43 protein-coding genes and 1 other RNA gene (1 of these 44 running past the window's edge) are annotated in these 57,671 nt (G+C 64.1%); 18 read left to right on the plus strand and 26 right to left on the minus strand.

What is annotated here, in order from left to right:
- The first annotated feature begins 288 nt into the window (after positions 1 to 288).
- A complete protein-coding gene (aroA, locus tag GNK13_RS00055) occupies positions 289 to 1,635 on the plus strand; it encodes a 3-phosphoshikimate 1-carboxyvinyltransferase (protein WP_164100385.1) in 1,347 nt (448 codons plus the stop codon).
- Positions 1,636 to 1,837: 202 nt separating this feature from the next.
- Here the strand turns inward: aroA and GNK13_RS00060 are convergent, their stop codons facing one another.
- The 11 genes from GNK13_RS00060 to GNK13_RS00110 form a co-directional block, all read right to left on the minus strand.
- On the minus strand, positions 1,838 to 2,041 hold the full coding sequence (locus GNK13_RS00060; RefSeq protein ID WP_164100386.1) for a hypothetical protein: 204 nt from the start codon (positions 2,039 to 2,041) through the stop codon (positions 1,838 to 1,840).
- A gap of 456 nt (positions 2,042 to 2,497) precedes the next feature.
- Positions 2,498 to 3,868 (minus strand): nucleotide sugar dehydrogenase, encoded by a 1,371-nt coding sequence (locus tag GNK13_RS00065; RefSeq protein WP_164100387.1) that lies wholly within the window; start codon positions 3,866 to 3,868, stop codon positions 2,498 to 2,500.
- Between the two features lie 161 nt (positions 3,869 to 4,029).
- Positions 4,030 to 5,943, minus strand: coding sequence for an asparagine synthase (glutamine-hydrolyzing) (gene asnB / locus GNK13_RS00070; RefSeq protein ID WP_164100388.1), 1,914 nt, complete (start codon positions 5,941 to 5,943; stop codon positions 4,030 to 4,032).
- Positions 5,944 to 5,972: 29 nt separating this feature from the next.
- The gene (locus tag GNK13_RS00075) at positions 5,973 to 6,743 is read right to left on the minus strand and encodes a glycosyltransferase (RefSeq protein ID WP_164100389.1); all 771 of its coding nucleotides are present in this window, start codon (positions 6,741 to 6,743) and stop codon (positions 5,973 to 5,975) included.
- Positions 6,744 to 7,028: 285 nt separating this feature from the next.
- Positions 7,029 to 7,643 carry a sugar transferase gene (locus GNK13_RS00080; RefSeq protein WP_164100390.1) on the minus strand — a complete coding sequence of 205 codons (615 nt, stop codon included), beginning with the start codon at positions 7,641 to 7,643 and terminating at the stop codon, positions 7,029 to 7,031.
- A gap of 113 nt (positions 7,644 to 7,756) precedes the next feature.
- Positions 7,757 to 8,953 (minus strand): DegT/DnrJ/EryC1/StrS family aminotransferase, encoded by a 1,197-nt coding sequence (locus GNK13_RS00085; RefSeq protein ID WP_164100391.1) that lies wholly within the window; start codon positions 8,951 to 8,953, stop codon positions 7,757 to 7,759.
- 27 nt (positions 8,954 to 8,980) lie between these two features.
- Positions 8,981 to 9,619: a GNAT family N-acetyltransferase gene (locus tag GNK13_RS00090; RefSeq protein WP_164100392.1), complete on the minus strand. Its 639-nt coding sequence runs from the start codon at positions 9,617 to 9,619 to the stop codon at positions 8,981 to 8,983.
- A gap of 44 nt (positions 9,620 to 9,663) precedes the next feature.
- Complete coding sequence (locus tag GNK13_RS00095) at positions 9,664 to 10,932, minus strand: glycosyltransferase family 4 protein (RefSeq protein ID WP_261345374.1); 1,269 nt, start codon at positions 10,930 to 10,932, stop codon at positions 9,664 to 9,666.
- Between the two features lie 70 nt (positions 10,933 to 11,002).
- Complete coding sequence (locus GNK13_RS00100) at positions 11,003 to 12,178, minus strand: glycosyltransferase family 4 protein (protein WP_164100394.1); 1,176 nt, start codon at positions 12,176 to 12,178, stop codon at positions 11,003 to 11,005.
- Positions 12,175 to 13,674: a hypothetical protein gene (locus GNK13_RS00105; protein ID WP_164100395.1), complete on the minus strand. Its 1,500-nt coding sequence runs from the start codon at positions 13,672 to 13,674 to the stop codon at positions 12,175 to 12,177. The genes GNK13_RS00100 and GNK13_RS00105 overlap by 4 nt, the downstream gene beginning before the upstream one ends.
- 48 nt (positions 13,675 to 13,722) lie before the next feature.
- A complete protein-coding gene (locus GNK13_RS00110) occupies positions 13,723 to 14,535 on the minus strand; it encodes a class I SAM-dependent methyltransferase (protein ID WP_164100396.1) in 813 nt (270 codons plus the stop codon).
- A gap of 361 nt (positions 14,536 to 14,896) precedes the next feature.
- Between GNK13_RS00110 and GNK13_RS00115 the strand changes: the two genes are divergently transcribed.
- The gene (locus GNK13_RS00115) at positions 14,897 to 16,195 is read left to right on the plus strand and encodes a lipopolysaccharide biosynthesis protein (protein WP_203328854.1); all 1,299 of its coding nucleotides are present in this window, start codon (positions 14,897 to 14,899) and stop codon (positions 16,193 to 16,195) included.
- A 103-nt stretch (positions 16,196 to 16,298) separates the two neighbouring features.
- Here the strand turns inward: GNK13_RS00115 and GNK13_RS00120 are convergent, their stop codons facing one another.
- Positions 16,299 to 17,357 carry a class I SAM-dependent methyltransferase gene (locus GNK13_RS00120; protein WP_164100398.1) on the minus strand — a complete coding sequence of 353 codons (1,059 nt, stop codon included), beginning with the start codon at positions 17,355 to 17,357 and terminating at the stop codon, positions 16,299 to 16,301.
- A 397-nt stretch (positions 17,358 to 17,754) separates the two neighbouring features.
- Here GNK13_RS00120 and GNK13_RS00125 point away from each other — a divergent pair, with 397 nt between their 5' ends.
- From GNK13_RS00125 to GNK13_RS00135, 3 genes are all read left to right on the plus strand, one after another.
- Positions 17,755 to 18,735, plus strand: coding sequence for a polysaccharide biosynthesis/export family protein (locus GNK13_RS00125; RefSeq protein ID WP_164100399.1), 981 nt, complete (start codon positions 17,755 to 17,757; stop codon positions 18,733 to 18,735).
- Positions 18,736 to 18,786: 51 nt separating this feature from the next.
- Positions 18,787 to 21,276 carry a GumC family protein gene (locus GNK13_RS00130; protein ID WP_164100400.1) on the plus strand — a complete coding sequence of 830 codons (2,490 nt, stop codon included), beginning with the start codon at positions 18,787 to 18,789 and terminating at the stop codon, positions 21,274 to 21,276.
- Positions 21,277 to 21,411: 135 nt separating this feature from the next.
- A complete protein-coding gene (locus GNK13_RS00135) occupies positions 21,412 to 23,907 on the plus strand; it encodes an O-antigen ligase family protein (protein ID WP_164100401.1) in 2,496 nt (831 codons plus the stop codon).
- Between the two features lie 47 nt (positions 23,908 to 23,954).
- Here GNK13_RS00135 and GNK13_RS00140 read toward each other — a convergent pair whose 3' ends face one another.
- From GNK13_RS00140 to GNK13_RS00160, 5 genes are all read right to left on the minus strand, one after another.
- Positions 23,955 to 24,536 carry a hypothetical protein gene (locus GNK13_RS00140; RefSeq protein WP_164100402.1) on the minus strand — a complete coding sequence of 194 codons (582 nt, stop codon included), beginning with the start codon at positions 24,534 to 24,536 and terminating at the stop codon, positions 23,955 to 23,957.
- A 527-nt stretch (positions 24,537 to 25,063) separates the two neighbouring features.
- Positions 25,064 to 25,810, minus strand: coding sequence for an FkbM family methyltransferase (locus tag GNK13_RS00145; RefSeq protein WP_164100403.1), 747 nt, complete (start codon positions 25,808 to 25,810; stop codon positions 25,064 to 25,066).
- Positions 25,811 to 26,009: 199 nt separating this feature from the next.
- On the minus strand, positions 26,010 to 27,287 hold the full coding sequence (locus tag GNK13_RS00150; protein WP_164100404.1) for a glycosyltransferase family protein: 1,278 nt from the start codon (positions 27,285 to 27,287) through the stop codon (positions 26,010 to 26,012).
- 215 nt (positions 27,288 to 27,502) lie between these two features.
- Positions 27,503 to 29,170: a hypothetical protein gene (locus GNK13_RS00155; protein WP_164100405.1), complete on the minus strand. Its 1,668-nt coding sequence runs from the start codon at positions 29,168 to 29,170 to the stop codon at positions 27,503 to 27,505.
- A 54-nt stretch (positions 29,171 to 29,224) separates the two neighbouring features.
- Positions 29,225 to 31,108 carry a polysaccharide biosynthesis protein gene (locus tag GNK13_RS00160; RefSeq protein WP_164100406.1) on the minus strand — a complete coding sequence of 628 codons (1,884 nt, stop codon included), beginning with the start codon at positions 31,106 to 31,108 and terminating at the stop codon, positions 29,225 to 29,227.
- Between the two features lie 645 nt (positions 31,109 to 31,753).
- On the opposite strand from GNK13_RS00160, the gene GNK13_RS00165 reads away from it, so the two are divergent.
- From GNK13_RS00165 to rpoN, 6 genes are all read left to right on the plus strand, one after another.
- A complete protein-coding gene (locus tag GNK13_RS00165; protein WP_164100407.1) occupies positions 31,754 to 33,694 on the plus strand; it encodes a hypothetical protein in 1,941 nt (646 codons plus the stop codon).
- 115 nt (positions 33,695 to 33,809) lie between these two features.
- Positions 33,810 to 33,904, plus strand: an RNA gene (gene ffs / locus GNK13_RS00170) — signal recognition particle sRNA small type.
- Between the two features lie 52 nt (positions 33,905 to 33,956).
- Positions 33,957 to 35,915 (plus strand): DNA polymerase III subunit gamma/tau, encoded by a 1,959-nt coding sequence (gene dnaX / locus GNK13_RS00175; RefSeq protein ID WP_164100408.1) that lies wholly within the window; start codon positions 33,957 to 33,959, stop codon positions 35,913 to 35,915.
- A gap of 188 nt (positions 35,916 to 36,103) precedes the next feature.
- Positions 36,104 to 36,439: a YbaB/EbfC family nucleoid-associated protein gene (locus tag GNK13_RS00180; protein ID WP_164100409.1), complete on the plus strand. Its 336-nt coding sequence runs from the start codon at positions 36,104 to 36,106 to the stop codon at positions 36,437 to 36,439.
- A 7-nt stretch (positions 36,440 to 36,446) separates the two neighbouring features.
- Positions 36,447 to 37,046 (plus strand): recombination mediator RecR, encoded by a 600-nt coding sequence (gene recR / locus GNK13_RS00185; RefSeq protein ID WP_164100410.1) that lies wholly within the window; start codon positions 36,447 to 36,449, stop codon positions 37,044 to 37,046.
- Positions 37,047 to 37,079: 33 nt separating this feature from the next.
- Positions 37,080 to 38,570 (plus strand): RNA polymerase factor sigma-54, encoded by a 1,491-nt coding sequence (rpoN, locus tag GNK13_RS00190; RefSeq protein WP_164100411.1) that lies wholly within the window; start codon positions 37,080 to 37,082, stop codon positions 38,568 to 38,570.
- Positions 38,571 to 38,835: 265 nt separating this feature from the next.
- Here rpoN and GNK13_RS00195 read toward each other — a convergent pair whose 3' ends face one another.
- The gene (locus tag GNK13_RS00195) at positions 38,836 to 39,822 is read right to left on the minus strand and encodes an SMP-30/gluconolactonase/LRE family protein (protein ID WP_164100412.1); all 987 of its coding nucleotides are present in this window, start codon (positions 39,820 to 39,822) and stop codon (positions 38,836 to 38,838) included.
- A gap of 68 nt (positions 39,823 to 39,890) precedes the next feature.
- Positions 39,891 to 41,429 (minus strand): glycoside hydrolase family 10, encoded by a 1,539-nt coding sequence (locus GNK13_RS00200; RefSeq protein ID WP_164100413.1) that lies wholly within the window; start codon positions 41,427 to 41,429, stop codon positions 39,891 to 39,893.
- A gap of 321 nt (positions 41,430 to 41,750) precedes the next feature.
- Here GNK13_RS00200 and GNK13_RS00205 point away from each other — a divergent pair, with 321 nt between their 5' ends.
- Positions 41,751 to 42,659, plus strand: a complete 909-nt coding sequence (locus GNK13_RS00205; protein WP_235934684.1) for a phosphoribosylaminoimidazolesuccinocarboxamide synthase — start codon at positions 41,751 to 41,753, stop codon at positions 42,657 to 42,659.
- Positions 42,660 to 42,827: 168 nt separating this feature from the next.
- Here GNK13_RS00205 and GNK13_RS00210 read toward each other — a convergent pair whose 3' ends face one another.
- The 4 genes from GNK13_RS00210 to GNK13_RS00225 form a co-directional block, all read right to left on the minus strand.
- Positions 42,828 to 43,196, minus strand: a complete 369-nt coding sequence (locus GNK13_RS00210; RefSeq protein ID WP_164100414.1) for a GxxExxY protein — start codon at positions 43,194 to 43,196, stop codon at positions 42,828 to 42,830.
- Between the two features lie 341 nt (positions 43,197 to 43,537).
- Positions 43,538 to 45,286: a tetratricopeptide repeat protein gene (locus tag GNK13_RS00215; protein ID WP_164100415.1), complete on the minus strand. Its 1,749-nt coding sequence runs from the start codon at positions 45,284 to 45,286 to the stop codon at positions 43,538 to 43,540.
- 196 nt (positions 45,287 to 45,482) lie between these two features.
- Positions 45,483 to 46,331 (minus strand): 3-deoxy-8-phosphooctulonate synthase, encoded by an 849-nt coding sequence (gene kdsA, locus GNK13_RS00220; RefSeq protein WP_164100454.1) that lies wholly within the window; start codon positions 46,329 to 46,331, stop codon positions 45,483 to 45,485.
- Between the two features lie 131 nt (positions 46,332 to 46,462).
- Positions 46,463 to 47,542, minus strand: coding sequence for a diacylglycerol/lipid kinase family protein (locus GNK13_RS00225; protein WP_164100416.1), 1,080 nt, complete (start codon positions 47,540 to 47,542; stop codon positions 46,463 to 46,465).
- Between the two features lie 134 nt (positions 47,543 to 47,676).
- Here GNK13_RS00225 and GNK13_RS00230 point away from each other — a divergent pair, with 134 nt between their 5' ends.
- Complete coding sequence (locus tag GNK13_RS00230; RefSeq protein WP_235934685.1) at positions 47,677 to 48,150, plus strand: hypothetical protein; 474 nt, start codon at positions 47,677 to 47,679, stop codon at positions 48,148 to 48,150.
- 230 nt (positions 48,151 to 48,380) lie between these two features.
- Here the strand turns inward: GNK13_RS00230 and GNK13_RS00235 are convergent, their stop codons facing one another.
- Together GNK13_RS00235 and GNK13_RS00240 are read right to left on the minus strand one after the other, a co-directional pair.
- Positions 48,381 to 48,887 (minus strand): DUF6702 family protein, encoded by a 507-nt coding sequence (locus GNK13_RS00235; RefSeq protein ID WP_164100417.1) that lies wholly within the window; start codon positions 48,885 to 48,887, stop codon positions 48,381 to 48,383.
- 2 nt (positions 48,888 to 48,889) lie between these two features.
- On the minus strand, positions 48,890 to 51,448 hold the full coding sequence (locus GNK13_RS00240; RefSeq protein WP_164100418.1) for a M1 family aminopeptidase: 2,559 nt from the start codon (positions 51,446 to 51,448) through the stop codon (positions 48,890 to 48,892).
- 225 nt (positions 51,449 to 51,673) lie between these two features.
- Between GNK13_RS00240 and eboE the strand changes: the two genes are divergently transcribed.
- The 5 genes from eboE (at position 51,674) to GNK13_RS00265 (ending at position 57,206) form a co-directional block, all read left to right on the plus strand.
- On the plus strand, positions 51,674 to 52,906 hold the full coding sequence (gene eboE / locus GNK13_RS00245; protein WP_164100419.1) for a metabolite traffic protein EboE: 1,233 nt from the start codon (positions 51,674 to 51,676) through the stop codon (positions 52,904 to 52,906).
- Between the two features lie 142 nt (positions 52,907 to 53,048).
- A complete protein-coding gene (locus GNK13_RS00250; RefSeq protein WP_203328855.1) occupies positions 53,049 to 53,777 on the plus strand; it encodes a pyridoxine 5'-phosphate synthase in 729 nt (242 codons plus the stop codon).
- Positions 53,778 to 53,954: 177 nt separating this feature from the next.
- The gene (locus GNK13_RS00255; protein WP_164100420.1) at positions 53,955 to 55,511 is read left to right on the plus strand and encodes an alkaline phosphatase D family protein; all 1,557 of its coding nucleotides are present in this window, start codon (positions 53,955 to 53,957) and stop codon (positions 55,509 to 55,511) included.
- A gap of 310 nt (positions 55,512 to 55,821) precedes the next feature.
- Entirely contained in the window at positions 55,822 to 56,730 is a 909-nt protein-coding gene (dapA, locus tag GNK13_RS00260; RefSeq protein ID WP_164100421.1) for a 4-hydroxy-tetrahydrodipicolinate synthase, read from the plus strand.
- Between the two features lie 143 nt (positions 56,731 to 56,873).
- Positions 56,874 to 57,206, plus strand: coding sequence for a hypothetical protein (locus tag GNK13_RS00265; RefSeq protein ID WP_164100422.1), 333 nt, complete (start codon positions 56,874 to 56,876; stop codon positions 57,204 to 57,206).
- Here the strand turns inward: GNK13_RS00265 and GNK13_RS00270 are convergent, their stop codons facing one another.
- Positions 57,207 to 57,671: the final stretch of a glucose 1-dehydrogenase gene (locus tag GNK13_RS00270; protein WP_164100457.1), read on the minus strand. 636 nt of this gene lie beyond the right edge of the window; the window shows 465 of its 1,101 coding nt (coding positions 637–1,101); the start codon falls outside the window, past its right edge; the stop codon is at positions 57,207 to 57,209. It abuts the gene before it with no gap.

Raw genomic sequence — 57,671 nt, forward strand, 5'->3', positions numbered from 1 at the left:
AGCCGGGAGCCGGGAGCCGGGAGCCGGGAGCAGGTAGCAGGTAGCAGGCAAGCGAGCGGCGACTTCGTACTCGTACTCAGCGCAGCGGTACTCGTACTCGTACTCAATTTGATTCACTCACCGTCCGTACCCAAGATTCGAGTACGTGTACCGCTTCGCGGAGTCCGAGTACCGCTTCGCTGAGTCCGATTGCCGCTGCGGCACGTACGAGCGAAGATGCACCGGCTCCCGGCTTCCTGCTCCCGGCTCCCGGCTTCCTGCTCCCTGAAACCTGAAACCTCCCTCCCTATGCCCGCTTCGCTCCCTTCGGCCCGTTGCGTTCAACTCGTTCCCGCCGGGCCGGTCGAGGGCCGGATCCGCCCGCCGGGCTCCAAAAGTCTCACCAACCGGGCGCTGATCTGTGCGGCGCTGGCCGAGGGCCGCTCGGTCCTCCGTGGGGCGCTCGAGAGTGAAGACACCGAAGTCATGGTCGGCGGGCTGCGGCAGGTGGGCGTCGAAGTGCGGGTCCGCGACAGCGGTCAGACGCTGGAGGTCGTCGGCATGGGCGGACGCCCCTCCCGGCCCGCTCTAGCGGAGCACGAGCCGCCGACCGAGATTTTTATTGCCAACAGCGGCACGACGATCCGCTTCCTCACCGCCGCCCTCTCGGCACTTGGGGGACGCTACCGATTGCACGGGGTCCCGCGGATGCACCAGCGTCCCATTGGCGACTTGGTCCGGGCTCTGAATCAGCTCGGCGGCGGAGTGACCGCGGAGTCCGAGGGCGGCTGCCCGCCGGTCTCGATCGACAGCCGCGGCTGGAGTGGGGAGCGGGTCGAGGTGGCCGGAGCGGTCAGCAGTCAGTACTTGAGCGGACTGTTGATGGCGGCCCCGGCTGCCGGGCGATCGATTCAGGTGCTCGTCGACGGCGAACTCGTCTCGCGGCCCTACGTGGAGATGACGGTGGCTCTGATGCACGCCTTTGGCGGGCGGGTCGAAACGCGCGACGAGCGAACATTCATCGTCGATGGCACCGCCCCCTATCGCGGCACCGACTACGAAATCGAACCAGACGCGTCAGCGGCCAGCTACCACTGGGCCGCTGCTGCGATCACTGGCGGAAGCGTGACGGTCGAGGGGCTCTCGCGAGACGCGCTGCAAGGGGACGTGGCCTTCGTCGACGTGCTCCAGCGGATGGGCTGTCGAGTCAGCGAAAGCGGCAACGGAATCACAGTCTCAGGGCGGGCTGCGCGAGGCGTCGATGTCGACATGAATGCGATCAGCGACACGGTGCAGACACTCGCCGTGGTGGCCTTATTCGCTGAAGGGCCGACGACGGTCCGTGGCGTCGGGCACAACCGCTTTAAGGAGACCGACCGCATTGGCGACCTGGCTCGCGAACTGCGGAAGTTGGGAGCGACGGTCGAGGAGCAACCCGACGGGATGCGGATCGAGCCCCTCGCGAGGCAGCGGGCCCCTCTGCAGCAGGTCGCTCTCGAGACCTATCACGACCACCGCATGGCAATGAGCCTCGCCTTGGCGGGGTTGGTGATTCCGGGGGTGCGGATTCTCGATCCCGCCTGCACCGCCAAAACCTACCCGCACTATTTTGCCGATTTGGAGCGGCTCCGCGGACAAGCCCACCGCTGGGAATGATGGCCAGGCTCAATAGGGCTTCGGCTCTCTTGGAAAACTGCGTTTCACCGCCATCCTCCCCCCGGGAGGGTCGGGCTCTTAGGCCCGGGGAGGGCCTGCAGAATCCGTTCGCGTTGAGACCTCTCCGCTGCCCAGTGCCCTCCCCGCTCGTTCCTCGCGACCCTCCCGGGGGGAGGGTGTCGGTTGGGTTTTCTAGCAGAGCTTAGGGCTGCTCGTGGTAGCCGAGGACTTCCGGAATCCACTCCGGCTCGCTCGTTGACTGCCGCAGGATTTCATCGACACGGTCCAGCAGGACCTGTTCACGCGGTGGCGCAAGATGGCTGGCCGGCTCTTGCCCTGCCACGAATTCGGCATGGCAGTGCTGGCAGGCGACTTCCCGGCCGAGCAGCTCGACTGAGATCCGCATGTGGCGCCCGCAAGTCGGGCACGGCTGAGTAAAGCGAGAAGGCATGGGCATCTCCGTCTGCCTCGACAAATCCGAATGTAATGGTCGTAAACTAGCCGTTCCGAGCCCGCAGTGCAACACGGGACGCCATTACGCCGACGCCGAGTGAATGGAAGACAAGAAACCGCAGCAGTTGCCAGGGTGCCGATGAGACTGATTCCGCAGGGGGCAGGTTCGCGCCGCGCGATGGCTCTGCTCTCTAACTTTGCCCCCGCGGCCCAGCCTAGTGGCCCAGCCCAGCGGCTTTGCCCCAGTGGCCCAGCCCAGCGGCTGTTTCTGGCTCGGCCCCGCTGGGCCTGTGTGGCAACGGTAGGCTCGTCGCTGCGGGTTTCAATCGCAAAGGCGACCCAACTCGTTCACCCGGCGCTCCTTGGAGCATGCCGGGCGAGGCCAGTAGACACTTGGGAAACGACTCGATTACGCCTTGCGAATCTTTTCGCGACCCGCGGTAACTCCCGCTGTGGCGTTTCGCGTGTCGACAATCAGGGGAGCGTGAGCCACGATCTGCTCGTAGTCGAAGGCGGAGTGGTCGGTGGCGATCAGCACGCAGTCCTGCGAGGCGAGAAACTCGTCGGTCAATTCGCGGCTCTCCATCGCCGGCAGATCGTGGTGCCGCATTGAAGGAAGTCGCGGCACGTGCGGGTCACTGTAGGTCAGGTCCGCGCCCCGCTGGAGAAGGAGTTCCATCAGCACGAACGAGGGGCTTTCGCGAGGGTCGTCGACATCTTTTTTGTAAGCCACCCCGAGCAGGCAAATTTTGCTGCCTTTGATCGGCTTGCCCGCTTCGTTCAAAAATTCTGCGAGGCGTCCGATGACGTACCGCGGCATCCCGGTGTTGACCTCGCCGGCGAGCTCGATGAAGCGGGTCGTCTGATCATGCTTGCGGGCCAGCCAGGACAGGTAGAACGGATCGATCGGGATGCAGTGACCGCCGAGGCCGGGACCGGGGTAAAATGCCTGAAAGCCGAAGGGCTTGGTTTTAGCGGCATTGATCACTTCCCAGACATCGATCCCGATCGCGTCGAACAGGATCTTCAGCTCGTTGACCAGGGCGATGTTGACTGAGCGGTAAATATTCTCGAGCACCTTGGCAGCCTCGGCCACTTCGCAGCTACTCACGGCGATCGTGCCGGCGACCGCCGAGCCGTAGAGCTGGCAGGCCAGATCGCGGCTGACTTCGTCCAGCCCCCCGACGACCTTGGGAATTTGCGCGGCGGAGAAATTTGGATTGCCCGGATCTTCCCGTTCGGGGCTGTAGGCGACGAAGAAGTCCTTGCCTGCGGTCAGCCCGTTCGACTCGAGGATCGGGACCATCACATCGCGGGTGGTCGTCGGGTAGGTCGTACTTTCCAGCACCACCAATTGTCCGGGGCGAAGCGCTTTGGCAATCGCTTGGCACGTCCCGACCACATACTTGAGGTCGGGATCGCGGGCGTCGGTCAGCGGGGTGGGAACGCAGATCAGCAGCACATCGGGTTCGGCCAACCGCCGCATGTCGGCGGTGGCGGTGAACATCTTGTCGCTCAGCCAGCCCGCGACGCGTGCCGAATCGATGTGCTTGATGTAGCTGCGGCCCGCGTTGAGGGCATCCACCTTGGAAGCATCGACGTCGAACCCTTGGCAGCTGAACCCGGCGCGGACGAAGGCATCGATCAAGGGCAAGCCGACATAGCCGAGCCCGATGATCCCGACCGTCGCGGTCCGCTGCTCGATCCGCGCTGCGAGCGCATCCCTTGCCGTCGTCTCTGTCACGGGGCCGCCAACTGCTGTGGGAACAGAATTCGTCATGGAAGAAGGGATCCTTTGCCGGCATGAGCTCTGAACGGGGATGCGGAGGAGTGGTCCCGAACGCCCGATCCTCGGCCCCACCCCACCCGCGGCCGGGTTACTGTATCAGCTCGCAAAGACACTTCAATCTTTTGCGGGCTCGCGTTCAGTTGGGCTCGCGTTTAGGCGGCCGCGAGTCGCGCCGGAGCGGTCTGGTGGGCACCGGGCAAGCCGATCCCATATTCTTTCCGCCACAGTTCAAAGACGGTCAAGCAGAACAGCCGCTGCACATTGCTTCGCCCACGCTGTTGGCCGGCGATCAGGTTCTCGATCGCCTGCGGGCGGAACAGCCGAGGGTCGGCTTCTCGCAGCACGCTCTGCATCATCTCGCCCCACGGGCCGTTGAACCACTGGGCCAGCGGCAACGAAAAACCTTGTTTGCGGCGGGTGTCGAGCGTCGGGGGGAGCAACCGTTCGCAGAGCCGCCGGGGCAGGATCTTGCGTTCGGCCGAGGTGGCGCGGAGCGCGTCGGGGGTCTGGCGAAAGGCGAACTCGATCAGCCGGTGATCGAGCCAGGGGGCCCGCACTTCCAGCGACGCAAGCATGCTGGCCCGGTCGACCTTGGTCAGGATGTCGTCGCAGAGATAGCTGCCAAAATCGGTCCGAGTCGCCTTCTGCACCGCGGTGCGGCCGCCGCGAGCGAGCGTCGTTTTGGCCGCCAACGTCCGCAGTGGATCAATTCCCGCGGCAGCCTCTTCGCTGAGCAGGGCTCGTCGGCCGCTCGTGTCAAAGAGGCTGTTGAATCGCGCACAGGCCTGGTCGGCATCGGCGAGCAGCGCGAGCGCCCAATTGCGGCCGCGAACTCCTTGGGGGCAGCCTCGCTCGAGGGCGGCCCGACCGAGGTGCCGCAGCGCCGCTGGGATCATCCGGCGGGGGCGGTCGAGTTGAGCCAACCAGCGGTGATGCAAGTATCCGCCGAACAATTCGTCGCAACCGTCGCCTCCGAGAGCCACCGTCGCGTGCTGGCGGATCTGTTCGCAGACCATGTAGGTGCAGATCATCGACGAATCGCCGATCGGGTCGTCGTACTGGGCTGCGAGGCGGGGCAGCAGATCGCACGACGTCGCCGGCGCTTCGAGCTCGATGTGCTCGGTGTCGAAGTAGCGAGAGACTTCGCGGGCGTGGACCGATTCGTCGTAGCCGCCATGGCCGGGAAAGGTGATCGTAAAGGTTTTGATGCGGCGGGCCGAAGCGCGTGCGGCCAGCGCCGTCACCAGACTCGAATCGACCCCGCCGCTGAGCATCACGCCGACCGGCACGTCGGCAACCAGTTGCTGGCGAACGCTCTCGCTCAGCAGCGCCTCGAGCCGATCGGTCATCTCCTCGGCGTCCACCCTCTCCCCCGAATCGAGTTCCGGGAGCGACCAGTACCGCCGCTGTTCGAGTCGGTCGCTCGCCGGGTGATAGCTCATGCAGCAGCCGGCTGGCAGACGCTGGACGCCCTCGATCATCGTGCGCTCGCCGATCGCGTAGCCGTAGGCGAGGAACTGGTCGAACGACTCGAGGTCGAGGGTCGCTGGCACGAGCTCCGAGGCGAGGAGCGCTTTGATCTCCGACGCGAAGATCAACCGGCCCGCCTGGTGGTAGTAGAACAGCGGTTTTTCGCCCGCCCGATCGCGAGCCAGGAACAGCCGCCCGGTGCGGCGATCGTAAATCGCCAGCGCGAACATCCCCACCAGGCGGTCGAGAAACGCTTCGCCCCACTGCCGGTAGGCGGCCAGCAAGACTTCGGTGTCCGTGGCGGTCCGGAACGCATGTCCCAGCCCGCGGAGTTCGCTCCGCAACTCGCGGTAGTTGTAGATCTCCCCATTGAACACGATCACGATCTGCTGGTGGGCGTCCTCCATCGGCTGCCGCCCGTCGGCAGAGAGATCGATGATGGCCAGCCGGCGATGCCCCAGCCCCACCCCTTCGCTCCCCTGGTACCAAAGCCCGGCGGCATCGGGACCGCGATGGGCGAATGTGTCCCGCATCTTCGCCAGCGTGCTTTGGGCGAGCATGCCCGAGCTGGTCGCGATTCCAACAATTCCGCACATGAGTCCGTTCCTTCGGGTGCGCTGGCGAGCTATCGCAGTCGAGTTTGGCGAAGCCCGAGACGGGTCAGGCTTGTCGCGGCCAGAAAGCGAGCGGGGTAGACGTAGTTATGCAGCGGCGCCCGGTCACGCCACACGCCGCGGCTGAGGACCCAAGTCCCATACAGCATCGCGGTCAGCTTCATCTTGGTGCGGACGCAGTAGCGGAGGAGCGGTTCTTGCAGATTGTGGTATCGAAACTCCCCCCTGCCCCGCATCCAGAGATCGTAATCCTGCGAGCGACGGAGCGACGCGTCGTAGCCTCCGGTCCGCTCGAGGAAGCTGCGGCGCATCATCACCGAGGGATGGATGAAGGGTGTTTCACGGTAGATCTTCCCGCACAACTCCGCATGGCTCTCCGGACGTCGGGCAATTCCCAGCTCCGTCCCCTGGCTATCGAACAGCTCGGCGGCCGTGCCGAGCACATCGACGTCGGCGTGCGAACGCAGGAACTGCTGTTGCCGCTCGAGCCGCTCCGGGAACATCCAGTCGTCCCCGTCCATGCGGGCGATCAAATCGTGCCGGGCCGCTTGCCAGCCAATGTTTAAGGAAGCGGCGAGCCCCAGGTTTTGGCGGTTGCGAAGGATGCGGATCCGGCTGTCCGCCGCTGCAAACTCCCGCAAGATCTCCGCCGTTCGGTCGGTCGATGCGTCGTCGATCGCGACCAACTCCCAATCCGGATCGCTCTGCTCGACAATGCTGGCGAGCGCGCGGGCGAGGGTCGCCTGTTCGTTATGCACCGCCATGACAACCGAGACACCCACTGCAATCCACTCCAAAGGTTGAGCCGGTCGCGATCGTAGAATAAGCCGCAGAATCGACCAACGGCAGTTTTACAGGCGCTCCGTTAGACGCTGTCGGAAACCCCCTCTTCCCCATTACTCTCCCCCCGGGAGGGTCGGGCTCTCAGGCCCGGGGAGGGCCAGCTGGATCCGTTCGCATTGAGGCCTCGGCGTCGCGGATCGCCCTCCCTGCTCGTTCCTCACGACCCTCCCGGAGAGGGTGCCGGATCGGTTTTCTCGCAGAGCGTAGCGGCCCCCACTGCGTCTTCAGGCGGCTCGCCTCGGCGCGACCACCCGGGCCGCGGTGCGAGCGATGACCAGGGCATCCGAGCGGAGGGTCCGCCGCTCGAGATAATCGAGGTCGAGTTGCAATTTGGCGGGCAGAATTCGATCGCAATACTGCTGTTCCCAGTCCTCCCCTTGGAGCTGCGATTCTTCGTCGCTGAACGCCAACGAAGCAACTCCCGTCAACCCGGGCGGATGATCGAGCAACCGCCGTTGTTCCTCGGAATACATCGCCACGTAGCGGGGGTCTTCTGGACGCGGCCCCACGAGCGACATCTCGCCTCGCAGGACGTTGATCAGCTGAGGCAACTCGTCGAGCTTGGTCCGCCGCAGAAATTTCCCGAGCGGCGTGACCCGCGAGTCTCCGAGTGTGGTGATCGCGGGGCCTCGACGATCCGCATCGACGCACATCGAGCGGAATTTCAGCAAATGAAACGGCTTTCCCTGACGCCCGAGCCGGGTCGCCCGATAGAACGCGGGGCCGCCATCCTGCAGCCGGCATGCGATCGCGATCGTCATCAAGAGCGGAGACAGCACCACCAAAGCCGCGGTGGAAGCCAGGATATCGACACAGCGACGAATTGTTGAAGCATTCATCTCAGTTCATCTTCCCACGCCCGCAGGCGGAACAGGTTCAGCCCCTGTTAGAAACACCCTTTCACCATTACCCTCCCGGGAGGAGGGTGTCGTGCTGGGTTCTCTCGCAGCGCCTAGGCTGCGGCAGCGACCGTGAGGTTCCGCTGCTGGTGGAACTGACGGCCAATATCCAATACGACGTTCGTCACTCGCGAGACTTCTTGCGGCGTCATCGACGAGTAGATTGGTAAAGAAATTTCTCGCGCGTATTGTTGGTAAGCCTGCGGGTAGGACTCGGGCTTATACCCATACCGCTGCGCGTAGTAAGGATGGATGTGCAAGGGGATAAAATGCACGCTCACGCCGATCCCGCGGTCTCGCAGACGCGAGATGAACTCGTCGCGATCGATCGAGAGTCGATCGGGGTTGAGCCGCAGCATGTAGAGATGCCAGGCGTGCATCCGATCAGGCAACGCGGTCGGGAGGCTGCACCAGTCTTCGTTGGCAAAAGCCGCTTGATAGCAGGCCGCAATTTCCGCCCGGCGCTCCCGCATCGCCGACGCTCGACTCAATTGGACACGTCCCATCGCCGAGGCCATGTCCGTCAGGTTGTACTTATAGCCCGGCTCGGTAATTTCATACTTCCACGAACCGGCGGCCGTGTATCGTTTCCATGCGTCCTTGCTGATCCCGTGCAGGGCCATGATCCGGCAGCGATCGGCGATCTTCGCATCATTGGTGCAAATCATCCCCCCTTCGCCGGTCGTCATCGTTTTGGTTGCATAGAAGCTGAAGCAGGTAGTCGTGCTGAGCGAGCCAATTTTCTGGCCGCCGTAGGTTGCCGGAAATGCGTGGGCGGCATCTTCGATTACGGGTAAGCCATGTCGATCCGCGATCTCGTGGATCGGTTTCAATTCGCAGGCTTGGCCAGCAATGTGAACCGGAATAATCGCTTTGGTTCGCGGGGTGATCGCCTCGGCGATGCGTCCGGGGTCGATGTTGCAAGAGATCGGGTCGACGTCGACCAGGATTGGATCCGCATCAAAGTAACGGATCACTTCGGCCGTGGCAGCGAAGGTATAAGGCGTGGTGATAACCTGGTCTCCTCGCTGAATCCCGAGGGCTTCGAGCGATAGGTGCAGGGCGGCGGTACAGCTGTTGACCGCGATCGCATGTTGGCAACCAACCTCGGCGGCGAACTCGCTCTCGAAGCGGTGGGTCAATGCACCCGTCGTCAGCCATCCGCTACGAAGGGCCTCGACGACGGCCTCGACTTCGGCTTCTCCAATGTCGGGGCGGGCGAACGGTAAGAAATCGGTGTCGCAGCTCATTTCGTCCATCCGCTGGGTGTCTAAAGCTCAGGCCGCATCGCGTCGGCCTCGGGAGCCAAGCTCAATCACGTATTCGTTCATCTGCCGTCCCTCGGAGGTGACGAACTGCTGCTTCAAACGAAACCCGTGATGCAGGTAAAAGGCATTCACCGCATCATTGGCGTCGCGGTCCGTGGTCAGGCAGACGGCTTGTACCCCAAACAGGGCCATCCGATCAAGAAAGCTTTCGATCAACCGGCCTCCGATACCTTGGCCAGCGCAACGCGGATCGACCGCGATCGACATCAGCAGCGCCGCACCCTGGCGATTCTCTCCCTGTCCGCTCGACTCGCTGCGACGGAGCGAATGCAGCACCCGGGGGAGAATCTGCGGCCGGCGGATAAGGGAAGGCAATGCAGCGATCGCAAACCGCAGAAACTGGCTGCGGATCAGACGCATAAAGCAACTCTGCGACTCTCCCACGCCGGCCGCAAAGCCAACGAGTCGGCCTTGGGGATCGCTGGCGGTCAGCACAAGACCCGTGGGGTCGCGCTCAATCGCCAGGTACAGCGTTCGCAGGAAACGGGGGCCAAGCGAAGTCAGAAAGAAGTTCGGGAAAGCAGACATATGCAAGTCTGCCATGGCGGTGAGCTGATCGACTCGAGCGGTCTTGATAGAAATCGTCATCGCCGACCGCCCTCCCTGGCGGCTCCCGGAGTGATCCAGGCTGCTCATGGGGCACTCGCGAGGGCTGTGGGATGAGCGTTCGCACCGGCAGCCGATTCCAAGATGTCGGCGAGTCTGGACACGCACTGTTGACGGCCGAAATGCTCGACAGCGTAGAGCCGCCCCGCGGCACCCTTTTGGAGAGCCTCGCGTGGGCGATCGAGCATCGTGAGCACGGCTTGGCCCAGCGCCAGCGGATCGGCGGGCTGGACGATGGACCCGCAATCGGCTCGCCGGATCACCGCGGCCGTCTCACTCGCCTCTTCGACCGCTGCGATGATCGGGCGGCCGGCCAGCATGTAGGCGATCATTTTGCTCGGAACGCTGGCGCTGGCACCGCCCGCACAAGTCGGCAGCAGCATCACGTCCGCCAAACCTTGGACATCATTGAAGTCTTCGTTGCGGAGCGGATGGATGAACTGCACGTTCTCGAGTTGTCGTTGGGCTGCGAGGGCCTCCAGCCTCTGCCGTTCGCTGCCGTCGCCCGCGATCACGAATCGCACGTCCGCGCGACCCGCGATTGAACTGGCCGCGTCGAGGATGGAATCGACATTGGCGGTTGATCCAATGTTGCCCGCAAACATCGCCACACGGGTCTCGGCAGGGATCCCCAAGGCACTGCGAAGCCGGTTTTCCCGGCTGGTGGGTTTGACGCGATCGGCATCCATCCAGTTGGGAACCGTGTGCAGCCGCTCCGGAGGGACCCCACGATCGTCCCGGTACAAGTTGGTGAATGCCGGGCAGATCGTGGCGATGGCCTGAGCTCGCCTCGCCACGTAACCGTCCGTCCGTCGCAACAGATTCGCCAGAGGGCCGCGGGGAGAGATTCCGCTGGTCAGGGTCGCCGCTTCGGGATGAACGTCTTGCACCGAGAGGACGAAGGGGATCCCCCGCAGACACCGGATCAAGGGCAGGCCGAGACCACCCAGCACTGGCCAGGTGTTTGCATAGATGATATCGGCCCGGTTGAAAAACGCGGCAAGGCTTGAGAACGTTCCGAATGCCGCATACTCGAGGGATCGGCCGACGAGGGAGCGGCGCGGCAAAAAGGGAACCGGCAGACGCACGATCTCATAGCCGTCCGCATGTTTCTCGGACTGAGGGAACCAGCGGCTGTAACCCGCCATGACGCGTGAACCCGGACGCGTCGGCATGGGGGCCACGACACGCACATCATGTCCTCGTTGCACCAAACCAGCTGCAAGGTCGGCGCTCGTGCCGGCCGATGTGACTGGCTCCGGCGGAAAGACGCAGCTGAGAATCAGTACACGCACCTAAAACTCTCCTTCCGTGGAACTCCAGGTCCCCTGGCCGCTGGCCATGGGGAGCCGACGTCGGCTCGTTCTATGCCGCCTGCCTGGATGGCTCGGCGACCGCCGCCTCCAGGATTGCCCGCAGGGTCCTCGTGGCGGTTTTGACGTGACCATCGAGCTGATCCGCTCGCCGCCGTGCGGCGATTTGTAAGCGTCGCCGCAGCTCCGCGTCGGTCATGCTCCGTTCGATCGCAGCTGCGATCGACGTGGGATCATAGGGATCAAAGTAAACCGCCGCATCACCAGCCATCTCCGGCATCGCGCCGATGTCGGAGCTTGCGATCACCGCACCCGCGGAGAGAGCCTCCATGAGAGCAGTCGGACAATTTTCACAGGTCGACGGAAAAGCAAACAGTTCGCAGCGAGCGAGAAGTGAGGGGATATCCGCCGGTTGGATGTCACCGAGCAATTGGATGCGATCGGAACAGCCCAAACGCTCGATCGTGGCGATGATCTTTTCTCGATAGCGGCTGCCGGTATAGACCCCTCCGGCAATCAGCAGCTGAACATCTTGCATCGCGGTATGATCCCGCAGCCGTGCAAATCCCTCGACCAGTTCGACGATGTTCTTGTAAGGCTGAAGATGGGACACGCAGAGCAGGAACCGCGAGGGCAACTGCAGCGGCGCTCCCGAGGGTGCCTGCCGGTTCGGAAGGTCGCGATCCACGGCCCGCGGAATGACCGTGAACCGCTGGCGTGGCAGCTTCAGCGAAGTGCTGAGCAGGTCGGCGAAATCGTTGGATCCCACGATGATCCGCTCCGCGCGGCGGCTGGCTCGATGCACGGCATGAGCCAAGATCCGGAAGCGCAGCCATGACTTCAAGCCGACACGCCGCCATCCGCAATGCGATGAAAACGGGGCCGCGTTTTGAAAAACCACCGTGGTCGGAATCCGGATCCCGCGGGGAACCGTGTTGCCGGGACAGAACAGCACATCGGGCTGATGATCGCAAAGTAGTTTGGGCAGCGTGACGTGCTCGGCGAACTGCCTTCCGAGCATCCCTCGGTCCGCCTCCGGGAGCACGAGGACCTGCAGTCCGGCGACCGGCGATGCGGCGAGGATCCGAGCTACGTACGGGGATGCAAAAAGCAACACCTGATGCTCCCGCAGCACACCCTGTTGCTCCCAGCATCGCAGCAGGCTTTGGAGGTTTTTCAGGCTCCCCCCGGAGGCTTTGAAAAGCGCGTTGATCGCTATTTTTGTCATGCCGTCTGTTGTCCACGTCGGAGGACGTCATGGTGGAAATGGGGAACCGAACCGATGCGATGCACGACGATAAGGATCCCGCAGCCCATCAGTCCGCGGATGAGATTCATGTCGCCGTACCAAAGCCAGAGCATGGAGACGGTCACAACGCATCCGTAAAGGACGCGATTGCCCAACCCATGACCCTGCGCCAGGAGTTCGCAACGTGTGACGAAGAAGCCCATCAAGGCCATGATGGCGAACACGCCCAAAATGCCAAAATTGTTATACGGGACGACGCAGGGGTGCACGCCTCCTCCACAGAGCGGGTCGTACCACCAGTTGGGCGAATTGGTACCATCCATGGGCCTCTTGTAACCCACTGCCTGCGTGATCATTCCCGGTGGCAGACTGAGCAGGTAGTCCACATAGGTGCTTCCATGCTTGAGATCGATGTCGGATCTCGCTTCCTCGGCGACCATGCCCAAATTCGTTAGCAGCACACCGGTCCAGGTGTTCAAGGTTAACGCCCGCTTGGGGATGGTCGATAGCTCCGCCAATGCGCTCTCGCCGGTGCTCAGCGTGGAGCGAAGGAATCCAAGGGAGATGAGGACGCAAATGATCGCAATTGAAGGCACCGTGACGTACGCCGCGCGGCGCAGCTTTTCGCGGTTTCGCAGCAGCCAGTTTTTGCTTTGGTGACCGCTGGTCAGGTAAAGCGCAACGATACCAGCCAGCAAACCCGTGCATTCACGGTCGCCCCGCATGAGCTGGAGCACCACCACGATATAGAGGCTGGCAGCGGCTATCCAGATGCGTTTCTCGCCACGCCGCTTACTTCCCGAGGGCTCGTTCTCACTATCGATGTAGAGCAGAATCAGGATCAGGTATGAAACCAGAAACGACGCGTTGAAGTTTAGATTCGCGCCGGCGGATGTTGCCGCTTCCGACGCATAACTGGCCTCCCAGATCGTTTTGCTGGGGGCCGATAGCTGGGATAGCAATACCGCAGCTACCAGCAGGATAAAGAAGGGAACTGCCGAGAGGACTCGCGGACGGGGTTGCGTGGACTCTCGCGGAGGTTGGACACCGATTGCTGATCGAAGGTGAATCCCACAGGCAAGCCCCGTCAAACCGCAAATGCCGATCCACACCATCCTGGCATTGAGCACGGGGTCCAGGCACAGCGGCACCGCCATGGGCGTCTCCCACCAGACGAAGTCCTGGTCGAAGAGATACCCGACTGTCGCGCTGAACGGCAACGCGTAGAGAAACAGCGTCAGGCGAGGGAGAATGCTGAACGCGGTTGTGGATGCGGTGAGCAGTGCCAGAGCGGTGAGCATCGCCGCCATCAGAACGACAGCCCGGAGGGGCGGTACGCTATCGCTGACAAGAATCCCACAGGCGACCAACCCGCCCAGAGCCCAGCTGGCCGCTTGATAGCCGCTCGAGATCTTCGCCGACCGAGCCATGCCGGGAAGGGCAGCGTGGCGGGGCGGCGGAATTTCGGCAAACATGCCGCCGATCGCCGGCGATGTTTTAGATCCGATCACGTTTGACCCTGGTTAGCTGTGCTTGACGCCTAGGACGTGGTATCCCACCGTGGCCGTCTGTTCGAGTTGCAGTGCATCGAGCGGTCTGGCGCAGAGCGGAAGCAAGATGCGGAAAAGCGGTAGGGTCAGGAGCCAACCCAACCCGAGAAGTGGCCAGTAGCGGGTGTGTTGGCGTGCAAACTTCGGACGGAGGTAGGCGCTGCACCGCTCACCTTCTTGAGCGAGCAATCCAAAGAAACCTCGGTTGCGTTCAATGCTGGCCACTTGGACGCCCACCTCCGGCAGGAATTTCTGATACCAATGAGGTGTGTAGCCGCCATAGAAATGATAGGGCTCCTGGTGCAGTTCGGAGCCTTGGGGTGCCGACAGAATCAGCTTGCCGCCAGGACGGAGCAGTCGCGACATCTCGCGTATCGCAGCGATGGGCTCCGGAACATGCTCGAGAACCTCGGTGCAGAGAATTGCATCGAAGGATTCATCGGCAGCAGGGATCGCAGTGATATCCGAGGTATAAGTGAGCGGAGTATAGCTGCCGATGGTGGCAGGCTCCTGGCCAAAGTCCTGCGAGGAATATTCGCAGTGTTGAAAGAGGTGCCGGTAGGGACCACAACCGGCGCCCACATCCAGGATTCGAGTGCCAGGTGCGAGCTGTGAGGCTTGCTGCTGCACCCACCGGTCGCGGTTATAGCGATTGAATCTCGTGAACGAGTGGAGCCAGCGGGGTAGTCGCCGTCCGCTCCCGACGCCCGCTGCGCCCTGTCCGGCTTTCGGGGTCGCGATGGTTTCCGAAAGCGTTTGCCGTGAACCGGTCAATGTGGCGGACATCCGATGCGTTCCCCGTGAGTTGGGTTGGCTTAATCAAAGAGCGATTTAGGTAGCACTCATCATTCCATGTGCGGCTGCGAACTATCAGCCCGAGTGTTCAATTCTGTCAATCCCGATTTTTTCGACTGGCCTTCGAATCCGGGGCGGTTTCGAATCACCGTTCCCCGCTTTGGAGGCATTTGCTACGTTCCGCGGGGTCCGATTTCCCCGGGGAAGCGGGCGGCTCGGATGGCGGCCGGTGTGAGAGCCCCGAACAAAAAGTAGAAGCGGGATGAGAGCGACATCTGAGGCGACCGGTAGCAGCGCTAAATGGAGCGGCCCGTCGATCGCATTTTTCGCGGGGATCCGTGGGCGTGGCCTCATGCAGGAAACGGCGTGGCTGGCCTTGGGGAAACTCTTGGCGGCCGTCGGTGCGATTGCAGCGGTTCGCTTCCTGACCGACGCGCTGCCGCCGGCTGAATATGGTGATTTGATGTTGGGCGTGTCCGGTGCGATGCTGGCCCAGTCGTTCTTGTTCTCGCCGCTCTCGACGACCCTCCAGCGGTTCTACATCGCTTCTTGTGAAAACGAGACCGGTTGGGGGTATTGGCGTGCCGCGATGTTGGCGCTTAGCGTCGTCATCGGTTTGGTGCTGCTCGTGGGGCTTGCGCTGATTCTGGGGCTGACCGTGATGGGGCACTGGGAAACGTGGCCGTTAATCGCTGCCACGATCCTCTTTGCTATCGCTGTCGGAGTGGGGGGAATATTTGACGGGATCCAGAATGCTGCCCGGAATCGGCGGCTGGTTGCGGTCCATCAAGCCATCGACCCATGGCTGCGGATCGGCATGGCGCTCGCTTTGACGACTTGGATGGGAGCGATCGGTTGGGCCGGGATGGCCGGTTTCGCGCTCGCATCTGCCCTGACGGTCGGTTCGCGATGGTGGTTTTTCCAGCCGCAGCGGCAGGCTTTCCGCCGCCAGTCCGGGTCGGTCCGCGAGAGTCGCATCGAGATGCTCGCTTACGCCTGGCCGATTGTGTGTTGGGGATTTTGCTTATGGGTCACGGGCGCCTGTGATCGTTGGACGTTGCGGATCTTCTCCGACGCGGCGGAAGTGGGGCAGTACGCCGTCCTCTTCCAGCTGGGGATCTACCCGTTGCTGATGATCACCGATCTGGTCCAGCAACTGCTGAGCCCCCTCTTCTTCAGCCGCGCCGGCGATGGCCGCGATCGCCAGCGGATGCAAAACGTGTTTCAGCTCCAGTGGTATGTGTTGGCCGGCACGTTCCCCTTGGTAATCGCGGCGACGGCGACGGCCTGGCTTCTGAGCGACTGGATCTTGTACTTTTTTGCCGCTCCGGCTTATCGAGACTGCGCTCCTCTGTTGCCGCTGATGACGTTTGCCGGCGGGCTGGCCGCGAGCGAGCGAGTGGCCGGGTTGGCGTTGGTCTGCGGCCGCAGTGTGCAGCCGCTCTTGCCGGTTCGCGTCGGAGGCAGCCTGCTGATCTGCGGGCTGTGTCTGATCGGCGGAGCCTGGCAGGGAATGACGGGAATCGTCGGGGCGCTGCTGGCCGGGCACGCGGTGATGTGTGCTTGGACGCTGTGGTTGGTCCGCCGCGAAGGGGCGCAGTGGAACGCGCCTCGGGCCGTCGTCGAGCCGCCTCTCGCGACCGCTGCCTAATCTCGCTCCGAGTCGCGGCCCTTTCCGGTTCGCGGCCCCTTCTGGTTCGCGGGGCTCCTCACTCGGCGTGGGCCGGGTGAGGAGCGATCTGGAGCAGGACGCCTTAGGCGGCGCGGGCGGCTGCCGCCGGTGCTTTCTTGCGGACCATCAGGATGATGTGATCGCGTTTCACCGCCTCGAAATCCCCGGCCTGCTCGAAGTAGCTCCAAAACGTTTCAGCGCTCACGTACCGCTGGAATTCGTGATTGCCATACTCGTCAAAAGTATTGCACCAGGTCGTTTTGAAGTCGGGCATCGAGGGCTGATAGATTGCCAACCGAGCGCCGCGAGCGACGTATTTGATCAGCGGCGTATGACCGAGCGTGCTGGTGATGCCGGTGAAAGCCAACAGTTGATAGCGATCCCACTTCGAGATGCGAGCGCGGACGCAGTCGGCCCAACGGCGGCGGATTTTTCCCAGCATCCGCGTCGATTTCGCATAATGCGTCGCCAGCATCAGGCCCTCGCTGCGGAGCACGCGAGCCAGTTCTCTGACCGTGGCGGCCGAGTCGCGGGTGTGCTGAATCACTCCTTCGCAGTAGACCATGTCGAGCTGGTCATCGGCCAAGGGAAGACGAGTGAGATCGCCTTGCACACCGAACCAGTGGGGATGATGGCGAAGCTTCCTCGCCGCGACATCGATCGCCCCGCTCAGGTCGATCGAGAGCACGTGTCCCCCCTGCTTGAGCAGCCACTGGGATTGATCTCCGGCGCCGGCCCCCGCATCGAGCGTGAACTGGCCGCTGATCTGTTCGAGTGGTAGCCCGTAGCGTTCGGCGACTCGCCAACGCAGGTCGGCTTCGGTCCGGGGCGTCGAGTTCCAACTCCACTGGAAGGCGAAGTGGTCGACCGTGGCTTCGCCCTGAAAATCTTCGCTTTCGGCGTGCGGCACTTGATGCCCCGAAGCGCGGAGCCAATCGGCGTGGCGGTGGGCCGATTCGGGAGTCAGCCGCGCGACTGAATCGACGATCGGCCAGGCCCAGCGTTGGTCGTCACGGACGAGGAACCCACAGATTGGGACCCCCGCAGGAGTCCGCGCCTGAACGATGGGGCGGAGGGGCGCGCCGTCGGTCGGATCACGCCATTGAATTCGATCGAACAGCGTCTGTTGTGCGACATCCATGTCCATACAACCGTGCGAAAGTGGAAGTGGTGAGGACTTTTCGAGAGGTGCAACGGGACCGCCAAGCGCGCAGGGGCGGCGCAGTTTGGAGACGAATCGTACCGGCACCTGTTCGTGGGGGGCAATCTCAAAACACCGCTCCCGAGAGCGGTTCCGATGGTTCCCTGCCCCGGTCCAACTATTGGTCTTTTCTCACCCCACTGGTGCGGATATGGTTTGCCGGTCAGATACCTCTCGGGAGAAGGCACGGATGCTTTCGAAATCTTTGCAAATCCTAGGCATGGGCCTTGCGCTTGTGAGTGCTGGGTGCGCCACGACCGCCCATACTGCGGCGAGGCTCCCGGCTCAGCTGCAAGCGCCTCCGGCGCAAAGCGCTCAGCGAGTGGATCTCTCGCAGATGGCCACCACGGCGGTCCGCTCCGACACGCTCCATCCCGGAGACGTGGTTCAGGTCAGCGTGGCGACCGGGATTGAAGTCCGAGGGGCGCTCGAATGGGACGTCCGGGTCGCCGACTCCGGCGAGCTGAATCTGCCCATCATCGGCCCGGTGCCGGTCGGGGGACTCACGACCACCGAAGCGGCCGAGCGGATCACTCAGGAAGCGATCGGGCGGGGCAAGTACGTGGCTCCCAAGATCACGGTGGTGATCGAGAAGCCCCGGACGTACCAGGTCCGAGTCGTCGGCGCGGTCAATGAACCGGATACCTACGAGCTGCCGGCCGCGCGAAGCGACCTGCTGATGGCCCTGACTCGAGCGCGGGGGCTCGCCGATGACGCTGCGATGACGGTCGAGATCCGACACCCAGACTCGCCAGAGTTGGCGCTCGGCGGGGGTGCGGAGTTCGCCGGCGGCGAGATGCTCGCAGGAGACGGAACCCTGGGAGGCGAGGAGTCGCTCGGGGGAGACGTCGCCCAGGCGAGTTTCCGCAGAGCCGCCGGGCGGTCCCGCCGCGTCCGCGTGGATCTCAACGAGGTGGGGGAGATGTCGGCCGAGGAGCTGCGGTTGTATGACGGCAGCGTGGTGATGGTCTCTCGCCGCAGTCCCCGCCGGGTGAACGTGCTCGGGCTGGTCCGCGAACCGTCGGCGGTGGAGATGCCCGACGGGGAGGATCTGTACCTGCTCGATGCGATCGCGGCGGCCAAAGGAACGACCAATGGTGTCGCCAATCAAGTCAGGATCACGCGTCGCGTCGAGGGCGAGCCGGAACCGGTCATCATCGAGGCGACCTTGCGCGACGCCCGCCGCGGCGGCCCCAGCAATATTCGGCTCGCCCCAGGCGACGTCGTGACGGTGGAGCAGACTCCCTTGACCGTCGCGGTCGATACGATCACCACCTTCTTCCGGGTCGGTTTCAGCGCCGCCCTCCCAGGACTGTAGAACGCGATGGAAGATCCAACGACATCGGCCCCAGCTCCGCTTTCGGCATCCATGAGTTTGGGTTCCGAAGCGGTGCATACTGCAGTCGGTTTGGCACGCGTCGTCTGGCAGCGACGCGTGGCCATGCTGGGCTGTCTGTTGGCCGCCGCTGCGCTCGGTGGGCTGTACTATCTGAGCGCCACGCCGATCTATCAGGCGACCGCACAGATGTTGGTCGAGCGCGTGGGAGAGAATCTGCTCGGGGCTTCCACCGCCGCAGAACTCGACAATCAAAGCCTGATCGCCAACCAGGAGGCGCTGCTCACCCAGCCGCTGGTGCTCGAGCGGGCCGCGGAGCGTCTCGCCGGGAGCTCCGAGGAGACGCAGATCGATATGCAGGGGGTGCCCCGCCATCGCTGGCCCGAGGTCCTGCGGAATAATTTGTCCGTCTCTTCGGTCAACCGCACGAATTTGATCGGATTGAATTATCGCTCCAAGGATCCCGAAGCGGCCGTCGTGGTTCTGCAGGCCGTGATGGATGCCTATCTCGACTTCGTCGAAGAGCACCACCAGAGCAACTCCCACAGCTTGCTGGCGACGTTGGAGCGGGTCCGCGGCGAAGTCGAAGAAAAGTTGGCTCAAGCTCAAGAACAATTGCTCGAGACTCGCCGCCGAGTGCGCAGCCTGGGGCTCGAGCAAGGTGGAGAAACGGTCCACCCGGCAGTCCAGCGGGTCATTCAGTTGAACGACCACTTGGTGGGAATTCAGGAGCAGCGGATCGAGTTGGAGGCGGCCCTGGCCGCGCTCCAGCAGGCGATCCTCGACGGGGGCGACCTCCGCGAGTACCTGACCCTGGTTCAGCCGGAGGTCGGGACCCAGATGATGAACAACGTCTTGGGGTTGGGAGCGACGCAGACCCAAACGGCCGCCGCCCTGGAGCGGCACTTGCTCGATATCCGGGCCCGCTTGGCCGGCATGCGCGAGCACTACGGCGAAACGCATCCGGAGCGTTTGCAGCTGGAGCGGGAAATCGTCCAAGCGGAGCAGTACTTGGAGGCCGTTCAGGCCGGCGGGAGCGGTCCGACCGGCCAGCTCCGCCGCGAGCAACTGGGCCCGATGCTGCTCTCCATGCTCAAGGAAAAACTCGCTAAGACGAGACTGTATGAGCGCGAGCTGGAACGTGAGTTGGCCGCCAGTGAGCAGGAGGCGGTCGAGTTGAGCGACGGGCTGAGCGAGCTGACGATCGCCCAGCGCGAGCTCGATCGGCACACCCGACTGCATGAGACGCTGTTGACCCAGATGGCCGGCTTGGACATCGGCCGGAACCGTGCCGGGTTGACCGTCAGCGTCACCGGAGAGCCGACCGCCAGCCCGACTCCCGTCTCGCCAAGACTCTCGCTGATCGCAGCGATGGTGCTGTTCGTTGGAGGCGGATTGGGGCTGGTCATCGCGTACGTCAGCGATCTGATGGACGATCGCTTTCGCAGTCCCGACGAGCTCGAGCGACAGCTGCGACTGCCGCTCCTGAGCGTCGTCCGCCGCATGGAGGCGGGCGAGCGAGAGGGGGCCGCTGCGGTGCTGGTCCACGCCCGGCCCAATGCGGTCGAGACCGAACCGTTCCGCACGCTCCGCACGAGTTTGTTGATCGCCGGCGGCGACGAGCGGAGGATTGGAATTACCAGTACGCAGCCGGGTGACGGGAAAACGACGGTGGCGAGCAATCTCGCCGCGTCGCTCGCACAGAGCGGACGGCGGGTGTTGGTGATCGACGGCGACTTGCGAAAACCGGGCTTGTCCAATCTCTTCAAAGTCCGCGATCGCGAGGGACTCAGTACGATCCTCTGCATGTCCGAGCCGATCGCTCAGGCGGCACCTCCCCGCGTCGTCGCCTCGGAGATTCCCGGCCTGTCTCTGATTCCCTGCGGTCCCAAGCCACTCGACCCGAGCGAATTGCTGGCCCGGATGCGGATGGCCGAATTGCTCGCCTGGGCCGAGCAGCACTTCGACATGGTGATCGTCGATTGTCCTCCCGCCCTGGTCGCCAGTGACGCGCTGATCGTCGGCCGCTTGGTCGACCAAATGATGCTGGTCGTGCGTCCCGATCAGAACCCGCGCCGGATGGTCATCCGAGCGATCGAGGCCCTGCGGTCGGTCCAAACGCCGCTCCGAGGGATCATTGCCAATAACGTTTCCAATCGCTCCGAGAACCACTACTACGGCTACGGTTACGGCCACTACGGCTACGGCGAAGACGAAGCCGAGCTGCAAGCGGTTCCGGCGGAAGAATTCGCCGTCGGCGTTCCTGGGATGCCCCACTCGCCCCTGCCCCACTCGCCCCTACCCAACTCGCCCCTACCCGGTGCCCCTTCCGTCGCTGGCCCCGGCCCGGGCGTTCCGGTGACGCCCCACGCGCCGGCAGCCCCAGCGTCCTTCTTCGCCCCTCCGGCTCCGCACTTCGAGCCTGCTCCGACGTCCGCGGATTCGTCGCCCGAGGAGCCGGCTCCGGAGAGGCGGACCCAGCCGCGACGGCGCCGCTCGCCCTCCTCCCAGACCGCCGCCTAAGCCCCTATGCCCGGCCTCCGTCTCCCATCGTCTCGGCGGCACGGTTCCGCCTTCCAGCGAGAGCAAGCGTGGAAATCCCGCGACTCAGGGGGATTCGACTCGCCCGTCGAGCGGAGGGGCAGCGGGATCCCGTTGGTGGCCTGGACGATTGGCCTGGCGCTGCTCACTGCGACGCTCCTGCTCGGGGGGCGTCATCCGGTCGGGCGGCTGGGGGTGGTCGTGGCGGTCGTGGCGGTAACGCTCGTCGTCGCCTTGGCGGCGCGGGGGAATCGCTGGCGGTTTTGCGGTGCCGAGTGGTTATTTCTGTTGGCGACACAACTCGTCACGCTGCAACTCGTGCCCCTGCCTGCAGGGCTGCTCGCACGAGTGCGGCCAGAGTTCGAACGACTCCTCCCCTCGCTCGCAACGCACGCCGACGGGCTCCGCACTTGGCAGCTGATCTCGGTCGCTCCGCAGCACACCCGCGAAGCGCTCGCGATGTGGCTCGCCTATGGGGCACTCTTCTTTGCCGTCCACCACTGGTTGGTCTATTCGCGAGCCGCCGGTCACTTGCTGCGGATCGTCGGCTGGTCCACCCTCGTCTTAGCCGCGGTGGGGCTGGCGCAGTACTTTTTCGACAACGGGCGGTTCCTGTGGCTCTATGACAATCCTTCGCGGCCTTCCGGCGGTGCGGTCATGGGGCCCTTTCAGAACCGCAACCACTTCGCCCACATGATGGCGTTGGGGATCGGGCCCTTGATCTACTTAGCCCTTGGCAATCCGCCCTTTGCGCAGAAGTGGGAGCGAGGGACGGCTGCGGCCGGTTTGGCCTTGGTCGGGCTGGCGAGCTTGCTGAGCTACTCGCGGGGTGGGATTGCGGTGGTGGCCCTGAGCGCGGTGCTCAGCGGCCTGCTGATGCCTCGCCCAGCGGGGCGAAAATGGATGGGGGGGATTCCCGCGGCGCTGATTTCCGCGGCGCTGATCATCGCATGGATCGGGGTGGCCCTCGCGATCAATGGTGGGGGGCGGGTTGTGGAGCGCCTCGGCACGCTCTCCTCGGGGTCGCTCGAGTCGATTTCGTCGCAGCGCTGGATGTTGTGGCAGGCGATGGGGCGAGCGATCGAGGCCAGCCCGCTGGTCGGCTACGGAGCCGCCAGCCACTCGGAGGTGTATCCGAGCTTTCTCGAGCAGGGGACGGAGAACCGTTATACCCATGGCGAGAGCGGCTACCTCCCGCTGCAACTCGAGAATGGCTTGCTCGGCAGTCTGCTGCTGTTGCTGCTGGTGGTGCTCGGTATCGGCTGGTTGCGGCGCGGCTGGCGGAGCGGTGGCGTGGCGGAAAGGCGGATCCTCGCGGCGATCGCGGGGCCGCTGGCCGCCAGTCTCGCCCACTCGACGATGGATTTCGTCTGGTACATCCCAGCTTGTTTGGCTACCACGCTCGTCCTGCTGGCCTGCGCGAGCAGCCTCTCGCGGCTCTCGGCTGAGGGCGAACGGCGGTCCTCCGAGAGCCCTGCCGAGGAATGTCCCGCTGGCGTTTGGAATTTCAGTTCGCTCGGCCGCGTGGGGCTGGGGTTTGCAGTCTTGGGGTGGTGCTTCATCACCCTTCTGCCCGCCGCGAAGGCCGCGTTCTACTGGGATGCCTACCGTCGCATCGTCCGGACCGAGTCCGACTCCGAGGTGGCGGCCGACAAGCTGGCCCATGCCCACTGGTTGCTGCAGCAGGCGGCCGTGCGGAATCCCGCCGACGGAGTCGTGCACACCCGATTGGCGCAGCTCAGCGTGGCGATGGCCGAAGCGAGTTCCGGTTCCGGTGCGCCGATCTCCTCGCTGGCTCTCTTGCAGGAGGCGTGGCTGCAGGGACGTCATGAGCAAGCGGCGGAGATTTGGCGGACGCTCCCGCTCGAGGCTCGGCAGCGATTGCTGGAGGCGGATGCTCACGTCGCTCGGGCGATCGCGGAAACGCCGCTTCAGGGGAGCGCGTACGTGACCGCCGCCGAGATCGCTTTCCTCGGCCACGATCGCTTGCCCGCGGCTGACGTTTTGCTCGAACACGCGCGGCGGTTGCGACCCCACAGCGGCTCCATCGCGCTCCGCAGCGGAGTGGTGCAGGCACGTGCGGGGGATGTCCAGGCCTGTATTGCCAGTTGGCGGTACGGGTTTCAGGCCGACCGCTCCGAACGCCACGCGACGCTGAAGCTGCTCAGCGATCGACTGCCAGCCGGCTTGCTAGTCACGCTCCTGCAGCCCGACCCCGAAGGCCTCCGCGACATCCGTTGGCACTTCGAATCGACCGGCAATACGACTGCGCTGCGAGCCTTGGCTCCCGATCTCACCGAGGGGATCGCCCGCGTGGCGAGAGCGCGGCAGGAAATCGACCGGCAACGCGAGGGACTTCTCGAAGCGAGTCGGTTCGCCGGCCAATACGGCCTCCCGGCTCGTGCCATCGAGCTTGCGGAAGAAGCGATCCGCATCGCTCCCGGACACTACGAGGCCCATCGTCTCCTGGTCGACCTGTATCGCCAACAGAATCGCATGGCAGAGGCCGAGGCCGAGGTCCAATGGTGCCTGCGGCGGCGGCGAGATCCTCAGTTGGAAGCGATCCAGACCGAACTGGTGCGACTGCGGCTCGCCTCTCGGCGGCCGGAATAGGAAATCCGCTAGTCGATGTGGCAGCGATGCTCTCGGCGGCTTCTTGCTCAAGCAGCATACCGCTGCGGGAGCAGAGCGGAATTGGCAACGCTGAGTCTCGCCCGTTGCTTGGGGAACTCGCTCACGAAGCGTCGATCATCGATCCCAAAGTAGGCTGCCAGATGTTCGGCCGAGTCCCAGAGGGTGTCATAAGTGATGAACCGCAGGCTTTCCGATGAAGCGGCTCGCCAGTTGGCCTTTTGGGCTTCGACTGCGGCGATGAAGGCCCGGCGCTGGCGGTCCCCCCTGGCGATCACACCGGTGAGGCAACCGAGCTTTGCCGCTTGGGCCTCGACCCAGCCACGCCGCCGAATGCTCCGGTAGATCACATCCGCATCGCCGCTGACAAACAGAATTCGCGTGCCGCCCAACGCACTCCAGTCCTGGGGCGGACGAGGCCAATGCTTGAGGCCATCTGAATCGCTGACGGCATTGACGGTAAGGAAGCGTGAGAGATGCTGGAGAAGTGCCGTGGTCGCCACCCCGCCCGGGGAGACGATCCAACCTTCGAGTCCCTTGACGGAAGGAGGGTCGGCGAATTGACGAATCATCGCTTTGACCATGAGCCGCAATCGGGGACGGTAAACCACGCTTCTCCCTCCATGATCTGAGCAGCCCGGGCAGGGTGAACCGGCGGTTCACCTCTGCGGACGCGAATCGAAATCAGCTGGCGAAGGTCACGAATCCGCTCGCCGCAAGGAGTCCCTTTGGAATAGCTGGTGGTAGCTAAACGAGGGGGTATGGCACCATCATTCGGGCCGCTCGAAGCTTTGGTTGAACCGCAGGAGTGCGTTTCATGCGGACCTCAGAAGAATCTCGTCGGCTTTTGCTCGTTCTACCGGTTCTTCGGCGCCAAGGGCGCTGGCTTTCGCGCCCGTCGGCACTTGGCTACCCGGAGCAACCCCGAGTGCCCGCTGGATCCGGGCGGCCAGAGTGGCCAGAAAAATCAGAGGAGTCCGAGAAGTCGCCGCGGGCGAGAATCCGCGGCGATTGGAGAAATGGCCGACGTCGACCGCTCCGGGTGAGGAGCGGTGTCGAGGGGCCTGTGGAGGCCGAGGGGCCTGTGGAGGCCGAGGAGATTGTGGAGGCCGAGGAGACTGTGGAGCAAAACAGCTTGTCAGGCGGCACCCAGCAGTTCTTGTTTCCGGCCCTGCTCGAGGAACAGGAAATTGTGGGTTCGGATTGTATCGATTCCGGTTTCCACAATCTTCTCTAATTCACTGCGAAGCACGATCCGGCACTCCGCGTCGACCGTCCAGGCCTCATACCCTTGGCTCCAAAAAATTTCGAAGGTCGAGAGTAGATTCGGATTGATCTCCAGTCCTACCGGGAGATGTTCGGTGACGGAGATTTCCACCATCCACAGCGGCTTGACGTCCCGCGCCACGAACGCAGCGGCTCCGGCGAGCATCATTTGCTCGGCCCCTTCGACATCGACGATCATGAGGCACTTTTGGTCCTGAAATCTTGCCCCGAGGACTTTGTCCAAGGTTGAGCACGGGACGAGCGTGCGGTACTCGCTCGACGTTCCCGCCCAACCCTTCATGAGGGAAGCTCCGGTGCCGCCACCATAGATTTCGATGACGCCGACTTGATCGCTGAGCGCCACGGGATAGATCTCGGCCCGCGATTCCCAGTGATTCGCCTTCACGTTTCGGCAGAGGTACCCCAGGTTGTGGGCGACGGGTTCGAAAGCGACGACGTACTTGCCCTGCTGGAGCGCCAGGCAGCAGTAATAGCCGATGTTCGCCCCGACATTGATGACCGTGTCGACGTGCGGGAGCAGGCTCTCGACGATATGCGTTTCTTCCTGCTCGAACCGGCCGCTCTCCATGGCCGCGTTGCCGGCAAGTTTGAAACCCAACGGCGTGTCCCGAGGCTCCATGTAAACGTGCCAACTATCCCGGACACTTCGGTAGCTGCTCGCGACCTTCGGGAAGCGTTCGACGACCGGTTTCAGAGTGCGTAAGAAGTGCGTTTTCATATGACAACCCGTCCGGGTATTTTTTGGGGGCGTTTGGTCAGCTTGTAAATGCCACGCCATCGTGGCAGTCGTCTTCGATCTAAGCAGCCGCGGGAGTCAACTCGGAACTGTGCTGCGAAGATGGCATTGTTTTCGCAGACGCCATCACGCCGAGCGTGCGACAGATGGTTTCGTAGCGGTGCAGCCAGCGATGTTCGCGGAGGCATCGGACGCGGGCGCGGGCAGCGATTGCCTCGGCTTCTTCGGGATTGCGGAGGTAGTGGCGAACCAGATCGACGAGCTCTTCACGGCTGTGATAGCACGCGATCTCGCGGCCGATCTCAAAATGATCCGCCAGGTCCGCGTTGTAGGTCGTGAGGTAGAGGCCGCCTCCGGTGCCGGGGACTTCGAAATCTCGCCCCTTGAGGTTGGTCAGCATCTCGGAATAGAGAATTCCCCCCGCGCCGAGATTGATTTGGCTGCGATTGATCAAACGCACCAGTTCCCTGCCGCTCAGCGAGTCGCTGCCCCAGCCATGGCCGAAGACCTGAAGCGGGATATTGCAGCGGCGGAGATCGCGAATCAGGGACCGGCGGAACCCATACGCACCGCCGACAAAGCTGACCGGGATGTCTTTCTTGACCGACATCGGGCGGAAGAACTCGGCATCGAACCCTTCCGCTTGGTAGATCGGTCGGCCACCCTCGCAGAGATACCATTCGCAGGCCACGCGAGCGCTGGTCCAGCTCAGGTCGAAGGCGGGAGCGAGGTCGATCTGCCCAAACCGCCAGCCGTCCATTCCGGGAGCTTCCCAGGACTGTTTGTCGTCGAGGCACATATTGACCACCGGGACGCCGATCTGTTGGGTGATCTCCTCGATCAACTCCGGCGTCACCTCGAGTCCGCTGGCGTAGACGAACACCCAGTCGACGGGATCCTCGGCATGGACTCGCGCGAGCGTCTCGATAAATTCGCGGTGCATGCTCCGACGACGGCGGACCGCCGAGGCGTCCCGTTTGCGAAACTCCTCCGGTGTATAGCCCCGCGCGGCATAGTCGTACTCGCTGACTCGCCCCAGTGCCTGAAGGTCGGGATAGAGCGCGGAGTGCCAGCCAAGTCGCGGAATAAAAGCAAAGGTATGGATCTCGCCGCTGGCCTTTGCGGTCGGCTGATAACCGCGGCCCGCAAGTCGCCGCTGCACGTCCTTGGCAGTCGACAGGGGGTCGTACCGCAAGCCGGCTGCTTCGGCGCGACGTGCATACTCCGCCTGCCGCTGGCGGAACGACCGGTGCAATTGTTGGCGCCGGTAATAACTCCACCCGGCGTCGATCCAAGGCTGGTGCCCAGCCCATTGCTTTACCGCGTCAGGCAGCAACACGATAAGCCTCCTCCGTTTGAACGGCGATCCCCACTCCAGCGAGTGTCGCCATGGAGGCCGAGGATCGCTGGATGCATGTTGTGATTGAAACCAAGAACTTTTCACCCGATGCGGTCGAAGCCGGCGACCGCTTCCGAGCCGGTTGAGCCGCCGTTGCGTGTATCCCGAATTTCCCCACTTCGAAGCAAGATCGGTTTCCCCGTCGGGGCGATGGCTCAGCGAATCGTGGCCGGTTCTCCGCCCGGCTGGGGGCGGGAGGCGATTTGCGGATTGGCTACATCGGAGCCAGGGATTTCAAAGACGACGGCTTCATCGATCGACTGGCAGATATCGTTGATGATCAGACCGTCGCTGCGCCGCAAGCGGATCGTTTCGATCGGTTCCTGCCAGTCAAAGACGGGGCGGTCGCCGTTCCGGCCGGTCCAGATGTGTTGCGGAGCTTGAGGGATATAGTCCATCACCAGCGAGGACGGCGGCCCCGCCGCGATATAATTTTTCAAAAGTCGCTTGAAGTCATCGCGGCGTTCCGGTTCGAGCTGAGTCACGCCGTGCTGGTCGAGGAGTGTCTGGTACTGTTCGAAGTTGGAGATCTGCTGGACGTCGAGACAGAGTTGCAAGTCGACAACACCGCCGAGGCCCGCCGTCAAATGGGGGCGTGGATCGGCGAAGAACAGCATTCCCTGCGCAAAGGAGATATCGAACGGCGCCAAGCGATACGGAGGAACTTGGTAGGTGGTTCCGCTGGTCCCCACGAATTCGATGCTATATCGCGGTGTCAAGGGTGTGTCGTACCAAGCGAGGTTGGCGGGTGCTTTATAGATTGGCATGAGGGCCAGCATCGCAAAGGCAGCCAACGCACCGGTGGGGAGCGAAAAACACTGCAACTTTGTTTGCTCGTTCATCCGCCACAAGTAAGCGGCCATGGTTAAGTCGATCGCAATCCATTTCCAGAAGAAAATGCCGGCGGAAACAAAGATCCCCAGGTGCAATGCCGTGCAGGCAAAAAGTAAGATGATCGCGGATCGCCGCCGAACGGCAAGTAAAATGACTCCCAACTCAGTGACGATCGTGGCGACCGTCATCGGGACTGCGCCTGCGGCCATGAAGCGGTAGAGACGGGCCTGCATGTCCTCGCTCAGCCAGCCGAGCCAGCCATTTTGGTATACCGCATGGGGGAATAGAAACGCCGGCTGTTCCCAGGCCACCCAGTTGATCACGAGTTTGCCGAGCCCGGGCTTGAGGTAGAAGGTTCCGATGACGACGAGCGTCGCTAGCAGAAAGTCCTGGGGGCGTAAGCGGATTCTTGCGATCTTCAAAACCGGGGGAACCATCGCAAGCGTAAGTAGCTCAAAGCCGAGTTGCTTGTCGATGTTGGCATTGGTCAAGGGAACCTCAAACTGTCCCATGATCAAGTACAACTGCGTGATCAGCAGCGGCAGAAAGCAAGGGTGGGCGACTGAGCCGACGAGAAAGATCACGGCCAGGAGACGGTCCGTCGCGTGAAATTGTTCGACGTAGAAGTTGGGGTCATACGTAGTCATCGCCCACGCTAGAGGAACCCCACTTGAAAGGATCAAGATCTGGGGAAGCCTGCCGATTTCAAGCACGCTCCACGCCACCGATTTTGCGTATCCGGCGAGCACGACGGCGAGGGCGATGGCGGCGAGGATGGGCGGTTCCGTGATCGCTCCCCATGCCATTACCGATTGCCAGTAGACGTCCGGCGGCATCGCTCGATAGGCCATTTCCGGAAGGATGCGGAGCAGTAATAAGCCGCTCAGCAGCCAGGTGAGCGCGAGAGCGGCCTGATACCATTCGCCTCGTCGCTGATAGAGAGTCTCATCGAACCAATTTACGAGTCGGACCTGCAAGGCGTTGATCATTACGCGATGTTCGGTGTCAAGTAGCGGAAGAACATGGTGAGAACGCGGCGTGGGTTAGGCTGCCAGTCGGCGGTTTGAGGGGGAGAAGGCCCGCGCGGCGGCAGGCGTCGGAGACGGTTCAGCGACTTGCGAATCGTCTTGAAAGGCAAAGCTCGGGACGATCCGTTTGAGCTCGCAGCGGATGGTCGTGGGATCCGCTCCACCGACCGCGAGCAGTGAGGCGATCTGTCTGGCGACCGTCTGGCGAGAAACGCGGACGCTGTTGGCCATGAGGATTTTGGGGTGGATCGTCTCGCTGTGAGTTTCATCCTCCGCGTACAGTTCCTCGTAGAGCTTTTCTCCCGGCCGCAGCCCGGAGATCTGGATCTCGATGTCGTGGCCGAGCCGCAGTCCCGAGAGCCGGATCATGTCTTCGGCCAGATCCATGATGCGAACCGGCTCACCCATGTCGAGGACGAAGATCTCGCCCCCCTGCCCCAGGGCGCTCGCCTGGATCACCAGTTGGCTCGCTTCGGGGATCGTCATGAAGAATCGTGTCATCCGTTGGTCGGTGACGGTCAGCGGACCGCCGCGGGCGATCTGCTCTCGGAAGACCGGGATCACGCTCCCGGCGGAGCCGAGCACGTTTCCGAAGCGGACGGTGACGAACCGGCAACGCGAGCGTTCGGCGAGGCTCTGGACGTACAGTTCGGCGACCCGCTTGCAGCAGCCCATCACGCTCGTCGGATTGACCGCTTTGTCGGTGCTGATCATCACGAACGTCTGGACCCCGTACTGGTCGGCGAGATCCGCCAACAGCCGCGTGGCGCCGACGATGTTTTTCACGCCCTCGCCAGGATGCTGTTCCATTAGCGGAACGTGTTTGTAGGCGGCCGCATGGAAGACGAGCTCGGGGCGAGCGGCCTGCATCAGCGACTCCATCCGCGCTTTGTCGGTGACGTCGGCGATTGCGATCTCGGCTTGGCCCCGGGCGATCGCATCGCGAAGCTCCAGACCGAGGTGGAATTGCCCGTTCTCGCTGCGGTCGACCAGCGTGATGTGGGCTGGATCGAACGCGAGTAGCTGGCGGACCAGTTCCGAACCGATCGAACCGCAGCTGCCGGTGACCAACAGCCGGCGACCAGCGATCCACTGCAGCAATCCCGATTGATCGATCGCCACGGTCTCGCGGCCGAGCAGGTCTTCGATCGCCACCTCGCGAGGGCGGAAGTCGACTTGCCCGCTGACGATCTTGGCGACGTCCGGCAGCACGCGGACCGCAACGCCGACTGCTTCGCAAGCCGCCATGATCGCCCGCACGCGGGCTCCCGGAAGGTCGCCGCTGCCGAGCAGCACCATTTTGGTTCCCGTCCGCAAAGCGATCTCGGCGGCCTCGTCGAGTCCGCCGACGACCGGAACTCCCGAGATCTCGCGATGCAGCAGCCGATCACGGTCGGTCAGCAAGCCCGTCGGTCGATAGCCCTCGCGGTTGGCCAGCCGCAAGGAACGCAACATCAGTTCGACGCTGGTCGTTCCGCCGGCGATCAGCACCGGAACGGCATCGCTCTTGTCCCGCGGCGCCTCGCGACGCTCCCGGCAAATCCGCCGCAGCGAAAGCAGGCCGCCGACGAGCAACGCGGTCAGGCAGGAATCGATCAGGATCACGCCGCGGGGAATCGTGCTGCCGGGCGTCAGCAGCGTGTCGATGGCGGTGATCGTGGCGATCATCGCGGTGGCCGCGAGGGTCGCCTTGAGCAAGCGAACGCCATCGGAGAGGGAGACGAACGCGTGGCAGCTGAGCGTGATCCGCCCGAGCAGGAAGGTGGCCGTCTTCACTCCCACGACCCACGGCAGCGTCATCAGCAGTTGGCGCTGGAACTCGGGGAGCAGCACCCCGTCGAACCGCAGCAGATAGGCCCCGACCAGCGACAGCACCAAGGTCGGAACCAACCACAACATTGGCCGCAGTCGCGTCGCCACCTGACGCCAAGAAGGACGTCGCCAAAGCTTGGGCAGTAAGATTGAGGCAGGATTCACGGTGTCGCTCTGTTTCCGTCGGATCGATCGAAACGCTCGGGTTCGCATCGCTCCCGTCCGTGGGAGACCGTTAGTCAGCGGCTTGTAACAGAACGCCGCGCCGTTTCCCAAGAGAGGTTTTACACCTCCAGCGGTGGTGACTCCCCCACCCCTGCGGGGCGCGGCTAGCGGCGGAGAACAGGTTCGACTTCCGCGGGATCGCCCCCCGCGATATACATAAGGCTAAATAAACCGCGCAAATCCCATCGTTCGCCCCCCCACCTTCAGCCCCTTGAGACCCATCCCTGGGCCTCCTCAACGGGTCCGGTCCGCGGGAAAGGCTTGAGATGGGCAAGTTTCTTTTATGATCGATCGAGCCGATTTCCCCGGCTCCCAACTCTGACACTGAGATAGCAAGCAAGCATGAGTGACCATTGGAAGACCCTGGCGCGTTTGCTGGGCGCCCCAGGGGCCGCCGATCCCCCCAAGCCAAAGCCCAAGTCCTCACCGACAGCTTCCAAACCGGCCGACTCGAAGCCAGCCGAATCGAAGCCAGCCGAAGCGAAATCGACCCCAGCGGAGCCCGCCGTGAGCGGCGGTCCCACGCCGAAAGCCGAGCGGCCTTCGCCCGCCGGAGAAGCCAAGCCCGCGTTCGGCGGAGCAAAATCGAGCGAGACTTTGCCTCCGTCGCTCCCCGGTTTCGGTCCGGCAGCTGCTGCGGAGCCAACGGCTGCTGCTGCTGAGTCGGCAGCCGCCGCTGAACCAGCCAACGAGGATGCGGACGACATTTTCAGCGGGTTTGGCAAACCGCGAGGGACGCAGCGGAGCGAATCGCCACGCGGCGAAACGCGGCAGTCCACCACGCCCGCCCGCTCCTCGCGGCAAGAGTCAGGCCGCACCGAATCTCGGACTTCGGCCGACAAGCCGACCCCGGCCGACAAAGTGTTTAGCGAGCCGATCCGCAGCGAAGGACCTTCCTCCTGGGACGAACTGGTCGACCGCCTGGGGATCCCCGCTGCTCCGTCCCCCCAGCCCCGGCTGAGCGACAGCGAGCCGCTGGAAAAGCCGGCTCCCCAAGCACGTGAAGAGCGGGCACCCAGCGAGCGGGTACCGAGCGAGCGGGCAACTGACCAGCGGGAGCAGCGCTCCACGTCCTCCCGTTCCAAGCCGGCCGGCGGTGGGTTCGGGGTTGGCCTGGGGATCGAGCCGGAAGCCGAGCCGGCTGGTGCTGAAGAACCAGCCGCACGGCAGCAAGAGTCGGGCGCACGGCAGCAAGAGTCGGGCGCACGGCAGCAAGAGTCGGGTGAGGAGCCGCAGGCGACCGCGCCGGTCGATCGCGATCCGCTCGCCGAACTCGGTGGAGCCGGGTGGGGAACGCCCCGTCGGGGACGCACCGATGCGGGGCGGCGAGCTGAGCCGGAAGCTCGCGAGGAACGTCCGAGCCGGAGTCGCGAGTCGCGGGGCGGTGGCCGCGAGGAAGCGGCCGAGCCGGTTCGCAGCGAAGAGCGGACAGAGAGTCGTCCCGAAAGCCGGTCGGAGGGCCGCCCCGAAGGCCGATCCGAAGGCCGCCGAGGGGGACGTGGCCGCGAAGAGCGTGAGTCCGAGGAGTCGCGGGGCGAGGAATCGTCCGCTCGTCCGTCGCGTCGCGGACGTCGCCGCGGGCAGCGGCAGCGGATGTCGGGCGATGAGGTCGGCTGGGACGAAGAACGCTCTGCCTCGTTCGGTCGCGAGCGGGAACGCGGCGGTTTGGAGGATGAAGAGGAACCGGTGGTCGGCTTCGTTGACGACGAGGACGATGAGGAATTTGGAGTTCTCCCGGCAGTCGACGAAGAGTCGTCCGCCGCGGGAGGTACCGACGAGGAAGAGTCGCAGCCCCGTCGCCGCCGTCGCCGAGGGCGTCGCCGCCGCGGCGGTAGCAGCGAAGCGACTGGCGAGCCGACGGCCCGGGGTGGGCGCGAAGGGGAGCCGGCCGATGGTGCCGCCGCGGAAGATCGCCGGGCGGCGGGTGCCGACGAGCGGGCCGGTGGTCGGGCTGCGGGTGGTCGGGCTGCGGGTGGTCGGACTGAGGGTGGTCGGACTGAGGGTGGTCGGACTGCGGGGGGTCGGGCTGCCGGTGGTCGGGCTGCGGGTGAGGCCGCTGGACGGGCGACCGGTCGGGCGATCGACTCGGAATTCGATGACGATCACGAGGACGACGACGAGGCCGTCGTGCTGCGGCGTTCGCGCCGCGGGCGGCGTCGTCGTGGAGCCCCGGTCTCCGAGGGCAGCCGGGTGACCGAAGCCGATCGGGGAGCCGAGGCTGATGCAGGAGCCGAGGATGACCTCGGGGCCGGTGAAGACACGCCCCGGAGCAGCAACTACGGGCTGGAGAGCGACGGCGAGGAAGAGGCGGTCCTGCAGAACACGCAGCGGAACATCCCGACCTGGACCGATGCCGTGGCCCTGTTGGTCAACCCGAACCTGGAGTCGCGGAAGCGCGATCCGCAGCGGGGAGGCGGCGGGCGAAGCCGAGGCCGCCGCCGCGACTGAGCGCCGCCGCGACTGAGCGGCGCCGCAGCGGTGAAATGAATGCAACCGCGGGTTGCCGATTGGCCCCGCGTGCGGGTACAACGGTGCAGCGGGCCGGCGGCGAGAACTGCCGGGCAGTGGCGGCCCTTGCGATTGGGAACCATGAACTTGGTCAGGCCTTAACTGGAGCAGCCATAAGTGGGGTACCTTTGTGTGAGGGCCGCCGCTCCCCGGCAGTCGTTCTTCTTCTTCGGTGGCACGTTCTTCCTCCGCTGCGTTTGGTATGTCTGAGAGCGTCGCGCAATCGTCCGACCGCTATGTCGTCGTCGCGCGGCGTTACCGGCCTCGCGGCTTTGAGCAACTGGTTGGCCAGGAGCACGTCGCCCGGGCGCTGAAGAACGCGATCGAGACCGGGCGGGTCGGGCACGCCTACCTGTTCACCGGGGCTCGCGGGGTCGGCAAGACCAGCACCGCGCGGATCTTCGCCAAAGCGCTCAACGCGCCCGAGGGGCCCACGGCGACTCCTGACGACAGCAGCGACATCTGCCAGGCGATCGACGCCGGGGAAGACATCGACGTGCTGGAGATCGACGGAGCGAGCAACCGCGGGATCGACGAGATCCGCCAGCTTCGCTCGGGGGTCGGGGTTCGTCCGAGCCGAGCGCGGTACAAGATCTACATCATCGACGAAGTCCACATGCTCACCCAAGCGGCCTTCAACGCCCTGTTGAAGACGCTCGAGGAGCCTCCGGAGCACGTCAAATTCATCTTCTGCACGACCGATCCGGAAAAGATCCCGATCACCGTGCTCAGCCGTTGCCAGCGTTTTGACTTCGCTCCGGTGCGGGTCGATGAGATCGCCGGCCGACTGCGAGAGATCGTCGACGCCGAGCGGGCCGAGGCGGACGACGAAGCGTTGCGGTTGTTGGCGCGCCGCGCCGCTGGATCGATGCGCGACAGCCAGTCGCTGCTCGAACAGGTCCTCAGCTTCAGCAGTGGTCGGCTGACCGTCGAGAGCGTGCATTCGATGCTCGGCACGGCCGACGACGCGCGGATGGTCGAGTTGGCCGAAGCGCTCGGCAACCGCGACAGCCGCAAGGCGCTCGACGTGATCGACGCGGCCGTGCTGGGAGGCGTCGACGCGGGGCAGTTGGCCGAACAACTGCTTGGCTTTTTTCGCGACATGATGACCGCCGCGGTCGGTTGCGACGCCGAGATGCTGCGGTTTACCAGCTCGGCGATGCACCCCCAGCTGAAGGAGCAAGGGCAGCAGGTGGGGCTGCAGACGATCCTGGGGATCGTCGCCCTGCTCGACCAGACCCTGGTCCGGATCCGCCAGAGCGTCCACGGTCAAGTGTTGCTCGAAGCGGCTGTGGTGCAGATCTGCACCCTCCCGGACCTCGACGCGATCACCCGGCTCGCGGCCGCTCTGTCCGGGGCGGGGGGCAATGGAGCGGCCGGGGGCGAAAAAAAAAACGCTAGTCGGCCCGCCGCCGCGGTAGCCGCTCCCCAAGCGGTTCAGGCTGCAGCGCGTGCTCCAGCTCCCGGAGGCACGCCGCTCGCGGAACAGCCTGCGGCCCCCTCCCCTGCTCAGGCCCCCGCCCCTGCTCAGGCCCCCTCCCCTGCTGAGGCCCCCTCGGCTGCAGCTCAGTCCCCTGGCGCTGTTCGGAGTGCCTCCGCTGCCTCCGCTGCCTCCGCTGGCGCTGCTCAGGTCTCGGCACCGGTCGGCACAGGTGGGCCGTCGCGACCGCAGCTGGCGGCCGCGAGCGGGGGGAGAGAGGGCGGGGCGCCGGTTGCTGCGGGGGGCGAATCGCAGGATTTGGTCGTGCCGCTCGAGCGGCCTTGGGACAAGCCGACGGCCGAGCGGGTGTGGCAAGCCGCGTTGGCAGCAATGGATGGGATGACGGCCGATTTTGCTCGCCAAGCCGCTGCTGTTGAGCCGCAGGGGAAGCATCGTCTGCGTCTCATGTTTCCTGCCGACCGCGAGCTGGCCCGCCGAGCCTGCGAGAAGCCCGAGCGAAAAACGCAGCTCGAAGCGGCGATCCGGTCTGTTTCGGCACGCGACGTGCAGATAGACTGCGATTTGTGTTCCACCACGGCCGCGCCCCCCAAGCCGGCCAAGGCCTCAGCCGCAGTCAACCGGCGTCAGCTGATGCGGGAGGCCGAGGGGCACCCGCTGGTGCAGGAACTGATCGAGCTGTTCGAAGCGGAAATCGTGCGGGTCGATCAGCTCTCTGGGTAGCGCGAGCTGCCGTATGCGGGCGGGCCGTGCGCGGGCTGCTGTGCGGGGGCTGCTGTGCGCGGGCGGGCCATGTGCGCGGATCAAGGTTCGGGCTTATCAGGCAACCTGCGGATCGCACTCTCGGCTCGCACTCGACCGAGATCTCATTCACTTAGAGCGGGAAAGTTATGTTCAAGGGATTGGCTGGAATGGCCTCGATGATGGGCAACCTGCAGCAGGTGCCCCGCAAGTTGGAAGCGATCAATGAGCGGTTGCGGAGCGAGCGGGTGGTTGGGGAGGCAGACGAGGGGCGGGTGGTCGTCGAGATGAACGGGCTGGGGGAGCTGCAGGCGATTACGATCGCCCCGGCGCTGGTGGCGGGGGGAGATCCGGTGCCGGCTCAGCAGCCGATTTGCGAGGCGGTCAACGAAGCGAATTTGCGGGCTAAGAAGCTCTATGGGGAGGCGATCCACGAGATGGCCAAGGATTTAAATATGAATATTCCCGGGATCGAGTCGCTGCTCACGCGGCTGACGGGGGGCTGAACGGTTCATGGCGGAATGGTCCCACAGCGTGGGTGAGCTGGTCGATCAGCTGGGTCGGCTACCGGGCATCGGGCGGAAGACGGCGGAGCGACTCGCTTACCACCTGTTACGCGTCCCCCAGGCCGAGGCGCTTGCGCTGAGCGAATCGATCCGTCGCGTTCGGGAGAACGTGAGGTACTGCGAAACATGCTTCAATTTATCGGAGGGGCCGCGATGTTCGATTTGCGCGGACCCCCGGCGCGATGCGACGCGGCTGTGCGTGGTCGAGCAGCCCCGCGACTTGATGTCGCTCGAGCAGGCGGGAGCTTACCGCGGGCTGTACCACGTGTTGCTCGGTCGCATCGCCCCGCTCGACGGAATCGGTCCTGATCAACTGACCATCGACCATCTCGTCGACCGCGTCCGCAGCGGCAGTTTTCGGGAAATCATTATGGCGACGAATCCGACGGTCGAAGGGGATGGGACTTCGCTCTACATCTCGAATTTGCTGTCGGAGTACGCGCTCGAGGTGACCCGGCTGGCCCGAGGAATCACCGCCGGAAGCGTGCTCGAGTACGCGAACCGAGAGATTTTGGCGGACGCGCTGAACGGGCGCCAGAAGTTTTAATCGCAACCTAACCTGCTACGGAGACGGATTCCCATGCGTATGTCGATGGGGATGGAGGCGCGTCAAACTCAGACGCAGAAGTTGGCGCCCCGGATGATCCAGTCGATGGAGATTCTGCAGCTGCCGGTGCTGGCGCTGGAAGAACGCATCGAGCAGGAAATGAATGAGAATCCCCTGTTGGAGATTCAGGAAGTTGATCCCCAGTTGCCTGAGGAAGACGAAGAGCCGTCGGCCGACACTCGCAGCGACGACGAGCGGGAGTTGGTGGTCGACAACGATCATGACAACAAGGACGACTTTGAGCGGCTGCTGAACATGGACAGCGAGCTGCCGAACACTTTTGACGATTCGTTCCGCCGCTCGTCCAACCGCGTCCAGGATGATGCCGACCGCCGCCACGATCTGATGGCCAACGCCGAGGCGCGTCCCGAATCGCTCAACGACTATCTGCTGCACCAGCTCGCCGAACTCGACATCGACGACCGCGTCGAAGCGATGGCCGAGCGGATCATCAGCGCCCTCGACGCCCGCGACGGCGGCTACCTGCGGACGCCGCTCGTCGACATGCTGCCGGCCGGACACACGCCGGAGGATCTCGAGCTGGCCAACGAAGCGCTCGCGGTCGTCCAGAGTCTCGAGCCGGCCGGCGTCGCCGCCCGTTCGCTGAGCGAATGCCTGCTGAACCAGCTCCGCGAGGGGATGCCGTTCTACGAAGAGCTCAAGATCCTGATCGGAAACCACCTGGAGGATCTGGCCGAGAACCGTTTGCCGGCGATCCAGCGGAAGACCGGGATTTCGCTCGAGACGATCCAGGCGGCTCGCGAGCAGATGCACAAGCTGACTCCGAAACCCGGAGCGGCGTTCATGAAGGCGATGGTGCCGAACGTCACCCCCGACGTGATCGTCGAGCAGGATCAGGATGGGACCTACCGCGTGCGGTTGGATGATGACCGCGTCCCCACGCTGTACATCAGCGATTACTACCGCCGCCGGCTGCAGGATCCAGGGGCCACGGCCGAAGAACGCGAGTTCATTAAAAAGAAGATCACCAACGCCCAGTGGTTGATCGACTCGATCGAGCAGCGCCGCGGCACGTTGACGAAGGTCGCTCAGGCGATCGTCGAGCACCAGACTCGGTTCCTCGACGAAGGCCCCGAAGCGATCGAGCCGCTCAAGATGCAGCAGATCGCCGACCGCGTGGGAGTCCACGTGACCACCGTCAGCCGCGCGGTCGACGACAAATGGATCCAGACGCCTCGCGGAATCTTGCCTCTGCGACGCTTCTTTGTCGGCGGAACGCAGACCGAAGATGGCGATGACGTGGCCTGGGATACGATCCGCCTGCGGCTGCAGGAGCTGATCGATAAGGAGAGCAAGAGCAGCCCGTTCAGCGACGAAGAACTGGTCGAGGAGCTGAAAAAGCACGGGATGAGCGTCGCGCGCCGCACCGTCACCAAGTACCGCAAGAAAATGGGCATCCCCAGCAGCCGCCAGCGCCGCGATTGGACGCTGGTGAAGAAGTAGCAAGAGGCGAGGAAGCTGAGGTAGGAGGTTTCAGGTTTCCGATTTGAGGCTTCGGATAATCTGTAATCTCCTGTTATTTCCGGCTTCCGGCTCCCAATTACGAGCTCCGCTGAGCACGAGCACGATAATGAATGCTCCCCGTGCTCCCTTCCGTGCTCCCTTCCGTGCTGTTCCGTGCTGTTCCGTGTCCTTCCGTGGCCCCCATTTTCCGGCTTCCAGCTCCCGGCTCCCGGCTCCCGGCTCCCGGCTCCCGGCCCCCGGCTCCCTATTCTCCGACTCGCAGCTTGGGCGTCGGTAGGCCCTTGGTCGACAGCCGGACTGCGTACAGCCCGTTGCGGGCGGTGATGTAGAGCGTGTCTCGCTCGGGGCCGCCAAAGGTGACGTTGGCAGGCTGTTCGGGAACTTCGATCAAGGTGAGGAACTCTCCGCCGGGCGAGAACACTTGCACGCCGAGGTTGCTGGTGATGTAGAGGTTGCCAGCGGTGTCGACTACCATTCCGTCGCCCCCGGCGTTTTCTTCGGCTTGCTTCTGCCGCAGTTTGCAGAACACCGAGGGCTTGGAGAGCTGGCCGGGACCGACGACGTCGTAGACGAGCATTTCGGCCGAGCGGCTAGGGATCAGGTACAGGCGGTCGCCTTGGGGCGACAGCGCGATGCCATTGGGTGCCGGCAGATCGCCGCTGACTCGCGAGACTTTGCCGTCGGTGCTGAGGTAGTAAAACGCCTGGACTTTCTGCGGCAACGGTTCCGGGGCTCGGAACAGCGGATCGGTAAAGTAAACGCCGCCGGCTTGGTCGATCACCAGATCGTTGGGTGCGTTGAAGCGGGCTCCTTCGTAGGTGGCGGCGAGAGTGGTCGGTTTTTTCGTCTTCAAGTCATAGGCGACGACTTGGCCGTCCATTTGGCAAGCGAGGAGCCGCCCCCCCGCTTCGACGAAGAGCCCATTGGCATGCCCCGACGGCTGGATAAAGGGCTCGGCCTGGGAGTCGCCGCGGCGGACGTAGATCGTGTTGGCCGGAATGTCGCTGAAGTAGAGGGCTCCTTCGCCCGCCCCGGAGTTGTCGCTGGCGTAGGTGGGGCCTTCGGTGAATTGGAAACCGCCTTGCAGCTTTTCGACGGGGCCGCGCGTGGAAACGGCGGTTTGGCCATCGGCCGCCTTGGCGCTCGAACCCGAGAGGGCGCCGCCAAGCAGAGTGCCGCCAAGCAGAGTGGTGCGGAGCAAGAGCGTCAGGGAGCGTCGGTTCGGAAGCATCGGTGGATTCCTCGGGAGTGGGAAACAGCGTACCGCGTCCATTATGGACGGCCCGAAACCCCGCGGCGTTAGGTCAGGAGCTTTTTCCGCAGCGCCGTCAACGCGTCGAGCAGCGGACGCGGCTTGCCGCTGGGATCGATCAGCCCGGCGTGCGGCATCGAATGGGGATAGCGGTCGTCCCAGCTGTCCCACACGATCCCGTGCACGACGCCCTTGGCGATCAGGGCGCGAACCCAGCGGGCGGCGAGTTCCGCTTGCAGTTGCGGCGTGGTGCGACCCTCGGGGCCGAGTGGAATCACTTTGGCGGCTTGCGTCGCGAGCGGATCGGTACCGCCGCTTGCGGGCATCGCCAATTGCACGAGCAGGGGCAAACCGAGCGAGGCCCAGCGATCGATGTGTTGGCTCAGGTCGAGCAGCGAGCGGGGAAGACTGCCGGGGGCGGTGTAGTTCATCCGCATCTCCAGCCCGATGCCGGCGACGCCCAGGTTCGAACGGATCAGGGCGTCGGCAAAGTGCAGCGGGGAGATGCCGTCGCGCTCCCTCGCCAGATACTCGCCCCACGGCTGGTCGACCGAAATCAAGACTGGAGTCCGCGGATCGACGCGGCGGATGGTGTGGATCACGGCCACCGCCAACCGCATCACCTGCTCTTCATCGAGCGTCATCGGTCCTGGCGTGTTCAGGCCGGCCGTGGCGTGCCACAGGGTGACGCGGCCGTGATAGCGAAGCACGGCCCGTTCGACGTAGCTTTCGACCGCCTCGACCAGGCTGATGAAATCATCCTCGACCAGATACGACCAGTGCGGCAGCATCCGCGGGCGAAAGTCGAGCAGCGGTCCGGCGATCGTTCGCAGCCCGGAAGCCATCGCCCACTGAAACATCCGGTCGTAGGGGGCGAAGTCGACCTTGCCGGCGTCGGTCTCGACCGTTCCCCAGCCGAGTGGGATTTGCACCGTATTGAAGGCGCTGAGCAATGGCTGCTGGAGCGGGCCGCCGATCACCTCCCCGGCGCTGGCCGCCGCCACGTTGGCTCCGAGCAGCGTTGCCAGCCGGCCCTCGGTCTGTTGCCGATACTCGATCGCTTGGCGGCTGTAGCAATCGACGAGTTGCTCGCCGGCCTGGTACAGCTGGTGGATCGCCACGTCCGCCGCCGCGCCGACTTCCTCCGCCGCGCCGCGGTGGGAGGCGGCCCGCAGGAAAGCGTCGGTCGCGGTTTGTAACTGCTGCCGTTCGGCCGCGCTCGATTGCAGACCCGCTCGTCGCCACAGATCGGCCTGATTGCGGAGCCGAAAGCATTCGCCGCGAGCCAACTCCAGCGGCAGCAAGCGGGGCTCCTGCGTCGGTCGCCCGGGTCGTTCGGTCTGGGGCAGCGAACAGGTCGAGAGCGTCGCCAGGGGGCCGCCCGGAGCGACCGGGTAGGGAATATAGAGCCGGCCCGAATCGTCCACCGTCCGCTGGATCGTCAAGATCCCATCGTTGAGCCCCACGCGGCCTTCCCAGGGGATCCCCTCGCTGCCGCAGACGTAGGCAGCATTCCAGAGGTCGAGTCCCCAAAGGTTGAGACCTTCGCGTTGAGCGGGCGGAACGGTGAAGCGGAATTGACCCATATATTCGCCGGGGCGTGTGTCAAACGGCGGGCATTGCGAGAACCTTCGGCGGTATCGGAAAACGGTGTTTTCCGACAGAGCCTAGCGGCCCGGCGAAGGCGAGAAAAGGATGGACGGAAATCGTGGCCGGGCGAAAAAAGGTCGCCAAGAGACTTCTCCGCCGCTTCTATCCCCTTGGTTGTGGAGGTTAAATAGGCGAATCTGACGTCGGCGGAGGTTCCCCCGTGGCGCTCTCCGTTGCAACACGCTCCTCCCCTGCTCCCCACACCTCCAAGACCCACACCTCCAAGCCCCGCTCCTCCAAGCCCCGCTCTGCCTGCCGTGCTCGATTTCGATTCCGCCGGCGCCCTGCTCCGCACCGCCCTGCCCTTGCCCCTCCGCCGTGGCAAAGTCCGCGACGTCTACGACCTCGGCGAGACTTTGGCGATCGTCAGCACCGATCGGATCAGCGCCTTCGACTATGTCCTGCCGGTTGGGATTCCCGACAAAGGCCGCATCCTGACGTCGCTCAGCCGTTTTTGGTTCGACTTCCTCTCGGTCCCCCATCATCTGCTGTCGCTGGAGGTTCCCGCCGAATTGGCGGTCGATGCGGCCGCGGCCAAAGCGCTCGCCGGCCGCACGATGGTGGTCCGGAAGGCGGAGGTCGTGCCGTTCGAATGCGTCGTCCGGGGGTATCTCGAAGGCAGCGGTCTGCGGGAGTATCAGCAGTCGCAGTCGGTGTGCGGGATTGGGCTGCCGACGGGACTGCGGCAATGCGATGCCCTGCCCGAGCCGATTTTCACCCCGGCGACCAAAGCCGAGGAAGGGCACGACGAGAACGTCTCCTTCGAGACCATGGTCGCGGCGGTCGGCACCGCGACGGCCGAACGGTTGCGGGAGCTCAGCCTGCGGATCTACCGCGAAGCGGCCGAGCGAGCCGCGGCGGCGGGGTTGATCATCGCCGACACCAAGTTCGAATTCGGTTTCGAGGGGGACCGGTTGATCCTGGTCGACGAAGTCCTGACGCCCGACAGCTCACGCTTCTGGCCCGCCGACAGCTACGCGCCCGGCCGCTCGCAACCGTCGTACGATAAACAGTTCGTCCGCGAGTGGCTGATGCATCAAAGCGGCTGGGACCGCAACAGCCCGCCGCCGCCGCTCCCCGCCGAGATCGTCGCCAAAACCCGCGAAAAGTACCTCGAAGCCCACCACCGAATCACCGGGGAAGAAGTACTGAGCACTGAGCACTGAGTACTGAGTACTGAGTACTGAGGGGCCACGGAAGGACACGGAAGGAGCACGGAAAAGAGAAGGAGTACGGGCGACAGACAGAGCTAGGGCAGGAGGAGACGCAGCGCGCGGAAGGAAGGCGGAAAAGAGTGGGTGACCAGAGAGCAGTGGGAATAGGGACACGAGCGTTTAAAAGACGAGCCGCCGGAATTCTGCTTTTTGTCGGCCAAAGTTGATGAGCAGCCCGACCTTAATGCCCGTTGCCTTGAGTTCGTTGATCAGTTGGGCTTCGTCACGGTTATCAATATCTGGTGCGACCTTCAGTTCCACCAGAACGCATCGGTCAACCAAAATATCGGCTCGATAGTCGCCGACGAGTCGCCCCTTGTATTGGACCGGGATGCACGTCTCTATCTCAGCGTTCAGGCCTCGCAGTTCGAGCTCGATCTGCATGGCCCGCTGGTAGACTTTCTCTAGAAATCCAAAACCCAGTTCTCGGAAGACTTCGAACGAAGCTCCGATAATCTGCTCCGTGATTTCCCTCTGCTCGAGCGGCATCGACTTGCTCCAGGATTCTGGGCTGTGCCAAACAAACGTTAGCCACGGAAGAACACGGGCCACGGAAGGACACGGGCCACGGAAGGACACGGGACAGAGAAGGCAAGATTCGAGGGCTAAGCCCTGGGTGTATACATAAGTCTAGTTGCAGGGCAAGGGGCTGAATAGCTTCTGCCGTACTGGCTTTGTTCCCTTTCTTTCAACCTCTCCATGCCACTCTCCCTTTCCGTGATTCTTCCGTGTCCTTCCGTGGCCCTCCTCTGATCCCCTTCTCTCTTCCGTCCCCTTTCCGTGCTTTTCAGGGTCCTTCCGTGGCCCATCTCCCTGACCCAGCTCACCGCTCACTCCTGGCGGCTGAGGAGGCGGGCTCGGATGCGGTTGCCGTGTTCTTGGGGGGCGTCGATCGTCTTGTAGAGCTCTTCGGCTCGCTCGAGATCGCCCAGGTGCTCGAGGGACCGCGCCAGGTTGTACCGTGCGGCGGCTTCCCAGCGCGATCGCTGTTCATCGCCCAGGACTCGTTTGTCGAACCAGTTGCGGGCGTTCTCATAATCGCCCGTGTCGTAGTGGATGAGGCTCAACCAGTAGCTGGCGGCTCGCTTGGCCACGCGCATCACTTCTTGGATGCGACGGATCTGAAAGCTGAACTCTTCGTTGCTCTGCCCCAATTGGCGACGGATGCCGTAGCTCCGCTGGAGGTCGACGTTGAATTCCAGGTCGTCGATATCGAACTCGGGGTGCCGAAGCTGCATGTACAGGATCCGTGCGCCCTCTTCCTGCCCCTCGCTGTCGAAATCTCCCACCAGATGCTCCCACCGCGCCTTGGCGAGCGGGAAGCCTGGCGTCAGCATCCCCCACTCGGACGCTTGCCAGGCGGCGATGTTCAGATCGTTCTCGGCCGCTTCAGCTAACGCGGCTTCGTAGATCTGAGCTTCGAACGGAACCGACCACAGCTGAACCGCGGTGATCCCCGGGATCGCTTTGAACGCTTCACTGCTGGCGGTGGCGTCGTAGCCGAGCATCATCCGGGTCTCGCCGGTGAGTCCCGCCTCGAGACGAGCCATCCGCTGCGAGAGCGATTCCGGCGGTGCGTCGAGCAGTGCCACGGTCTGCTGCACCATCTCCGCGTCGATCGGATAGTCGAACCAACCGGGGACGTTCAACCGCCGCAGGATGCTGGCATCCTCTCGAGCTTCGCCCAAGGTCGCGATCCCGACTTGGTCCGGCCCCGGCACGGGAATCCCCAAGCGGGGCTCGAACAGGAACAGCTCTTCGCCGACGCGGACGCCGACGAGCCATTCGGACGGTTCGGAGGCATTCTCGCCCGGAAGTCCCAGCAGGCAGGCGTCGATTCCGGCTTGGCGGCAGAGCTGAATGAAGACCCTTGCCCGCTGCCAGGGGTCGCCGCTGCTTCGCATCAGCGTCTCGAGTGTCGTCTGACGATAGCCGGGGCCGCGGAACGTCAGGCCCGCCGGAAGTCGAGCGATTGGGGGCGCCGGCGAGTCGAGCTCCAGCGGTTCGAGGGCGATGTTGCGGATCGTCCAGTCGAACAATTGGCTCGCCTGCCGCAATCGAAATTGGCCCTCCGAGCCGAGCCGCTCTTCGAGCGACGAGAGCCACTCGGCGAACAGCGGATCGTCCCCGGTCGCCTGGCCGGCCCACTTCGTCACCTGCCGCAGCAAGTAGTTCAGCTCCAGGTACTCGACGTCGCTCGGGACGAAGCGGGAGGCGTCCAAGGCTCGCAGGCCCGGGGCATCTTTCAGGCGAGGCTCGATCGAGGCCGTCAGCGCCGTGGGCGACCAGTTCCCGGTCGCCGGATGCGAATCGCTCCAGGTGTTGAGGAAGCTGACGATCCGCTGTTCGGCCGCCTCTTGATTGAGCTCGGCCAATTGCGAGACGAGCCGATGGGCTTCGCGGAGGTTGTCGATCTCGTGTGCGGCTCGCTGCTGGGCTTGCCGGCGCTGTTGAATGTCCCGCACCGGGTCGTCGTGTTTCTCGCAGCCGACGAGCAGCGTCAAGCAACCCAGCAGCCATCCGCTGCAGCAGATCCACGGCCGGTGTTGGAGAGTCTCGGTTCGCATCATCGAAGGCATCGGGCGTGGAAGGGTACGTCAGCCTTTCCAGGCTGACAAAGTGTGTTAGATCAGCCGCAGCGCGCTAGCGTCCGGTTCTCACGGCGTTTTCGAGAACCGGGGGCTAGCGCCCGGCGGCTGATGAATAATCCGGGCTAGCGCCCGGCGGCTGATGGAGGATTCGGGCTACCGCGTGGCGGCTGTTGAGTAAGGTGGACTACGCAGGACGGACGGCGGCTCGGACTCGGGCGAGTTGTTCGAGCAGTAGCGGGATCGCGTGGAGCGGCACCATGTTCGGTCCGTCGCTCGGGGAGCGATCGGGATCGGGGTGGGTTTCGAGGAACACCGCATCGACTCCCACCGCCACGGCGGCGCGGGCCAGCGGCGGGACCATCTCGCGGTTGCCACCGGTGGCCCCCTCGAGACCGCCGGGACGCTGGACGCTGTGGGTCGCGTCGAACACGACTGGCACGCCGAGGGCTCGCATGGCCGGCAAGCCGGTCATGTCGTTGACCAGGCGGCCGTAACCGAAAAACGTCCCTCGTTCGCAGAGCAGGACGCCGCCGGCCCCCCCGCCGCGAAGTTTATCGACGACGTACCGCATGTCCTCGGGGGCCATGAACTGGCCTTTCTTCACGTTCACCGGTCGATGGGTCGCGGCGGCGGCCAGCAGCAGGTCGGTCTGCCGGGCCAAAAACGCCGGGATCTGCAGCAGGTCGCAGACGGCCGCCACCGCTGCGGCCTGGTCGGGCAAATGGACATCGGTCGTCACCGGCAACCCGCTGCGGTGAGCGACTTCGGCCAGCATTTCCAGTCCTTGCTCGAGCCCGGGGCCGCGCAAGCTGGTGCGGCTGGTGCGATTGGCTTTGTCGAACGAGGCTTTGAAGATCAGCTGCAGCCCCAACCGCTCGGTCGCTTCGCGGAGTCGCAGGGCGATCTCGGTCGCCGCGTCGACGGTTTCCAGCACGCACGGGCCGGCAATGATCGTGAGCGGCCGCTCGGGGCCGATCTGCACCTGCTTCGCCGAGCCGGTCCCCACCGCCACGCCCGCGATCTCCACGCCCACGCGGCTCGCGTCGGGCAGTTCGCCGCTGCCGGTGGCCAGTTCGCCGCTGCCGGTGGCCAGTTCGCCGCTGCCGGTGGGGCGCGATTCCGAGTCATGGGAGCCGGTCGCGGTCGACGGTTCAGGAGAAGCGGTCAACGGGAATCTCGGGGGTTCGGTGGCTGGGGTTGGTTCGGCAAGCGGAGCGTGACTCGCTGCGGAGCGACGCGAATTTCGAGCGGGAGGCGTCCCACGTAATCGCCATCGAGTTGGACCGCCAAGGGAGTTTCGGAGGAGAACCGAAAGTGCTCGCTGCGGACTCGGTGGACGTCGGGCCAGCGCGCGTGCCGACCGCAGATCACGCCGCCGAGATACCGCAGCCCGTGCAACAATGACCCATCGCGAAGCCCGCAAAAATCGAGCAGCCCGTCGGTTTCATCCGCGCCGGCCTCGACCGCTAAGCCTGCCGCATATCGTGGCAGATTGAACACTAGCGCCCACGCGACCGTCAACGGATCGCCGTCGGCCTCGCTCCCGAACTGCTCGACACGGACCGGCGGATATCGATAGCTACGCAGCGTCGCCAGGATCGGTTTGGCGTAACTGATGCGGCGGATGTGGCCTCTCCGGGTCAGGTGCATCCGCCGCACGACCTGAGCGTCGAAACCGACCGAAGCCATCACCAAGAACATCCGCTCGCGGGACCGACGGCGTGGTTGCGTGGCGTCCCCGAAGCGAGCGATTCCCGCGTCGATCCGCAACGAGCGGCCGCGAAGGATCGTTTCGGCCGCCGCCTCGGGAAGATTGCTGACCCCGTAGTGCCGCGCGACGAGATTCTCCGTCCCCAGCGGCAGCGGCATGATCGGAACCGAGGCCGGCATCAGAGAGGCCATGAGGTTCAGCGTCCCGTCTCCGCCGGCGGCAACCACGCACGGAGGGCGGCCGCCCTCGAGCGCTTCGTCGACGCGGTGGCGAAGGGTCGCGAGGTCCGAATGCATTTCAACGCGGAGGTCGGCCGCTGCCAGTTTTTGCCGGAGCAACTCCAAGCGATCGCGACCGGCCCCCGAGCCCGCTTTGGGGCTGCTCGCGATCACCACCGTGTCGCCGCTCCGCAGTTCGCCCGCAACCCCCTCGGTCGTTCCCTCCGCCGTTCCCGGCTCAGGAGGAACGTGCGACCCCGCGGCTCCACCGGGCGCTGCGGGAGGTCGGCGTTCGGGGGAAGTGGGTTTGTGCATGGGAGGAAGGGGGTGAGAGGGGGAGCGAAAAGTTTGCTGCGCGGCGCGGTTTCGCGACCTATTCTTCCGAGCAGGGTCCCTGCGTTCGAGGCTGCCATCGCATTTCCAAACACCGCTCTAAAAAGCTTGGCGTCGTGAAAGCCATCCGTCGTTATTGGGTTACGGGTCTGATTCTGGTCATGGTCGGGGTCCATGCTGCCATTATCGGATATATCCGCAATCAGTTGTCGATGCTGGAAACGGCTCAAGTCACGGCGGTCACCGTGGGCAGTTTCCGCTTCCGCACGCTGCAGGACCCGTCGCATATTCACTCGTTCCGGCTGCACGCCGTCCTAGAGCCCACGCAGCGCTACCGCGCTACGGAACGCATCGAGCAAATGCGGCTGGAGATCCACGAATCCTCCGAGCAACTGTTGCGGCAGGTCGAACCGAGTTGGTTGGCCGATCCGACGCAAGAAGAACTCCGCGGGCGACTGCTCGAAGTCGTCCTGCGACATCTGAACGAACCGCTCGTCCAACGGATGCTGATCACCGACTGGCTCAGCCTCCCGGTCCAGCCCGTCAAAAGCTCCGACCAAACGTTCGCCAACGTGTCCGGTCCGTTGTAGGGCTCAGTGAGGAAATCGGTGGATTCGATAGTTTTGAGCCGTAGGCGCTAGCCTCGGGCCTCGCGACCCCAGGCATTTCCGTAGCGGAACCCGCGGCTAGCGCCGTCGGCTCACCCGCGGCTAGCGCCGTCGGCTCACCCGCGGCTAGCGCCGTCGGCTCACCCGCGGCTAGCGCCGTCGGCTCAGGGTTTTTTTCATGGTCTCCACTCGACGGCGCGGATGGTTGCTGCCTACTCCGGCACGCGCTCGGTCGGGTTGCCGCGGGTCGTGCGGAGGGCCACCGGAGGGTCGGTCCGGAGCAACTGCAGCGTGTTGATCTGCGTCGGCTCGGTCTCGAAGATCACCCGGTTGGTCAGCCAAACCGGAGCCTCGGCCGCCGGACGCTCCAGTTCAAAGTAAACCCAGACGTACCGCACTTCGTCCTCGACCCCCACCCAGTGGAACCGGGCTCGCCGCTGAACCCGCTGCTCCGCCGCGTCGCCGGCCGCCGCGGCGGGGGAGTCGGAAAGATAGATTGTGCCGGCCAAATAGTCGCTGAGCAGTTTTTTTGTCGACTCGGCCGACTCTTTCTCGAGGACAATCCGCCGCCCGGTCGCCTCGCTGAGCGCCGCGTCCAGGTCTCGCGGATGCAGTCGCAGCGCGATCTTCAGCCGGCTGTGGTCGGCGTTCCACTGCGCTTCGGCAACGCTGACGTGAAACGGGTGCCATAGCAAAGCGACAAACAACGCAGCAGCCATCGCTAGTTCTCCTCCGCGGCTTCGGCCTCGGCTTCAGTGGGTTGCGCCGCCGCCGGGTCTTGCTCCGCCGCCGGTGGTTCCCCCGCCTCGGGCTGATTCAAGCTCGGTTTCTCCGAGTCCGGCTTTTTGACTTCGAGTAACTCCTTCTCGGGTGACTCTTTACCATCCTTCTTTTGCTTGGTTTTCGCCCGTTCTTCCTCGGCCTTCTGCTCGCGTTTGCGGGCCTGCTTCATGGGATTGTCCGCCTCCTTGTCTTTGAACAATTCGAAGCGTGTCGGCTCGAGCTTGGGAGGCCAATGGTTGTTGGAGTATTCGGTGTCGGCCGTTTGCCGCCGCGGGTCGAGTTCCAATCGCGCGAGTTCCTTGTCGGCGATGATCAGTTTTTTGACCTCGCTGCTGTTTCGCCGCCAGATCTCCGCGGGGATTTCGAGCAATTCGCTCGTGCCATCGGTGTAGTGGATGCGGAGGATGATCGGCATGACCAGTCCTCCCTGATTGGTGAAGGTTACAACGTAGAAGTTCGATTTCCGCTTGATCAACCGCTTTTCTTCGTCGTCGAGCGAGTCGACGAACCGCTGAAAAGCTTTGCGATCGTCGGGGAAAACTTCCAAGTCATCGTAGTCGTTGTAAAAATCTTTCAAGCCGGGATACAGGTCGACGAATTTGGGAAGACTTTCGTTTCTCGCGTTCGACAGGGTTGGTTCCTCGGCTTCACGCTCGCGACGCTTGCGGTCGGCCCGTTCGTCGGGATCGCCGCTGTCGATCTTGTAGAGTTGGACTTGGGAGATCGCGATATCGACGTGGTCGGTGGAGTAGAACCAGCCTCGCCAAAACCAGTCGAGATCGACGCCCGAGGCATCTTCCATGGTGCGAAAGAAATCGGCGGGAGTCGGGCGTTTGAATTTCCATCGCCGGGCATATTCCTTAAACGCGAAGTCAAATAGCTCTCGCCCCAGGATGGTTTCGCGAAGAATGTTCAGGGCCGTCGCCGGTTTGGCGTAGGCATTGGGACCAAATTGCAGGATCGATTCGCTGTTGGTCATGATCGGGACTTGATTGGTGCCCCGCATATAACTGGCGATATCGGCCGGTTCGCCGCGACGGCTGGGATATTCCTCTTCCCATTCTTGCTCGGCGAGATATTGCAGAAAGGTATTGAGCCCTTCGTCCATCCAGGTCCATTGGCGTTCGTCGCTGTTGACGATCATCGGGAAATAGTTGTGCCCAACCTCGTGGATGATGACCGAGATCAACCCGTATTTGGTCCGCTCCGAGTACGTGCCGTCGGCGTCGGGCCGGGGGCCGTTGAAGCAGATCATCGGGTACTCCATCCCATAGATTGGTCCATTGACGCTGATCGCCGTCGGGTAGGGATACTCAAAGGTGTAACGTCCATAAACATTCAGTGTATGGATGATCGAAGCGGTCGAGTATTGGCTCCAGAGCGGTTCGGCTTCGCGCGGATAGTACGACATCGCCATCACGCGATGGCCGCCGACGTTGTGCCCCATCGCGTCCCAGATAAATTTTCGACTGCTGGCGAAGGCGAAGTCGCGAACATTTTCCGCTTCGAAAATCCACGTCTTAGTTTTTTTGTTTGCTGGGGCCACGTTCTTCTTGGCTTCTTCAGCTTTCTTGGCTTCGTCTGGCGTGACGATGAAGACCGGTTTCTCGGCGGTGGCCGCTTTGTCGAGCCGCTCTCGCTGGGTTTCTGAGAGGACGTCTGCGGGGTTTTGCAGAGTCCCCGTCGCCGCCACGATATGGTCGGCCGGAGCGGTAATTGCGACGCGATAGTTACCCAGCTCGAGCGTGAATTCACCGAACCCCAGGAACTGTTTGTGCTGCCAGCCGGTGTAGTCGGTATAAGCCACGACTCGGGGATACCACTGGGCAATCTCATAGATGTAGTTGCCGTCGTCTTCGAAGAACTCGTACCCGGCGCGGGCTCGCAGCAGCGTCGCATCGACGATGTTGTATGAGTATTCGATGCGGAGCCGGCTGGACGTATCCGGCGTCAAAGGAGCCGGCAGATCGACTCGCATCATCGTGTCGACGATGGTGTACGGCAGTTTTTGACCCTCGCCATCGGTCACGGCGGTGATCTTGTAGCCGCCATCGAACGATTCGCTCGTCAGCACCGACCGCAGCGTCGTGAAGGGGACTTTGGTGCCAAAGCCGGGGGCCACGGCGGTGCGGTTCGCCGTGGAATCGGGTCGAAAGCGGTTCTGGTCCAGCTGCAACCAGACGTACCGCAACGACTGCGGCGAGTGATTCGTGTAGACGATCTCCACGCTCCCGCTGAGCCGCTGGCGGTCGTCGTCGAGCGCGATGTCGATCACGTAGTCGGCCCGCTGTTGCCAGTACTGCGGCCCAGGCTCGCCGGAGGCGGTGCGATACACGTTGGGCGTCGGCAGCCATTCTTCCAGCTGCCGGAACGCGTCGGGGCGGTTTTCGTTCTTGGCGTTCGGAGCGGGCTGGGCGGAGGCGGTTCGCGTCGGTCCCAACCACACCACGGCCGCGAGGAGGGCCAGGAGCGATTGACGGATTCGGAATCGGAGCATGGCTAGCCAGCGGGTGGAGCAATAGGAAACAACCGGCCCCAGTGTAGTCGCGCCGCGGCGAGCGAGTGGGGCGTTGCCAGGGCGTGGGGCGTTGCCAGGGCGTGGGGCGTTGCCAGGGCGTGGGGCGTTGCCAGGGCGCGAGGCAAGGGGCATCCTAAACGGGACCTGCTCGTGACGGATTCCCCCGCCTGCGAAACCCGCTCCCGTAAATCCCGAGTTGATCGATTGCCTGAGCCCCGTTGGACGACCGGTTATTGCACGAACGTTCACGCGGGCACCGATCTGGCGTCGATCCGCGAAAATCTCTCGCAGTACGCGATCGCGGTGCGCGAGCAAGTGGTCGCCGCTGGTGACCAGCCGATGGGCGCCGGTTTACCGATGGGTGTGGGGCTGTGGGTTCCGGCCGAAGCGGCTCATCAACTGACCGACCGAAGTGCGGCCGAGGAGTTCGCCCAGTGGCTGGCCGAGGCGAAGCTGCTCCCCTTCACCTTCAACGGGTTTCCATACGGCAACTTTCATCAGGCGGTCGTCAAGCATAAGGTGTACGAGCCTGCGTGGTGGCAGCCCGAGCGCCGCCAGTACACGTCGGAGCTGATCGGGATCCTCGACGCGCTGCTTCCGCCCGGCCGCATCGGATCGATCAGCACGCTGCCGCTCGGCTGGGGCACGAGCGGCTGGGGAACGGCCAGCGGCGATGAGCTCAACGCGGCAGCGGCGAACCTCGGGTCGATCGCCGAGGAGCTCCGCCGGCTGGAAGACAGGACGGGGCGGCGGATCGTGCTGGCGATTGAACCCGAGCCGGGATGCTGTCTCGATACCTCGGCCGACGTGGTTCAGTTCTTCGACCGCTACTTTCCCAAGCCCGAGAGCCGCCGGTATCTGACGGTTTGTCACGACATCTGCCACGCGGAAGTGATGTACGAGTCGCAGGCGGACGTGCTGCGGCGGTACGCGGAGTACGGGATCGTCGTTGGCAAAGTCCAAGTCAGCAGCGCGATCGACGTCCGCTGGGCCGAGATGGACAGCGAGGCTCGGCAAGCGGCGGTCGAGCAGCTTTCGCGGTTCGCCGAGGACCGCTACCTCCACCAGACCGGGCGGCTGCTCGGCAACGGCAGCCGGCGGTGGGTCGACGATCTGCCGCAGTGGCTCGACCAGCTTTCGCGGGACCCGTCGCTGGCTGCCGGTGACCGCAGCTGGCGAGTCCACTTCCATGTGCCGATCTACCTCGAACAGTTCGGTCGACTGCATGCCACGCGGGAAGCGATTGGCGAGTGCCTGCGGGCGTGGACGCGGATGCCAAGCGAGCTGCGGACCGATCACTTGGAAGTCGAGACCTACGCCTGGGGCGTGCTCCCTGCGGAGCTGCAGCATTCGGGGTTGGCCGACTCCATCGCCACCGAGATGCAGTGGCTGCACCAAACGCTCGCGGAGATCGAGGCGGAGGGAACGGGGTTTTGATCAGCCGCCACGCGCTAGCGTCCGGTTCCCGGGGAAATGCAAAGAACCGGACGCAAGAAGCGTGGCGGCTGATGGCCCAAGAGCCCGATCCTCCCCGGGGGGAGGGTGAAGGAAATCACCATTACAACCAGGAATTGAGACGATGATCGAATTGGGGGTCAACATCGACCATGTTGCCACGCTTCGCCAAGCCCGTCGGACGTACGAGCCCGATCCGGTGATCGCGGCGGCGATGGCCGAGCAAGGGGGGGCCGATGGGATCACGTTTCACCTCCGCGAGGATCGCCGCCATATCCAGGACCGGGATGTGGAGCTGCTGCTGCGGACGGTTTCCGTCAAAACGAATTTCGAGCTGGCCTGCGCCGACGAGGTGGTGGGAATCGCTTGCCGGTTGCGGCCCACCTGGGCGCTGCTCGTCCCGGAGAAACGCGAGGAGGTGACGACCGAGGGAGGGCTGAACGTGTTGGCCGATCGCGGCCGCGTCGCCGCTTCGATCGCCCAGCTTCGCGAAGCGGGGATTTTGGTCAGCCTGTTCCTCGACCCCGATCCGGCTCAAGTGGCCGCGGCCGCGGAGTTGGGGAGCGACGCGGTGGAACTCCACACCGGCCCGTACGCGCTGGCCCGCGGCGAAGAGCAGCAAGCGGAACTCGAGCGGCTGCGGGTGGCGGCGGCGGAGACGACCGCCGCTGGGATGCGGGTCCACGCCGGACATGGGCTGAACTACACCAACGTCCGCCCCGTGGCGGCGATTCCGGCGATGGTCGAGCTCAATATCGGCCACTCGATCGTTTCGCGGGCCGTCTTCGTGGGAATGCGGGAAGCGGTCGCCGAGATGCGGCGCATCCTCGACGTCGTCGCGCCCCGGGGCTAGCTGGACGGGGCGTCATTGTCGCCTTTCGCTCCGCGAAAGTTGCGCAGAAACGCTACTTTCGCGGAGCGAAAGGCGACTATCGCAGCGTGAATTTTCGGTGTGCAGCGCGGGCAGCGGGCGGAGGCGTTTGCTAAGGTTGGAATCGCTTCATTCCTCCCATGTGCTTCGGAGTCCGCAATGCTCTCGCGTTCCCTGCCTCGGCGTCGGTTTCTGCTCGGTTCCGCTTCGCTCGCCGGTGCTGCCTGGATGTCGGGCAAGGCGTTGGGCGCGGTTCGCAGCGACGTCTCGTTCGCCGATTATCCGTTCAAGCTGGGAGTCGCTTCGGGGGACCCGGACGACAACGGATTTGTGATCTGGACGCGGTTGGCCCCCAAGCCGCTCGAGGGGGGCGGGATGAGTGACCACGCGGTCGCCGTCGACTGGGAAGTCAGCGAGGACGAAAGCTTTGGTAAGGTCGCCCGGCGAGGGACTTTTGATGCCACGGTCGCTCTGGGGCATTCGGTCCATGTCGAAGTCGTCGGCCTCGAGCCCGACCGTTGGTACTTCTACCGCTTCCACGCCGGTGGCGAGACGAGTCCGGTGGGGCGGGCCCGGACCTTTCCGGCGGCTGACGTGATGCCCGAGAAGCTGCGGTTTGCGTTCGCCTCCTGCCAGCATTTCGAAACCGGGCACTTCACCGCCTTGCGGCACATGGCCGACGAGGGGCTCGATCTGGGCATCCACCTGGGCGACTACATCTATGAGTACGCCGGCAAGGATGGCCGCGTCCGCAAGCACGTGGGCGAAGAGATCGAATCGCTCGACGACTACCGCAATCGGCTGGCCCAGTACCGCACCGACGAGCATCTGCAGGCGGTCCACGCCGCGATGCCGTGGCTGGTCACCTGGGACGATCACGAGTTCGATAACAACTGTGCCGGTGACATCTCCGAGCAAGAGGGAGTCACGCCGGCCGAGTTCCTGCGGCGGCGGGAAGCCGCTTACCAGGCCTACTATGAGCACATGCCGCTGCGGATTTCGGCGCTGCCCAAAGGCCCGCACATGCGGCTCTATCGCTCCACCGCATTCGGCCAGCTGGCGAATTTCTCAGTCCTCGACACTCGCCAGTACCGCACCGACCAGCCCAACGGCGACCACCTCAAGCCGCTCGAGGGGGGCGTCTTCCGCAGCGATGCGGAGATGCTCGGAGCGGCGCAGGAACGGTGGCTGCGAAAGGACCTGGCCCGGTCCACCGCGCAGTGGAACGTGTTGGCCCAGCAGGTGATGATGGCGCGGGTTGATCGCACGGTCGGCGAGGAGCGGAAATTTAGCATGGACCAGTGGGCTGGCTACGAGCTGCCCCGCCGCCGGCTGCTCTCGTATCTGGCCGAGCAGCGGATCAGCAACCCGGTCGTGCTGACCGGCGACATCCACTCCAATTGGGTCAACGACCTGAAGCTCGACTTCGACGATGCGAATGCTCCCACCGTGGCCACCGAATTCGTGGGCACCTCGATCACTTCCGGCGGAGATGGGCGCGACCAAGCTCCCGAGACGCCGCAGCTGCTCGACGAAAACCCGTTCGTCAAGTTCTACAACGCCCAGCGGGGCTACGTCCGCTGCACCGTCACGCCCGACGCCTGGACCTCCGACTTCCAGATCGTCCCCTACGTGACGCGGCCCGGAGCTCCGCTCGAGACGCGAGCGACGTTCGAAGTCCAAGCGGGACGCCCCGGAGCCGAGCAGGCAGGCTGAGCTGAGCAGACAGGCTGAGCCGAGCAGGCAGGCTGAGCTGAGCAGACAGGCTGAGCAAATCACCCTCACCCTCCCCCCCGGGAGGGTCGGGCTCTTAGGCCCGGGGAGGGCCGCCCGTGCCCAAGAATTTCGGCCGCTGCTGAAACGTCGTCGCAGAGGCCTCCCCGCTCGTTCCTCGCGACCCTCCCGGGGGGAAGGTAAATCAGGAAACGCGGGGCCTGGGTTGGGTGGGTTGTTCGATTCGCGGGTGATCTGTCAGGATACTTCGGTCACCCCCGCTTCACTGCAACCTACGAGGCAGACCATCTCTATGAAGAATCGCAAAGGATCCGAATTCGCTGGGTTGTCCGTAGCGATCGTGACCCCGTTTCGCGATGGCGCAGTCGACTATGCTCGACTTCGCGAGCAGATCGAGTTTCAGATTGCTGCCGGAACCGGCTGCCTGGTTCCGGTCGGCACGACCGGCGAGTCCCCGACGCTGACGCACGACGAGCACGAGCGGGTGATCAGTGAAGTCATCCAGATCGCCGCCGGTCGCTGCAAAGTGATGGCCGGGACGGGCAGCAACAGCACGGCCGAGGCGCTGCGACTCACCAGTCGCGCGGCCCGCGAAGGGGCCGATGCCACGCTGCAGGTCGCTCCGTATTACAACAAGCCGACGCAGGAAGGTTTTTACCAGCACTTCAAGGCGGTTGCCGAAGCGGTCGACATTCCGGTCTGCGTCTACAACATCCCCGGCCGGACCGGCAAGAACATCGAGCCGGAGACGATCTTCCGCTTGGCCGAACTCCCTGGGATCACGATGGTCAAGGAAGCCACCGGCTCGCTCGACCAGTGCTCGCAAGTCCTCACGACGACCGACCTGACCGTGCTCAGCGGCGACGACAGCTTGACCCTTCCGATGCTCTCGGTCGGAGCCGAAGGGGTGGTCTCGGTGGTCGGCAATATCGTCCCCGAAGACATGCTGGCGATGGTCCGCCGCTTCCTCGACGGCGATGCGGCTGGAGCGATGGAACTGCACTACCGCCTGTTCGGGCTGTGCCGCGAAATGCTCGGCTTGGCCACCAATCCGATCCCGCTCAAAGCGGCGATGCGGATCCTCGGCCGCGACACCGGCGAGTTGCGATTGCCGATGACGCCGCTCGAAGGGCCCGCCGAAGCCCAGTTGCTCGAGACGCTTAAGAGCTACGGTCTGGTCGGCGAAGCGGTCGAAGCCTGAGGTGCGTCGAGCCTGACGTACTTGGCGGATAGCCGCAATTTCGGCGGCGGACCCGGGAGCGTCGGCCCTGGTCCGCTTTTTGGCCTACGGTTGCATATGGTTTTGCGTTTGTCCGCACCACCGTCGCACCGTCAGAACGCCGTATGCAGTGCCATCAATTAGCCGCCGAAATCCTCCGCCTCGACGCGGAGCTCTCGCCCGCCGAGGTGGCTCGGCTGTGTTTGTTGATTTTCAACAGTCGACCCGACCCGGCGCTGCTCGAGAATGCCGCGGCGCTTCGCCAGCAGTGCAAGGCGGCCGGGTTCCGGCTCAAAGCGGCGGCCGACCAGCATGCGGCGATGACTGCCGAACTCGAAGCGCTGTGCGGCGACGGGCCGCAGCGGTTCGATCCCGAGCAAATCTGGACGCTCGTCCGGGCGATCAAGGTCCAAAGCCAAGTCCTCGAACTGTACACCGACCAGCCGGCACTGGTGTGATTACTCCGCCACGTTGACGAAGACTTTGAGGGCCGAGTCGTCCTCGACCAGGAGCCGCATCATTTCTTGGTAGTTGCCGAGTCCGTCGACGGGATTGGTGAGGATCTTTTCGCAGACCCCGGGGAACATCATCTCGCCCAGGGCCAGATCGCGGATCCCCAGTTCAAAATGCTCGCGGTTGGCGTTTACGCTGCCGAGCAGCAGCTTGTTGCCGAGCACCCACTCGATGTTCACGCGGTCGCTGGGGATCTCGATCTGCCGCGACCCGCCGGTGATGCTGGTCCAGACGACCACCCCGTTGTGGCCGAGGTACTGCATCGCTTCGAAGGCCAGCTGGCTGTTGCCGGTTGCATCGACGATCAAGTCGGGACGCCCGGTTTCGGCGACGAGCGCCGGCAAGGGGAGCTTTTGGGTGCTGACGTAGTGGGCTTCAAAACCCTCGACGATGTCCGCTTTTAAGTGTGG

Origin of the sequence: Candidatus Laterigemmans baculatus (assembly GCF_010367455.1) — a bacterium.
In the GTDB taxonomy this organism is placed as follows: domain Bacteria; phylum Planctomycetota; class Planctomycetia; order Pirellulales; family Pirellulaceae; genus Laterigemmans; species Laterigemmans baculatus.

Bases quoted from the DNA above. Each gene is read 5' to 3' on its own strand.
- aroA (WP_164100385.1), top strand. From the start codon at position 289: ATGCCCGCTTCGCTCCCTTCGGCCCGTTGCGTTCAACTCGTTCCCGCC.
- GNK13_RS00060 (WP_164100386.1), bottom strand. From the start codon at position 2,041: ATGCGGATCTCAGTCGAGCTGCTCGGCCGGGAAGTCGCCTGCCAGCAC.
- GNK13_RS00065 (WP_164100387.1), bottom strand. From the start codon at position 3,868: ATGACGAATTCTGTTCCCACAGCAGTTGGCGGCCCCGTGACAGAGACG.
- asnB (WP_164100388.1), bottom strand. From the start codon at position 5,943: ATGTGCGGAATTGTTGGAATCGCGACCAGCTCGGGCATGCTCGCCCAA.
- GNK13_RS00080 (WP_164100390.1), bottom strand. From the start codon at position 7,643: ATGAATGCTTCAACAATTCGTCGCTGTGTCGATATCCTGGCTTCCACC.
- GNK13_RS00085 (WP_164100391.1), bottom strand. From the start codon at position 8,953: ATGAGCTGCGACACCGATTTCTTACCGTTCGCCCGCCCCGACATTGGA.
- GNK13_RS00090 (WP_164100392.1), bottom strand. From the start codon at position 9,619: ATGACGATTTCTATCAAGACCGCTCGAGTCGATCAGCTCACCGCCATG.
- GNK13_RS00100 (WP_164100394.1), bottom strand. From the start codon at position 12,178: ATGACAAAAATAGCGATCAACGCGCTTTTCAAAGCCTCCGGGGGGAGC.
- GNK13_RS00105 (WP_164100395.1), bottom strand. From the start codon at position 13,674: ATGTTTGCCGAAATTCCGCCGCCCCGCCACGCTGCCCTTCCCGGCATG.
- GNK13_RS00110 (WP_164100396.1), bottom strand. From the start codon at position 14,535: ATGTCCGCCACATTGACCGGTTCACGGCAAACGCTTTCGGAAACCATC.
- GNK13_RS00115 (WP_203328854.1), top strand. From the start codon at position 14,897: ATGCAGGAAACGGCGTGGCTGGCCTTGGGGAAACTCTTGGCGGCCGTC.
- GNK13_RS00120 (WP_164100398.1), bottom strand. From the start codon at position 17,357: ATGGATGTCGCACAACAGACGCTGTTCGATCGAATTCAATGGCGTGAT.
- GNK13_RS00125 (WP_164100399.1), top strand. From the start codon at position 17,755: ATGGCCACCACGGCGGTCCGCTCCGACACGCTCCATCCCGGAGACGTG.
- GNK13_RS00130 (WP_164100400.1), top strand. From the start codon at position 18,787: ATGAGTTTGGGTTCCGAAGCGGTGCATACTGCAGTCGGTTTGGCACGC.
- GNK13_RS00155 (WP_164100405.1), bottom strand. From the start codon at position 29,170: ATGATCAACGCCTTGCAGGTCCGACTCGTAAATTGGTTCGATGAGACT.
- GNK13_RS00160 (WP_164100406.1), bottom strand. From the start codon at position 31,108: ATGTTGTGGTTGGTTCCGACCTTGGTGCTGTCGCTGGTCGGGGCCTAT.
- dnaX (WP_164100408.1), top strand. From the start codon at position 33,957: ATGTCTGAGAGCGTCGCGCAATCGTCCGACCGCTATGTCGTCGTCGCG.
- GNK13_RS00180 (WP_164100409.1), top strand. From the start codon at position 36,104: ATGGCCTCGATGATGGGCAACCTGCAGCAGGTGCCCCGCAAGTTGGAA.
- recR (WP_164100410.1), top strand. From the start codon at position 36,447: ATGGCGGAATGGTCCCACAGCGTGGGTGAGCTGGTCGATCAGCTGGGT.
- rpoN (WP_164100411.1), top strand. From the start codon at position 37,080: ATGCGTATGTCGATGGGGATGGAGGCGCGTCAAACTCAGACGCAGAAG.
- GNK13_RS00195 (WP_164100412.1), bottom strand. From the start codon at position 39,822: ATGCTTCCGAACCGACGCTCCCTGACGCTCTTGCTCCGCACCACTCTG.
- GNK13_RS00200 (WP_164100413.1), bottom strand. From the start codon at position 41,429: ATGGGTCAATTCCGCTTCACCGTTCCGCCCGCTCAACGCGAAGGTCTC.
- GNK13_RS00210 (WP_164100414.1), bottom strand. From the start codon at position 43,196: ATGCCGCTCGAGCAGAGGGAAATCACGGAGCAGATTATCGGAGCTTCG.
- GNK13_RS00215 (WP_164100415.1), bottom strand. From the start codon at position 45,286: ATGCCTTCGATGATGCGAACCGAGACTCTCCAACACCGGCCGTGGATC.
- GNK13_RS00225 (WP_164100416.1), bottom strand. From the start codon at position 47,542: ATGCACAAACCCACTTCCCCCGAACGCCGACCTCCCGCAGCGCCCGGT.
- GNK13_RS00235 (WP_164100417.1), bottom strand. From the start codon at position 48,887: ATGGCTGCTGCGTTGTTTGTCGCTTTGCTATGGCACCCGTTTCACGTC.
- GNK13_RS00240 (WP_164100418.1), bottom strand. From the start codon at position 51,448: ATGCTCCGATTCCGAATCCGTCAATCGCTCCTGGCCCTCCTCGCGGCC.
- GNK13_RS00250 (WP_203328855.1), top strand. From the start codon at position 53,049: ATGATCGAATTGGGGGTCAACATCGACCATGTTGCCACGCTTCGCCAA.
- GNK13_RS00255 (WP_164100420.1), top strand. From the start codon at position 53,955: ATGCTCTCGCGTTCCCTGCCTCGGCGTCGGTTTCTGCTCGGTTCCGCT.
- dapA (WP_164100421.1), top strand. From the start codon at position 55,822: ATGAAGAATCGCAAAGGATCCGAATTCGCTGGGTTGTCCGTAGCGATC.
- GNK13_RS00265 (WP_164100422.1), top strand. From the start codon at position 56,874: ATGCAGTGCCATCAATTAGCCGCCGAAATCCTCCGCCTCGACGCGGAG.